Raw genomic sequence first — 56,548 nt, 5'->3', positions numbered from 1 at the left:
TGCACCTCGGGCACGGCCGCGGCCAACTTCCACCCGGCGGTGATCGAGGCGCACCAGGCGGGCGTGCCGCTGGTGGTGCTGACCGCCGACCGTCCCCCCGAGCTGCGCGACACCGGCTCCAACCAGACCATCGACCAGATCAAGCTGTACGGGACGGCGGCGCGGTGGAGCTGCGAGATCGGCGTGCCGGAGAACCGCCCCGGGATGGTGGCGTACTGGCGGTCGGTGACCAGCCGGGCGTGGGGGCTGGCGCAGGCCCCCGACCCGGGCCCGGTGCATCTGAACGTGGCGTTCCGCGAGCCGCTGATCCCCGACGGGGACGTCTCGTGGTGCGAGCCGCTGGACGGTGACGCGACCGGCGCGTGGACCAAGGTGCGGGCGGCCACGCCGGGGTCGGTGCTGCACGTGCCGGCGACGCGGCGCGGCGTGCTGGTGGTCGGGGACGGCGCGGTGAACGTCAAACGGTATGTGGCGGCCGCGTCGATGGCGGGCTGGCCGGTGCTGTCGGAGCCCAGCGGCAACGCCCGCTACGGCGACCATGCGCTGTCGGCGTACCACTTCCTGTTGGGGGTGCCGGAGTTCGTGGAGCGGCACCGCCCGGAGGTGGTGGTGACGCTGGGCAAGCCGGGCCTGTCGCGGCCGCTGCTGTCGCTGCTGCGCCGCGCCGAGGAGCACATCGTGCTGTCACCGGACCTGGCGCGCTGGCCGGATCCGGTGCGGTCGGCCACGCAGGTGGCGCAGGATGTGGAGATTCCGGTGCTGTCGGGCGGCGACGACGGCTGGCTGCGGTCGTGGCGGACGGCCGACCGGGCGGCCGCGGCGGCGGTGGACGCGGTGCTGGACGCCTCGCCGGAGGTGACCGAGCCGCGCCTGGCGCGGGATCTGGCGGCGGCGCTGCCGGCCGGGTCGCTGCTGTTCAGCGCGGCCAGCATGCCGATCCGGGACCTGGAGCAGGTGATGCGGCCGCGTCGCGGCATCCGGGTGATGACCAACCGCGGCGCCAGCGGCATCGACGGGCTGGTGTCGACGGCGGTGGGCGCGGCGCTGGCGCACAGCGGCCGCTCGTACGCGCTGCTGGGCGATCTGGCGTTCCTGCACGACCGCAACGGGCTGGTGCTGGGGCCCGACGAGCGCCGTCCGGACCTGGCGATCGTGGTGGTGAACAACCGCGGCGGCGGGATCTTCTCGCTGCTGCCGCAGGCGGCGCTGGACGGGCCGTTCGAGCGGGTGTTCGGCACCCCGCACCAGGTGGACCTGGAGCATGTGGCGGCGGCGCACGGGCTGCCGTACCGGCGGCTGGAGTCGGCGGACGAGCTGCCCAAGGCGATCACGGGCAGCGGGCTGCGGATCGTGGAGGCCCGCACCGACCGCGACGCCAACGCGGTGCTGCACGCGGCGATGCGCAAGGCCGCGCACAAGGCCGTCCGCGACCTGCTGTAGCCCCCGGATGGGAGGGTTGTCGCGTGCCGGACCGCCCCGTCCGTGGCGGTCCGGCGTGGTGCTCGGCTACCCGGTCGTGTGCGGAAAACCTGTTGGGCGGGTGGCGGCGGGGCTCCTAGGATCGGCGGTATGGGAGCGATGAGCGGCTTCGACGGCGTCCTCGTCCGCGGTGCCGTCGTGTTCTGGCGGCTGCGCGGCGGCGTCCGGCTCTGAACCCGCCGGGCCGCCGCGCCGATGCGTGATCTGACGCCTGTCTGCGTAGAGCGCGTGCGCTGATCCGCGTGTTTGCGGTGCCCGCACCGTTCGCGTTGTCCGCGTGGTGCCGTCGTGCTCCCGAGCTGTTCGTGGTGTCCCGCGTGTTCAGGGCCGTGACCGGTCCCTTGCCCATCCGGACGGGCCTGTGCCCGTCGCGTCCGGCCGGTCGCGCCCCGCCTTCTCGTCCGCGTCGCCGGTGACGGCGTCCTCGCGCGGCCCGGCTGCGGCGTGTCCGGCCGCGGAGGACACCCACGATGACCCGGAATCCCACGTCACGCACCTTCGGCGCGCTTATGCGTCCGGCTTCCCAGCCTTCCCGGTCCGGACGCGACCGCGCCCGCCGTTTCCTGTCGCAGAACTTTCTGGCCGACCCGCGCGCGATCGGGTCGATCGTGCGGTCGGTGGCCGCCCGTCCCGGTGACCTGGTGGTGGAGGTCGGCGCCGGGGACGGGCGGGTCACCGCCGCGCTGGCCGCCGGCGACGCGCACGTCATCGCCTATGAGATCGATCCGGTGCTGGCCGGGCGGGCGCGGCGGCGGTGCGCCGACCTGCCCAACGTGCGCGTCGTGCGCGGTGACTTTCTGCGGGCGCGGCCGCCGCGCGGGCCGTTCGCGGTGGCGGGCAACATCCCGTACTCGCTGACGTCGCCGATCGTCCAGTGGTGCCTGCGTGCGCCTCGGCTGACGTCGGCGACGCTGGTGACCCAGCTGGAGTACGCCCGCAAACGCACCGGTGACTACGGCCGCTGGAGCCTGGTGACGGTGCGGTCGTGGCCGCTGTTGGAGTGGCGGCTGGGGGAGCGGATCGGCCGGGAGCTGTTTCGTCCCGTCCCGCGGGTGGACTCGGCGATCCTGCGGCTGGTGCGCCGTCCGCGGCCGCTGCTGCCCGCCTCGGCGCTGGCGGACTACGAGCGGTGCGTCGCCCTGGGGTTCAGGGGGGAGGGCGGCACTCTGCGGGCGTCGCTGCGGCGCGAGCATCCCCGGGGGAGGGTGGACACGGCGTTGCACGCTGCCGGGGTGGAGCGGGACGCGGTGGTGGCCTTCGTGCATCCGGACCAGTGGGTGCGGCTGTTCCGCGTCCTGTACGGCCTTCCTTCTGCCAGGGCCCGGGCCGGCACATCACGACAACCCTGACCTTACTTTGTCAAGGTGCCGGGTTGGTGACATTCCCACCACTACCAACACACAACCCCAACAACACTCCAATCACCTAGAAAGGTGATCTCACTCAGAGTCACGGCAAACGACTGCCCGTGCTGGTTTGTTGGCAGTAGGGGAGGGCCGTTCGCGAGTCGCTCTGCGCCCGGTCGGCATCGGCCGGGCGCGGAAGGTGCCGGGCGGCTGTGGCCTGCAGGACAAGGCGGCGTGCTGTCGCCACCGGGCCGGCCGCCGGCGTGGGCGGCGCGCCGCCATCCATCGCGGTCAGGATGCTCGCCGGCCGTCTCTTCGTGCGGTCCTGCGCGGATCTGCCGCCACCGCCGCGAGTCGGCCGCCCACACGGGGCGTGCGGCTCGCGGTTCGGCCTTCTGCGGCGCCGGGCCGGAACGGGCTGGCCGGGGGGGGTTGGTGGGAGTGTCTTGCGTTCCGGTGGGAGGCATGGCATGCCTTTTGGCGGGTAGGTGCCGACGTCAGCCACGATCTCCGGACAAATGCCGCAAATCTGACCGGAGACGACCCCATGCCTCGATGAGGCGGAATAGGAGGACGTCATGAGCACCTCTTCACACTCCGGCAAGGACACCGGCGAGGCCGGTAAGGGCGTCGGCGCGGCTGCCGGGAAGGCGGCGGCCGGGGCCAGGGTGATGGCCGGCGAGACCGCGGCCACGGGCAGGGCTGCGGGGAAGACCGCCGACAAGGCGACCGGCGAGACCGCGGGCAAGGCGGCCGGTGCCGTGCGCGGACATGCGGCCACCGCACGCGACACCGCGCACAAGACCACGCAGGTCGCGGCGGCGACGGCCGGGACCGCGGCGGGTGCGGCCCGGCGTGTCGGCGGTCAGGTCGCCGGCACCGCCGAACGCGCCGCGCACGGTGCGGCGGCGCTGCCGGGGCGGCTGGTCCAGGTGCTGTCGCTGCGCCGTCTGCTGCGCGCCGCGTCCGTTGTGGCCGTGGCGGCCGCCGCGGTCGTGATCGGCCGCCGGGTGGCCCGGCGGCGCTGATCGGCGGGAGTTGACCATGTGACAACCGAAGCTCTATGTCCCGTTTAGCCCGGTAAGTGCGGGTAGGGGGGCTGTGAATACAGCGGCATCCCCCCCCGATCCCACGAGGAGTGGATGACATGACTGGGCCGATCGCCCAGCAGACCTCGGGCACCAACTACGTCCAGCGCGGCGGCTCCAGCGGCCTGGCCGACGTCGTCGACCTGATCCTGGACAAGGGACTGGTCATCGACGTGTACGCGCGCGTGTCGCTGGTCGGCATCGAGATCCTCACCGTCGACGTGCGGATCGTCGTCGCCAGCGTCGACACCTACCTGCGGTTCGCCGAGGCGGTCAACCGACTGGACATCGCCCACGACGGCACCGCCAAGGGCATCCCGCAGATGGTCGGCGACATGCAGCAGTCCGGCGCCAAGAGCAAGACCAAGGGCGCCCTGCAGGGCGCGCAGGAACGGCTCCGCGAAAGCCTCGGCACCGCCGACCGCGAAGGCGAACCCGCCGCCCGCACCTCTGGGAGGGAGGAGGAATGACCCGCCCGGACGTCGCCCCCGACACCCGTCCCGCCGGTCAGGACACCCCCCTGTACGTCTACGGTGTCATCCGCGGTGACGCCCAAGTCCCGCCCGGACTGGCCGGGCTGGGCGACCAGCCGGTGACCGTGGTCGCCCGCAACGGCTGCGGCGCGGTCGTCAGCGCCCTGCCGGCGGGCCGTGCGCTCGGTGAACGCGCCGACCTGCTGGCGCACCAGCGGGTGCTGGCCGCCCTGGTGGACGCCGGCCTGGCCGTGCTGCCGTTCCGGTTCGGCGCCGCCATGACCGACCGCAACGCCGTCGCCGAGGAACTGCTGGCCGCCAACGCCGACCGGTTCGCCGACGCCCTCGACCAGGTCGACGGGCGCCTGGAACTGCGGTTGAAGGGCACCTACGTGCAGGACACCGTGCTGCGCGAGGTCATGACCGGCGACCCGCAGGTCGCCGAACTGTCGCAACGCCTGCGCCAGGCCCCCGCCGACGCCGCCGACGCGCTCTACTACGACCGCGTCCGCCTCGGCGAGCTGATCGCCCAGGCGTTGCAGCGCCGCCGCGAGCACGACGCCCGCGTCCTGCTGGAGCGGCTGGCACCGGCCGCCCGCCGGGTCGCTCCCAAGACCCCCGCCCGCGACGAGGACGTCGTCGACGCCGCGTTCCTGATCGACCGCGACCGCCGCGGCGACTTCGAACAGGCCGTGGACGCCCTCGGCGCCGAACACGCCGACCGCATCCGTCTGCGGCTGATCGGACCGCTGCCGCCCTACGACTTCGTCCCGGGCGGATGACACAGGGAAGACACGACATGGGACTGATCACCGGACTGGCGACGCTGCCACTGGCGCCGGTGCGCGGCGTGATCTGGGTCGCCGAGGTCCTCACCGAGCATGCCGAGGCGCAGCTGTACGACCCGGCGCGTATCGCGGCGGAGATGCAGGAGATCGCCGATCTGCTGGCGGCGGGGGAGATCGACGAGGCCGAGGCCGCGGCGCGTGAGGAGGAGCTGCTGGCGCGGCTGCCCCGCTCCGGTCCCGCCGCCGGGAGCACGGCCGGGGCGCCTGGCGGTCCGGCGGCCGACCCCGCCGCTGCGGGCGGGCCGACGGCGCCCGGGGACCTGGACGCCTCTACTCGGCCCGAACATCGTGAACGACATGGTGAGCGCGGCGGGGGTGCGGCCGGTGTGCCGCGCGAGGAACCGCCCGGGGGGTGAGCGATGCCGCCCCGGCCGCCCGGAGCGTCCCCGGACGCGTCCCAGGCGGCGCGCCGCGCGGTCGGTCACGTCACCGGCATGACCGGCCGCGACGCCGAAGGGGTCGTCGGTGTCCAGCGCCGCGACGACGGCGGCTGGCGGGTGACCGTGGAGGTGGTGGAGACCCATCGCATTCCCGATACGGCCGACATCCTCGCCGTCTACGAGGCCGATATGGACGCCGACGGGGAGCTGGTGGCGTTCCACCGCATCCGCCGCTACACCCGCGGCCGCGTCGACCACCCCTGATCCGCTGCACCACCGCCAGGAGAACGTTGGGAGGACGACCCGTTGAGCGAGATGCCCTACACCGGCGCCCGCGGCCCGATCCGCCCGGCGGGTGAGCGGACCGGTACGAGCCTGGCCGACCTGCTGGAGCGCATTCTGGACAAGGGCATCGTGATCGTCGGGGACATCCGGGTCAACCTGCTGGACATCGAGCTGCTCACCGTCAAGCTGCGGCTGCTGGTCGCCTCGGTCGACCGCGCCAAGGAGATGGGCATCGACTGGTGGGAGCACGACCCGTCGCTGTCGTCGCGCGCCCGCGCCGAGGTGGAGGCGGCCGAGCAGCGCGACCGGCTGGAGCACGACCGGCTGGCCGAGGAGAACCGGCTGCTGCGCGAGCGGCTGGCCGCCCTGGAGGCGGCCGCGCCGCCGGCCCGGCAGGTCGGCGACCGGCCCGCCGGCTCGTCGGGTGAGGCGGGTCACGGCGGACAGGAGGGGTAAGGAGGGGGGATGAACCACCACACAGGCCGGCACGAGCCCGGCGGCGTGCAGCAGGGCACCGCCGTCTACCTGTACGGTGTCGCCCGCGGCCTGGATCCGGGTGTGCTGGGCGGTGTCACCGGTGTGTCGTCGGCCGCCGTGCGCGCTGTTCCCGCCGGTGACCTGACCGCCCTGGTCAGCACTGTGGAACTGGCCGATTTCGGTGAGGACGCTTTGCGTGACCACCTGGAGGACCTGGACTGGTTGGAGGCCACCGCCCGCGCCCACCACGAGGTCGTCGACCGCGCCGCGCAGGCCGCGCCGACCGCACCGGTCCGCATCGCCACCCTCTACCGCGACGACGGCCGCGTCCGGCAGGTGCTGCAGGAGCAGCACGCCCAGTTCACCCGCGTCCTCGATCTGATCAGCGGCCGCGCTGAATGGGGCGTGAAGATCTACGCCCACTCCGAGGCGTTCGAGACCTGCGAACCCGAGCCGCGACCGCGGACCGCCGGAGGCAGGACGGGGACGGCGTATCTGCGGCGGCGCCAGGCCGAGCGGCGCAGCCGCCAGGACGCTTCCCGGCGCGTCGGCGACTACGCCCAGTCGGTGCACGAACGCCTCATCCAGTACGCCCGCGCCTCGCGCCGTCATCCTCCGCAGGATCAGCGGTTGTCGGGGCACGCCGGTGTGCCGGTGTTGAACATGGCCTACCTGCTCGATGACGAGCACACCAAGGAGTTCCTGGACACCGCCCGCCGTGCCGATGCCGAGTTGACCGGTGTCGATGTGGAGGTCACCGGGCCTTGGCCCCCTTACTCCTTCATCGACACCACCGACACCGCCGCCGGAGACCGCGGCGGGGGCGGTCGGCCGGGGCGGGGGGAGGCGCCATGACGGGCGTCGTCGTCGACACCGGGCCGTCGGGGCCGCCGCTGGAGCGCGTCGCGCTGGTCGATCTGCTGGACCGGCTGCTGGCCGGGGGTGTCGTCCTCACCGGCGACCTGGTGATCTCCGTCGCCGAGGTCGATCTGGTCGAGGTGTCCCTGCGCGCCCTGATCACCACCGTCCGCGGCGAGCTCGCCCCGCCCGGGCTCGCCGCTTCGAAGGAGCAGCCGTGACCCGCCGTGAGCCGGTCAGCGGGGACGTCCACGTCCACGACCCCGTCCCCGGCGACCTTTTCCCCGACGCCATCCCCGACGGCACCCGCACCCCGCCCGACACCGCCCGCCGCGATGCCCCCACCGGGCGGGCGGCGCCGGTGCGAGCACGGCCGATACGGTCCACACCGGCGTCCTCACGCGTGCGTCAGCGCCTGGAGACCGACGCCGACCAGGTCGAACGCGACCTGGTCAAACTCGTGCTCACCCTGGTGGAGCTGATCCGCCAGCTCATGGAGCGCCAGGCGCTGCGCCGCGTCGACTCCGGCACCCTGGACGACGACCAGATCGAACGGCTCGGCCTGGCGCTCATGCGGCTGGAAGAGGCCATGGAGAAACTCAAGGACCACTTCGACCTCGAAGCCGGCGACCTCAACCTCGACCTGGGCCCCCTGGGCCCCCTCCTGCCCGAGGACTGAACCCGCGCCGCCGACATGCCGCCGACAGGATCCGCCAGGCGCCGGGGTCAGGCGGACAGCCGCTCGGCCTCCCACAGGTCCCGGTAGGCGCCCGGACGCGCCACCAGGTCATCGTGGCGGCCCCGCTGCACCACCCGGCCCCGGTCCACAACCAGCACCTCATCGGCGTCGCCCAGCGCCGCCAGCCGGTGCGTCACCAGCAGCAGCGTGCCACCGCCCGGCCAGGTCAGCAGCTCCCGGGTGATCTCGTCGGCGGTGGCGGTGTCCAACGCCTCGGTCGGCTCGTCCAGCACCAGCACCGGCGGATCGGCCAGCAGCGCCCGCGCCAGCAGCAGCCGCTGCCGCTGCCCGCCCGACAAGGCGCGGCCGCCCTCACCGACCACCGTGTCCCACCCCTCCGGCAGCTCCCGCACCACCTCCAGGAACCGGGCACGCCGCGCCGCCGCCTCCAACTGCCGCTGCGAGGCGTCCGGACGCGCCAGCAGCAGGTTCGCGCGCACCGAACCGGCGAACACATGCGCGTCCTGCGTCAGCCCCCGCACCGCCGCCCGCACGTCGTCCTCGGCGTAGGCGGCCAGGTCGCGGCCCGCCAGCTGCACCGACCCGGCCAGCGGCGTCACCGCACCGGCCACCGCCGCCAGTAACGTGCTCTTACCTGCCCCGCTGGCACCCACGATCGCCACCCGCCGGCCCCGCTCCACCCGCACGTCCACCCTGTCCAGCGCCACACCGTCCCACGCGGCACGGCCGTGAGCAGGCGACACCGCAGCGTCGAACGCGACCGTCACCCCGAGCAGCTCCACACTCAACGGACCCGCAGGCACCGCCGCCCCGCCACGGGACTGCGCCGGCGGGGGAGAGGCCAGCAGCGCCGCCATGCGCCGCGCCGACGCCAGCACGTCCCGCATCCGCTGCGCCGCACCCGCCAGCGGCATCACCGCCTCGACCGCCACCAGTGCCGTGAGCGCCACGACCGCCACCTGCACCTGGTCGGCGCCCGACCGCACCGCCTGCCAGGCCACCACCGCCGCCGTCGCTCCCTGCACCGCCGACCCGGCCGCGCCCACGACGCCTGCGATGCGGGATGCGGCTCGTTCGGCCTGCTCCAGCCGCCGCGCCGCCTCCACCGCCCGCGCATGGAACCGCTCCGCGGCTCCGAACACCGCCAGATCCTCGGCGCCGTCCAGCACGTCCAGCGCGCACACCGCCAGCCGCCGCCGCTGCCGCACCACCCGCGCTGCGGCGCGCGCACCCGCCGTCCACGCCGCCCACGGCAGCACCACACCCGCCACCAGCAGGCCCGCCGTCAGCGGCACGGCCGTCACCGGAACCGCCACCGCGCACACGGCCACGCCCACCGCCCCGCACACCACCGCCGTGACCGCGGGCAGGACGCACCGCAGCAGCAGATCCTGCACCGCCTCCACATCCGACACCAGGCCGCTCAGCGCCTCCCCATCGCGCAGGTCGCGCGGCCCGCGACCGCGTGCGGCCAGCGCGTCGAACACCCTGCCGCGCAGCTGCGCCAGCGCCCGCAACGCCACATCGTGACCGGCCAGCCGCTCCAGGTACCGCAGCGCGCCCTTGCCCAGCGCGAACCCCCGCACCGCCACGATCGCCACCGACAGCGCCGCCATCGTCGGCTGCTGCGCCGCCCGCGCGATCAGCCATGCCGCAGCCGCCACCAGGCCCAGCCCGCACAACTCGGCCGCCACCCCGGCCGCCATCGCCCACACCAGCCGCCCCGCATACGGCCGCACCACACTGGACAGGCCGCGCAGCCCCCGCACACCACCCCTGCCGCCACCGCCCACGCCACCGCCCGGCCCTGTCACACCGGCCACCTGCTCCGCCTTCCTCGTCTTCGACATGCCGGTCACGCCGCCGCCGTCCCCTCCGACGCGCCCGTGCCTGCGGCGGGGGAGGCGTCGGACACCAGACGGCCGTCCACCAGCCGCACCACCCGGTCCGCCGCCCCCAGCAGCGCCGGACGATGCGCCACCATCACCGCCGACCGGCCCTCCAGCAGCCGCCGCACCGCCTGCACCAGCAACCCCTCACTGCGCACATCCAGCCGGGCCGTCGGCTCATCCAAAAGCATCACCGGCGCCCGCGTCACGAACGCCCGCGCGATCGCCAGCCGCTGCCGCTGCCCCGCCGACAACCCCGCACCGCCCTCGCCGAGCACCGTCGCATACCCCTCCGGCAGGGCCTCGATGAACTCCTCGGCGCCCGCCGCGCACGCCGCCGCCCGCACCTGTCCGGCATCGGCGTCCGGCACCCCGAGGCGGATGTTGTCGGCCACCGACGCGGCGAACAGATGCGGCCGTTGCGGCACCCACCCCAGCCGCGACCGCCACTGCGCCACATCCATCTCCTCCAGCGGCACACCGTCCACCAGCACCCGCCCCGACTCCGGTACGACCAGACCGGCCAGTACCGCCAGCAGGGTCGACTTTCCCGCACCCGACGGTCCCGTCACCGCCACCCGCTCACCCGGCGCCACCCGCAGCGACACCCCCGCCAGCGCGGGACGGTCCGCCCCCGGATACCGCACCGTCACCTCCTCCAGCACGATCTCCGGCGCCCCGCCGACCTCGCGCCGCGGCACAGGCCTGCCGCCCTGCGCCGCGGCCGACGCGTCCAGCACACCGAACACCTCACCGGCCACCGCCACACCCTCCGCACTGGCGTGGAACCGCGACCCCAACGCCCGCAACGGCGCATACACCTCCGGCGCCAGCAGCAGCACCAGCAGCCCCTTCGCCAACTCCAACCGCCCCTCCATCAACCGCAACCCCACCGGAACCGCCACCAACGCCACCGACAACGAGCACACCAGCTCCACCACCAGCGACGACAAGAACGCCACCCGCAACGCCCCCATCGTCGCCCGCCGGTGCTCCTCCGCCAGACGCCGCACCACCACCGACTGATGGCCCGCGCGGCCGAACGCCCGCAGCGTCGACAACCCCGCCACCACGTCCCGGAAATGCCCGCCCAACCTCCGCAGCAGCCCCCACTGCCGGCCCGTCCACTGCGCCGTGCGCGCCCCCACCAACGCCCCGAACACCGGCACCAACGGCACCGTCACCGCCACCACCACCGCCGACACCCAATCCGCCGCCCCCAACCGCGCCAGCACCACCGGCGGCACCACGCACGCCGCCACCAGCTGCGGCACATACCCGGCGAAGAACGGATCGACCGCGTCCAACCCCCGCGTCAGCAGCGTCACCCGCGCCCCACCCGCCCCCGCGCTGGGACGCGCCAGCAGCGCCGTGCGCAACCGCGCCTTCACCTGCGCCGCCGCGCGCCCCGCCACATCCGACCCCACCCACGCCAGCACCGCACGACCCGCGACCGCCGCCCCCACAACGATCAGCAAACGAGCATCCAACCCCGCCACCGCACGCGCCAACGCATCGGCCTGCACCACCACCAGCACCGCCTGCGCCACCGCCACCGCCACCAGAACCACCGGCACCCGCCGCGGCAGCCACCCCACCAAGCGACGCTCCACCGCCTTCACCGCCACCACCCCTGTCACAGGTAGCCGGGGGACTCGGCCCGGCCCCGGAACGTCCACCACACCAGCGCCTGGGCCCCCACCAGCAACGGCAGCATCACCGCACACAGCACCGCCGTCAGCCCCAACGCCTCCGGCGACGCCGCCACCTGCGACCACGGCAGCCGCCAACCCGCCGCCACCATCACCGCCACCAGCACAAGCGCCGACACCCAGTACCGGCCCGGCACCCGCCGCGCCCGCTCCACCAGACCACCTGCCAGCCGCAACCGCGCGAACCCCGCCCCATGCACCGCGAACACCAACGCCAACGGCAACCCCAGCACCGTCCCGACGTTCACCCCGTCCTCCACATGGCCCCCGCCGACCAGCACCGTGCCCAGCACCGCACCCCACGCCAACGCCAGCACCCAACTGCCCGCCACCACCGCGCCGTCACACACCGCACGCCACCGGGCCGCGTCCACCCGCCCCCGCAACCACAGCCCCATATCACGCACGATCCACCCCACCAGCAGCGCCACGAACACCGGGTGCAACCCACTCAGCAGCGCATGCTCCAACCCCGGGAACGCACCGGCCACCACACCCGCCGTCGCCACCAGCCACACCTCATCGGCCAAAAACAACGGCGCGAACGACGCGATCACCAGCCGCCGCTGCCGCGCGTCACGGCCCAGCACCGGCAGCAGCATCCCCACCCCGATGTCGGCCCCCGCCAACACCAGGTACCCGGCGGTGAACACCGCCAGCACCAGCAGCGCAACCGTCTGCATACCGACTCCTCACCCCGGTCGGCCCGCCACCGGGCACGACACCGTCCGAAAAAGCCCGACCCGCCCCTGCCCCGGGGGCTCACAGCGACGGCGTCAACACCGGCCGCTCCGGCTCCGGCGCCTCCAAAGCCCCCAGCCGCACCGCCTCCGGCCCCCGCCGCGCATACCGCGCCAGCAGCCACACGTTCACCGCCACCAGCACCGCGAACACCGCCGTGAACACCACGAACGACGCCGTCACCGCACCCGCCGGCACATCCGACAACGCATCCTCGGTGGTCAGCACCCCGTACACCATCCACGGCTGACGGCCCACCTCACGGAACACCCACCCCGAGATCACCGCCACATAGGGCAGCGGCAGCGCCGCCATCACCAGCACGTGGAACACCCGGCCCCGCTCCAGCCACCGCCCGAACGGCAGCTTCACCAGCGCCACCAGCGCCACCAGCGACATCAGCATCCACGCCGACACCATCGCGATCTCACCCACCGACGCCAGGCCCGGCGGCGTGTAGTCACCCGGCCCGAACCGCGCCTGGAACTGCGCCACCTGCGCCGCCGCCTCGTCCGTCCCCGGATGCTTGGTCGGCTGCACATACCGGAACTGCGTCCCCCCGAACATCGCCACCGGGAACACCGACAGCACCACCGCCACCAGCCCGGTGCGCATCGACCGGCGGAACAGATCCGCCTCCGCCGTCCTGCGGAACAGGTGGTAGCCGCTCACCGCCGCCATGAAGAACCCCGCCGTCAGCAACCCGCCGAACACCACGTGCCCGAACGCCAGCAACGCCGTCGGGTTCGTCAGCAGCGCCCCCACGTCCGTGAGCCGCGCCACCCCGTCTTGCATCCGGTAGCCCACCGGCCGCTGCAGGAACCCGTTGGCCACCAGGATGAAGTACGCCGAAAAGTACGCCGTGGCCGCCACCACCCAGATCAACGCCAGGTGCACCCACCGGTTCAGCCGATCCCACCCGAAGATCCACAACCCCAGGAAGGTGGACTCGACGAAGAACGCCACCACCGTCTCCATCGCCAGCGGCGCGCCGAACACCTCGCCCACGACCCGCGACATGCCCGACCAGTTCAACCCGAACTGGAACTCCATCACCAGGCCCGTGACGATGCCCACCGCGTAGTTGATCACATACAGCTGGCCCCAAAACCGTGTCATCCGCTCGGCCACCGCACTGCCCGACAGCGTCGCGATCGTCTGCGTCAGCGCCACCAGCGTCGCCAGACCCAACGTCAACGCCACGAACAAAAAGTGCGAACCCGCCGTCAACGCGAACTGCACCCGCGCCAGCAGCAACGGATCGTCCACCCGCGCCCCTCCACCGCTCACCCGATCGAGACGCCCCCGATCATCGGGCCCGCCGCCCACCCGGCGAATCCGGCCACAGCCGACAACCCGCCTGCACCTTTCGCGCAACCCCCGCCCCTTGCGTACATCTGAAGATGTATGAAGCCCGCCGCGCCCTCCCCACCACGCACGACTCCGCCCCCGACCCCGCCTCAGGGCCGCCCGGCGTTCCCGTGGGGCGGCGTCGTGGCAGGGCGTCCGACGTTGCCGAGGTGCAGGAGACGGCGCACCGGCGGCAGCGCATCCGGTGCCGGACGTGGGGGGTGCCGTGCTGGCCGGGGGAGTACCTCGAGGAGCAACCCGCCGGCGGGGCAGGACTGCGGCAGACGCCGGACGCCGCCGGCGAAGCCGCCGACGCAAAGCACCGGACGGTTCCGGCGCGTCAAAGGTGAACACCGGTGAACACCGCAGTGCAGCCGTGCCCCAGCACCACCACAGAGCCTCCCACGGGACCATCTGACATCAACGCACCCGGGGAACGCGTGCCGGTGGGGGAGCGGGGGCAGCGGCGGCGGACCTCCACACCCGGCATCGCCGCCCCCAGGCCACGAAACCCCAATGCGGGCAAATCGGCCAAAAGTGGGCAACTTTGCCAGGGTGGAGACGTCCTCAGCAGGCCCGGCGGGGGAGCGGCACGGGTGAACGCCGCCATTGGCTGCACGGGAACCGCATGTCCCGACACCGCGCGCACCACCACCGCGCCATCGGCGCATGGGCGACCGCCCGCCTGGCGGAGGCCTCTCCCGCTCGGTGTGCGAGCACCCGCACGCCCGCACACACCAGCCGGGACTGCCGCCGGTGCGCCAACCAGCATCTGCCTCGAAAAGGCGAACGCCTATCCAGCAGCCGCGGGCGGCTGCTGCGCGCCGTGACGGCGCCCACTGCCGCCGCGCCGAAAGCCATCGCCCACCATCCAACCCGGGGGACCGGCGGGCGGAGTGCTCCGGATGGACATCAACACCGGATGGACATCAACACGCCCGCGGACGTCGCCGCCTCGGTTGGAAGCGACAGCACGCCGGTGAGCACGACAACCGAACGAGAAGGCGACGCAAGACGCAGCGTCGCGCGTCGAGGAGCCACAACCGACGGTGACCTCAGCCGGCACGGCACATCGGTGCGCGGACGCGCCATCCCGAGAAGACCGGCGGGTGAAGAGGGCACGAGGGACGGCGGGGCGGGCGCGTGGGAGTGCGGGGCCCCAACCAGCTCACTTGACATAATGTGCATTATCGACCATACATCGAGCCTGGTCGGAAGGGGTGCGTCCGAGCTGTTGGCGCGTTCGGCGGCGGCGTGTCGCCCGGCGTTCCAGCCGTCCGGCGCCTTGCCGTCCGGCGGTCGGCGACACGGGCGCCGAGGGCGGGCCGACGTCGACATCGGCGTCCGGGCGGTGTCCGGCTGCGCCGGGTCCACCCGGGCTCCGCAGTTGCACCGGGTGCAGGGCCGCCGGGCGGCGGCTCGTGTGCGGCGGGTGCCAGGAGGCGGCGCCGTGCGGTTGCAGGGCGCCGTTGCAGCCGACCCCAGTCGGACGCCGATGTCGGACGGCACGTCGGGGCCGCCCAGACCGTCCGGCGACCCTGGGCGCCGATCCCCTGACGGCCTCGCCGACCTGGCCGAACAGTGCCTGATCCGTCATCGCGCCGCGCTTTTGCGTCCCCCGTCCGCAGCGGCGCGGCCTGGGCCGGTGCTGCCGCGGTGCCCCCCTTCCGCGCTCTCTTCCCGACCAGGTGATCAAACCCTACAGAATCCAACTTCTGAGTGGTTTGAGATGTTTTGTCGGATTTGTGGGGGTGGTGGGGTCTGTCGGCGGCGGACGGTAACGTGCCGCGATGTGCGTCCCCGTGATGTCGAACGTGTCACCGTCGCCCAGGCCGTGGACCGGTACGCCGAAATGGTCCGCGCCAAGTCCGTCACCGGCGCGCTGGCGCCCGGCAGCGCCGAGGTGTACGTGCGCGACGTGCACACCTTCGCCGAACTGGCCGGGCCCGACCGGGTGCTGGACGATTTGACCGGCGAGGACATCGACCAGGTGCTGCTGGCGTTCGCCCGCAAACCCGACGGGCGGCGCCGCAGCCCCTCCCCCTCCCCCGGCGGCGGGCGGGCGGCGGGCGAGGGCGCCGCGGTCGCCGCGCAGAGCGCGGCCTCGCAGGCGCGGTTCCGCCGGTCGGTGTCGGCGCTGTTCCGGCACGCCGTGATCGCCGGGTGGGTGCAGCTGGACCCGATGACGGCGGCGACGGTGCGGCCGCGGCAGCGGGGCGGGCTGCGCCCCGAGCGGCGGGCGCTGACCGCCGAGCAGGCCGAGGGGCTGCTGGGCGCGGCGCGTCGGCTGGCCGAGGCGCCGGCCGAGCCGGGGCGGCGCCGCGACCAGCGCGTGGAGCTGCGGGACGGCCTTATTGTGCTGCTGTTGGCGGCGGTGGGGCCGCGGGTGTCGGAGCTGACCCGCGCCGATGTGGAGCATTTCTTCGTCAACGACGGGGTGCGGTACTGGCGGGTGTTCGGCAAGGGCGGCCGCACCCGGGACGTGCCGCTGCCGCGTCCGGTGGCGGAGGTGCTGGAGGCGTATCTGGCCGAGGGGCGTCCCCTGCTGGACCGCGGCCGTGAACCCAGGGCGCTGCTGCTGTCGTGGCGGGGACGCCGGCTGGCGCGCGGTGACGTGCAGGCGGTGATCGACCGGGTGCAGGCGCGGGTGGAACCGGAGCGGCGCCGTGCCGTCACGCCGCACGGGTTGCGGCACACCACCGCGACGCATCTGCTGGCGGCCGCGACCGACATGGACGCGGTGCGGCGGGTGCTGGGGCATGCCGACCTGTCGACGCTGGGCCGCTACCGTGACGAGCTTCCCGGGGAGCTGGAGGCGGCGATGCGGGTGCATCCGCTGCTGGGGCGCGTCGACTCACGGCCCTCCGGCCAGGAGCACTGACGGGCGCAGGCGAGGCGCTGAGGGGTGTCGGGAGCAGCCGCTGTGCGCCGGCTGAGCGGGCCGGTGGTCAAGGAGGGGGCGGGCGAGTTCGCAGGACTCGGCGAGGTTGCTGCCGCGGTAGTCGATGCGGGCCAGGTCGGACAGGTGCCGGTCGGCGTTGACGGCGACGGTGTGGGTGAGGCGGCGGAACAGCGGCGCGTCGGACATCGAGTCGCCGTAGGCGATGCAGCGGTCCCGGGGCAGGCCGTGGCGGCGCAGGTTCTCGATGAGGCGGACCTTGTCGTGGGGGAGTGGGGATGGCGTCGGGGTCGAGCGGGGCGGTGAACGGCGGTGGCGGGAAGCGGGAGGCGAGGACGTCGTCGAGGTCGAGCAGGTGGCGGGCGAAAGAGTCGGGTGACATGGTGATGACGGCGCCGTGCTCGCCGCGGGCGCGGATGTCGGCGCAGACGTCGGCGATGCCGCCGATCCAGGGGGCGGCCGCGTAGGCGGCGGCGACGGCTGTTGTGGTGGGGTCGCCGCGGTAGGGGGCGGTGGTGCGGCGGGCCGGGGATCGGAGGCGGGGCGGGGCCGGACGGCCGCCAGCAAAGCCGGTCTTTAGGTGACTTTCTCGACATAATCGTGAACGTCGGGTGAACTCCAGCAGTCTGGTGCAGGATCACATTCCGATGTGGCACTCACATCGATCGCTCCGAGCGTGAGGGAGAACATGCGCGCGCCTGAGTTCAGCGCTGACTTGTACCGCGAGATCACCGAGTTCGCCCATGGGACGCCGTCGTGGGTGCATTCGTTCGCCGAGATCGGCACGGACGCGGGGCTGCTGGTGTTCGCCGTGTTGTTCGTGGTGGGCTGGTGGCGGGCCCGCGGCGGCGACGCGCGGGCGATGGGGTTGGCGCTGGTGGCGCCGGTGGCGGTGGTGGCCGCGTACCTGGTCAGCGAGGTGTCCAAGAGCGCGTTGCAGGAGGAGCGGCCGTGCCGTGCGGTGGCGGGCGCGATGAACATCGTCGCGTGTCCGGCGCCGGGCGACTGGTCGTTCCCCAGTAACCACGCCACGATCGCGGCGGCGTCGGCCGCGGTGATCGTGGTGGCGTGGCGGGCGATGGCGTGGCTGGTGATGCCGCTGGCGGTGTTGATGGCGTTCTCCCGCGTGTTCGTGGGGGTGCACTACCCGCACGATGTGGCCGCCGGGTTCACGGTGGGCGTGGTGGTGGCGCCGCTGGTGGCGGTCCTGCTGGTGCGTGCGGTGGCGCCGCTGGTGGCGGCGTTGCGGCGTGTGGCCGTCGGTGCGGTGCTGCTGGGTGCGGGGGTGCCGGTCGAGGCCGTTCCTTCCCCGGCCGTGGCGGGCGGGGCGGCGCAGACGCCGCCGGCCGGTGACGCGGGGACGGCGGTCACCAGGCCGGACCTGATGGCCATCCCCGGCCGCAATCTGGAGCCGCCGCGCCGCTGACCTCCCGCCGCCGTGCCCGTGTTCGGGCAGGTCGGCAGTCACCTCGAACCCGCCGCCCGGGGTGGGGCCTGTGTGCAGGACGCCCCCGGTCAGCCCGGTCAGCCCGTGCCCGCCGCCGGCCGGAAGCGGCCGCGTCTCGGCGGGCGGGGCCTGTTTGGTCACCGTCGCCGTCACGCCCGACGCGTCATGCCCCACGCGCACGTGCACGGGTGCGCGTGGGGCGTACTTGGCGGCGTTGGTGAAGGCCTCCTGCACCACCCGGTACACCGCCAGGCGCACCATCGGCGCCGGTTCCGCGCCCCTCTCCCCCGCCGTGTCCCCTGGTATGTCCCCTGGTGTGTCCCGGCGCAGTGCCTCCCGGGGCGTTCGCGGGCGGCGGGGGCTCTTCGACGAGCATGACGGCAATGCCGAAGGCGCGGGCGACCAGCTCCGCCACGGCGCGGCCGTCCGGGCCATTCGGAAGTTGATCACCGGTGGGGGTGCCGCTCAACTACGGTGGTGCCGTGACAGTGACCCGATGGGCGCGGTGCCGTCGGGCGCCGTCGGGACGAGCCGGTACGCGCGGGCGCGTTCACACGGCCGCCTCCGCTCCTCCTCCTGCACGCCCCCGCAACCGACGACCAGACCGAAGACCGGTGACATGAAGGAGAACAGTTGATCCCGGTGCTGCTGGCCGACGACCAGACACTGGTCCGGGCCGGATTCCGGTCCATCCTCGAAGGCGAGGACGACATCGAGGTCGTCGCCGAGGCCGCAGACGGGCAGACCGCCGTCGACCTGGCCGCCCGGCTGCGCCCCCGCGTGGTGCTGATGGACATCCGCATGCCCGTCCTGGACGGCCTGGAGGCCACCCGGCGCATCGTGTCCGACCCGCGCCTGACCGACGTCAAAGTGGTGATCTTGACGACGTTCGACCTGGACGACTACGTCTACGGCGCGATCAAGGCCGGGGCCAGCGGCTTTCTGGTCAAGGACACCGAACCGCCCGAACTGATCCACGGCGTGCGGGTGGTGGCGCGCGGGGACGCGCTGTTGGCGCCCACGGTGACGCGCCGCCTGATCGCCGAGTTCGCCGCCCGCATCACCCAGCCCCCGCCCGCGGTCGAGCTCAACTCGCTCACCGACCGCGAACGCGAGGTGCTGGAACTGGTCGCCGCGGGCCTGTCCAACGAGGAGATCGCCGAACGGCTCGTGCTCAGCCCCGCCACCGCCAAGACCCACGTCAGCCGCATCTTGGCCAAACTCGGCGCGCGCGACCGCGCCCAGCTGGTGGTGCTGGCCTATGAGAGCGGCATGATCCGCCCCGGCTGGCTCAGCTGACCCCACCGGGCCCGCCCCGGCCCGTCGGCGAGCAGGGCCGGGGCGGGAAGGGTTCAGGCGTCCCCGCCGGCGGCCGGGCGGCTGCGGATCTTGCGCCAGGCGGCGCGGACATAGCCGTTGAGGCGTTCGCTGACGCGGCGCGCGGCGGGGAACTCGGTGCCCAGCAGCCCCAGCCCGGCCAGGATCGCCACCACCCCGGGCCCCGGCAGCACCAGCATCGCCACACCCGCCGCGATCAGCGCCACCCCGGCGAGTGCGACCGCCGCCTTGCGCAGCACGCGCCATCCCACCGCGTGGCCCGTTCGCGGCGCCACGGCTCGGCCGTCCGGTCCGGTGCTCCCCGTTTCGGGGTCGGCGGCGGTGGCGATGGGGGTGGCGGCGGTGGGTTGCTGGCGGTGCCGGTGGCGGTCACAGGGCCTCCTCACAAGGGACGGCGGGGCAACACGACTTGCTCCTACAGACGCTCCGAACAGCCCTTGCGGCCGCCGCCGCGCCCTGTCTGTGATCATCCCCACATCGCGCCGCTCCCGGTGCGGCCCGGTCGCGGGCCCCCGGCACGACAGCAGGAACACCGGCCGGCCCGGGCCGGGTCGGCGCAGGCCGGGTCGGCGCAGGCCGGGTCGGCGCAGGCCGGGTCGGCGCAGGTCAGGGGACGGGGACCTCGACGTAGCCTTCGGCGCCGTACCGCACCTCGGCGCGCCCGCCCGTCACCTGCGCCACCCACGCCCGGAAATCGTCCACCTCGGCCACCGCGACCGGCACGTCGGCCTCCACCAGCCGCCCGTACCGCACCTGCGACGGCTCGCGGCCCCGCCCGTGCAGGTCGCCCAGCAGCCGCCCCGCCAGCGCGTGATCGGCGCTCACCGTCACCGTCACCACCGGACGCAGCTCCACCACGCCCACCGCGTCGATCGCCTCGGACACCGCCTGCGCGTAGGCGCGCACCAGCCCGCCGGCGCCCAGCTTCACCCCGCCGAAATACCGGGTGACCACCGCGACGACCCCCGTCAGGCCGCGCCGCACCAGCACCTCCAGCATCGGCACGCCCGCCGTGCCGGACGGCTCCCCGTCGTCGCTGCTCTTGGTGATCTCACCGTGCTCGCCGACCACGTAGGCGGTGCAGTTGTGCGTGGCGTCGCGGTGCGCCCGGCGGTGCTCGGCGATGAACGCCACCGCCTCGGCCTCGGTCTGCACCCGGGCCAGTGTGCAGATGAACCGGGACTTGCGGATCTCCAGCTCGTGGCGGCCCGCCTGCCTGATCATGCGCATGGTGTGCCCCCGGGAGCCGCCGTCAGGACGCCGGGTCGATCATTTCGATCACGTCGGCGATCGACGGCACCACGTGCGAGGGGCGGAACGGGAACCGCTCCACCTCCTCCTTGCGCGTCACCCCGGTCAGCACCAGGATCGTCTCCAGCCCGGCCTCCACCCCGGCCACGATGTCGGTGTCCATCCGGTCGCCGATCATCGCGGTGCTCTCGCTGTGCCCGCCGACCACGTTCAGCGCCGTGCGCATCATCAGCGGGTTGGGCTTGCCGACGAAGTACGGCTGCACCCCCGTCGCCTTGGTGATCATCGCGGCGACCGCGCCGCACGCCGGCAGCGACCCTTCGGCCGACGGCCCGATCGGGTCCGGGTTGGTCGCGATGAACCGCGCGCCCCGTTCGATCAGCCGGATCGCCTTGGTGATCTGGGAGAAGCTGTAGGTGCGGGTCTCCCCCAGCACCACGTAGTCGGGGTCCAGGTCGGTCAGCACGTACCCGACCTCGTGCAGCGCCGTGGTCAGCCCCGCCTCGCCGATCACGTACGCCGAGCCCTCCGGACGCTGGTCCTGCAGGAACCGCGCCGTCGCCACCGCCGAGGTCCAGATCGACTCGGCCGGTACGTTCAGCCCCACCGCCGCCAGTCGCGCCGCCAGGTCCCGGCGGGTGTAGATGGAGTTGTTGGTCAGGATGAGGAAGCGTTTGCCGGAGGCCTCCAGCCGCCGGATGAACTCTTCGGCGCCCGGAACGGGCTGCCCCTCATGCACCAGGACGCCGTCCATGTCCGACAGCCACGACTCGATCGGCTTACGCGCACTCATGCCGTCATTCTCGCAGGCCCAGATCTTCGCCCGCACCCCTCGAGCGCCGCCCTTTGGCGAATGTGCGCCACCGCGCCGTGCCCGGACGCGGCGGCGGCAGCGGCGGCGCAGGCCGGAGCGCGGCGGGAGACCGGTGGCCATGAGGGCGCGGCGGCTTCTACAGTGACCCTCCGTCCATCATGGACGGGTGGTTCGGGTGCGGGCGCCGCCGGTTTCGGCCTGTGCCCGCACCGGCCGCCCGCGTCGGAAGGGAAACAGCCTGTGAACGAGCCGTCCGGTGGAACCGTCCCCGGCGTCCATGCGATCAACCCGCCCACGCTGGCGCCCGGTCCCGGCTACAGCCATGTCATCAGCGTCGATACCCCGGGCCGCCTCGTGGTGATCAGCGGGCAGATCGCCTTGGACGCCGACGGGGCCCTCGTCGGCCCCGGAGACCTGCGCGCCCAGACCCGGCAGGTGTTCACCAACCTGCACACCGCGCTGACCGCCGCCGGCGCCGACTGGCGGCATGTGATCAAACTCGGGTACTTCCTGCGGGACGCGTCCCAGGTCGCCGTCGTCCGCGAGGTCCGCAACGAGATGCTGCCGCCGGGGATCGCCCCCGCCAGCACCCTGGTGGAGGTGTCCCGCCTGGTCCGCGACGATCTGCTCATCGAGGTCGAGGCGCTGGCCGTCGTGCCGTCCTGACACCGCCTTCCTCCCCCCGTGTCCCCTGTGCCGCCGCACGGGGGCCGCGACGAGAAAACGGGGGGTGCGCGGCGTGACCGCCGCGCACCCCCCGCGCGTCCCGTACGCCCCCTTGTGCGGGGGCGTGCAGGTGCAGGATCAGACGTGCACCCCGTAGTCGGCGGCGATGCCCGCCAGGCCCGAGGCGTAGCCCTGCCCGACCGCGCGGAACTTCCACTCGCCGCCGTGACGGTAGAGCTCACCGAACACCATCGCGGTCTCGGTGGAGGCGTCCTCCGACAGGTCGTAGCGGGCGATCTCGCTGTTGTCGGCCTGGTTCACCACCCGGATGAACGCGTTGCGGACCTGGCCGAAGTTCTGCTGGCGGCTGTCGGCCTCGTAGATGGACACCGGGAACACGATCTTGTCGACCTCGGCGGGCACCGCGGCCAGATTGACCCTGATCTGCTCGTCGTCGCCCTCGCCCTCGCCGGTGAGGTTGTCGCCGGTGTGCTCGACCGACCCCTCGGGGCTCTTGAGGTTGTTGAAGAACACGAAGTGCTTGTCCGACAGCACCTTGCCGTCCTGCGAGCACAGCAGGGCGCTGGCGTCGAGGTCGAAGTCCGTACCGGTAGTGGTCCGCACGTCCCAGCCCAGACCCACCACGACCGCGGTCAGTCCAGGAGCCTGCTTGGTCAGCGAGACGTTGCCGCCCTTGCTCAGACTGACTCCCACTGTGTCTCCCTCCATATCGGCGTCCGCCCGGGCCGCCTCGCCCGCGCGGTCTGTGTTGTGTCAAACGGTAGTGACCCGGCCCCGGTTCCCCGGTGCACTTGCCGCATTTCCGCGCGCCGGACGCCACCTGCCGTCCGGCACCGGCGACGGCATTCCCGGACGTCAGGTGCCCGGCGGCGCACCCGTCGTCCAGGACGGACGAGACCGGTGCGGCCCATCCCAGCAGGGTCGGCCGAACGCGTCGGCGTACGTGGCCGCAATCGGCCTCAACTCTTGTCGCGCATCCACCGCCGCCCGCTCCTTGGATTCCCCGCTCCTCGCCCGCCGCGGTCACTGTCGGGTGACGCGATGGGGAGAGCACCACCGGCCGCTTCGCCTCCCCCTTGCGAGCACGCCGCGTCCAGCCCGCGCCCAAGGGGCCCGGGCGGCCCGGCGCCCACCGCAGCGAGGGCCATCGGCTCGGAGCTTTTCGGCACCGCGTCCAGCGCGTCGGCGGCGACCCGGTGCGCGGCGCACCGCTCGCCTCCCCGTCCCCGGGACCGGCCACGCTCCCTCGTCATCCGGCCGCACGTCCAGTAACACACCAAGCCGTGTCCGATCCGATCTCGGCGTCCCGTTGCGGTCGGTCCTCGGTGCGGGGAGGCGGCAGCCGGGGCGTCCGCCGCCTGCTGCGGGCCCGCGGCACCGGCACCCGCCACGCCGAGCCGGCCCACGCCGGCAAGGCCGCGATCACCTGATCACTGCACTGCTACGGACCCACCATGATCCGCCGGACACGTCCAAGGGCGTTTCGAGGTGAGGTGAACGCCGTCATGGCGGCGCCGCCGCGATCCCGGTCCCGGCGGCCGCGGCCGTCCACCCGCCTTCGACCCGACCGGCCGCAAGGTCCGCGATGCCGTGGAGCACGGTGTCGACCGCCTCGACCGCTCGAGCGCCACCGGGCCGCCACCAGCCGCCACGCCATGCTCTCCCGCTCGCAACCAGGCCGTCCTCTCGAAGCCGCCGCCGTCGACCGGGCGACCTATGAAGTGGTTTCATGGCGGGCCGTGCGTCCGCTGGTGAGGGGAAGCGCAGGGAGGTCATGGCGGTCTTCTCGCTTCGGTGCCCCGTCGGCTTCGCTGCGAAAGCGACAGCGCGTACACATGCGTGAAGACGGGCTGCGCCCACCGGTCGCCCGGCGCAGGCAGCCGCCGTCCCCACCGCGGCGGACCCGTGGTGGTGCGGGTCAGGACTGCTCGGGAGGGGTGGTGTAGAAGGCGAGGACCCGGTCGGCCGCCTCGCGGGCCGCCTGCGGGTCCGTGCCCGCCCGCACGCTGGCCTCCCGCCACCGCTCGCTGCTCTCCCGGTGGAAGCGGAGGCCCTCCGGGGAGGTCATCCAGGCGGCGGCCTCCTGCCGGTCGACGGTCCGGCCCGTGGTCAGGTGCAGGGCCAGGCCCAGCAGCGCCCCGTCCCACCCGATGCCGACGGCGCCGGGGCCGTACTGCGCCCACAGCTCGTCGTCGACGTGCGCGACGTGCTCCAGCTCCAGCCGCGTGCCGCCGTCGAAGGCGGGGGTGAGCCGCACCTCGATCCAGCTGACCTCCCCGCCGAACTCCCAGGTGGCGGCGAAGCTCTTGGGCGGGTCGCAGCGCTCGATCGTCCCGCCGGCGTTGCCTTCCAACTGGAAGCGGCCACCGGGCCGCAGGTCGCCGGTGACCGGCAGGAACCAGCGCGGGATGCGCTCGATGTTGGTGCAGGCGTCCCACACGTCCTCCACCGGGGACGGGTAGGTCTGCGCGATCGTCAGCACCCGCGCCTGTCCCGCCTCCAGCGTGCGGGTGCCGATGGTGCGCGTCACCGCGTTGATCTGCTCACTGACCTCGATCATGAGGGCTCTCCTTGCCGACGTCGAAGGTGTCGCGGCCGGTGTCACCGCGACCCCGGTCACCGGGTTCATTGCCACCCGGGTCGCCGGGAACCCGGGTCGTTGCGCTGTGTCACGCGCGCTCGGTGCCGTCACCGTGGCCGGTGCCGTCACCGTGGCCGTCGCCGCGGCCATCGGACCCGCCGGGGCCCGCGGACCGGCGCAGGCGGCGTTCCCGCCGGCCGCGCGCCAGCTCGGTGCCCAGCGCGTCCAGGTGCGGCGTCCAGAACCGGCGGAACCGGTCCAGCCAGGCGTCCACCTCCCGCAGCGGCGCCGAGTCCACCGCGTACAGGCGGCGGGTGCCCTGCGCGCGCACCGTCGCGAACCCCGACTCGCGCAGCACCTTCAGATGCTGCGACACCGCCGGCTGGGAGATGCCGAACTCGGCCCGGATGCGCTCCGAGACCGCACCGGAGGTCATCTCCCCCTCGGCCAGCAGCTCCAGGATCCGGCGGCGCACCGGGTCGCCGAGGACGTCGAACGCGTGCACGCCCCGAAACTATCCACCCCGACTTATTAAAGTCAAGGCTTATATAAGGGGTGCTTCATGCGCTCTATGCGGTGGTGACGCGGCCCGCCAGCAGCTCCAGCGCGCGGTCCACGTCGGCCTCGGTGGTGTAGAGGTGGAACGAGCAGCGCAACCGCCCGGCCCGCACCGACGCCACCACGCCGTGCTCGCGCAGCAGCTCGGCCGTCCCCTCCGGCACCGGCACCGACACGATCGCCGAATCCCCCGGCTCCAAACCCAGGCCCGCGCGGAACCGGTCGGCCATGGCCAGGTTGTGCCGGTGGACGGCGTCCACACCGACCCGCTCCAGCAGCTCCAGCGCCGGGGCGTGCCCCGCCCAGCACGGCCACGCCGGAGAAAGGTCCAGCCGGCGCGCGTCACCGGCCAGCCGCAGCGGCAGCCCGTACAGCGACTCCCACACCTGCGCCCCGGCGTACCAGCCCGCCGCCACCGCCGGCAGCTGCGCCAGCACCTTGGGGTCGCCGGTCAGAAAGCACGTGCCGCGCGGGCCCAGCAGCCACTTGTACCCGCCGGCGACCAGCAGGTCGACGCGGTCGGCGGGCAGCGGCAGCCACCCGGCGGCCTGCGTGGCGTCCAGCAGCACCCGCGCCCCGTGCGCGCGGGCCGTGCCGATCAGATCTTCCACGGGGGCCAGGCGGCCGTCGGCCGACTGCACCGCCGACACCGCCACCAGGTCGACCGTGCCGTCCACCGCCTCGGCGATCGACTCCAGCGGCACCGGCCGCACCCGCAGGCCGGGCCGGGCGGCGAACGGGAACAGCAGCGAGGTGAAGTCCTCCTCGGCGACCAGCACGGTCGCGCCGTCGGGCAGCCAGGACGCCACCAGCCCCACGAAGTACGACACCTGCGGCCCGATCGCCACGTGTTCGGCGGGCACGCCCACCAGGCGGGCGAACGCGCCGCGCGCCCGCGCCACCACCTGGTCCATCCGCCCGGTGGTCAGCAGGCCGCCGGCGCGGTCGCGCTCGGCCGCCAGCATCGCCTCGTGCGCCGCGCGCGGCGGCAGCCCGTAGGAGGCGGTGTTGAGGTAGGTGACCTTGGGGGCGAACTCGCGCCGCGCCCGGTCGATGCCGATCGAAGCAGCCATGCCCCGATCATCGGCCGCTGCGCCGCCGCGGCACAAAACACGGCCGGTTCTTGTGCCGTGCCGCCGCGCCGGCCCGTTCGACCGGCATGTTCGACCGGCATGTTCGATGCGAACCGCGCCCGCTCGAGCGTGCGGGCACCCGGCGGCGGTTACAGGCGGCGCCAGGGACCGGTGACGGCGAACGTGGTGCCCGGCTCGTAGACGTTGACGAACATCGTCCGACCGTCCGGGGAGAACGTCACCCCGGCGAACTCGCCCCACTCCGGGGCGTCCTCGGTGCCGATGTTCTGCCGGTTGCGCGCCATCGGGTACACCCGGCGGCCGCGCGTCACCCCGAACACGTGCTGGGCGCCGCCGCCGTCCTCGCACACCATCAGCCCGCCCTGCGGCGCCAGGCAGATGTTGTCGGGCGACTCGCCCGGCGTCTGCACGTCGGTGCCGGGGCCGAACACCACCACCAGCGTCAGCCGCCGCCGCGCCGGCTCATACGACCACACCTGCCCGAAGTGGTCGCCGCTCGACCCCTCCCGGCTGCGGGCGTAACTGGACACGAAGTACACCCGGTCGCCGCCCCAGTAGCAGCCCTCCAGCTTCTGGGCGTGCGTGATGCCGCGGGGGCCGAAGTCCTGGAGCCGGATCGGCGTGCGGCGCGCCAGCGGGTCGGGCACCTTCACCCATTCGATCCGCTCGAACACCGTGCCCGGCTCGGACACCACCGACAGGTCCGGCACGTCCGGCACCCGCATCGCCTCCAGCCGCCCGCCCGCGCGCAGGCTGCCGAACCCGCCGCGCGGACGGTGCGGCAGGAACCGGTAGAACAGCCCGAACGGCCGCTGGAAGGCGTCCTCGGTCTCGTACACCACCCCGTCGCGCGGGTCGACCGCCACCGCCTCGTGCTGGAAGCGGCCCAGCGCCGTCAGCGGCACCGGCTCGGTGCGGCGGCCCCGCGGATCCACCTCGAACACGAACCCGTGGTCCTTGGTGTAGCCGTTGGTGCCGGCGGTGTCCTCGGTCTCCTCGCACGTCAGCCATGTGCCCCACGGGGTGGGGCCGCCGGCGCAGTTGACCGCGGTCCCGGCGATCGCCACGCGCTCGGCGCGCACCCGCCCGGCGGCGTCCACCTCCAGCGCGGTGCAGCCGCCTTTGCCCTCGGGGTCGTAGGTGAGGTCGTCGACGGCGGGTACGCGGTGCGCGGCGTCGGGGCGGTTCTCGTGGTTGCGCACCAGCAGCACCTCGCCGCCGCGGCGCCCGGCGAAGGCGGCCATGCCGTCGTGGTGGCTGGGCACCGGGCCCTGCCCCGACCGCAGCGGCTCGCCCTCACGCGACAGGATGGTGTAGCGGAACCCGCGCGGCAGGTCCAGCACGCCTTCGGGGTCGGGCACCAGCGGCCCGTATCCGGCCGTGCCGCCGACCTCGGCGGCCTGCGCGCAGCCGGAGAACAGGGCCTCCACCGCGCCGGTGAACGCGATGCCGGCGCCGAGCGTGCCGGAACCTGCCAGAAGCCGCCGTCGGGTGACGGGCACTGCCATGGGTCACTCCGTGTGTGCGTCGCCGACGCGAACCGTTCACCGGGCGGACCCCGGCGGTTCACGATCTGTCGCGGTGTTTGTAACACGGGCCTGCGGCGCGGGCATGGGCGAACATTGCCAAGATCGGTCAAGGCCCGTGCCGCGCGGCGCTGCGGCCCCGATGGGACCTGGCCGTTTCGCGTTTCGACCGTGGGGGCGCGGCGTCGCGGCGTGTCGGATGGGTTCGTCAGAAAGGCGGGGTTGCGGGCGGTCCGCTGTGCTCTGCGATGAGTTCCCTCGATCTGGACGGCCCCTGCGCGCGCTGGGGCGGGGCGGGCGGCGGTGTCCGATAAGGTTCGCAAACAGCCGTTCACTAACACGTTCACCAACCACTGCGGCGGAGGGAACGCACACCGTGGCGCGACCGCGCACCACCAGCGACGAGGCCATCCTGCAGGCCACCGGCCGCGCCCTGCTGCGGCACGGCCCCGGCAGGCTCACCCTCGGCGGCGTCGCCGCCGAGGCCGGCCTGTCGCCCGCCACCCTCGTGCAGCGCTTCGGCTCCAAACGCGGCCTGCTGCTGGCGTTCGCCCGCCGCGCCGCCCTCGGCGCCGGTGACCCCTTCGACCGCGCCCGCCGCGAGCACCCCTCGCCCCTGGCCGCCCTGCGCGCCGCGCTGGCCGCCATGGCCGCCGGCGTCCGCAGCGCGGAGGAGATGGCCAACAGCCTGGGGTTGCTGCAACTGGACCTGACCGACCCCGGCCTGCGCGAACACGCCGCCGCCCACGCCCGCGCCGTCCGCGAGCAGATCACCGACCTGCTCGCCCAGGCCGCCCGCGCCGGTGAACTGGCCCCCGGCGTCGACACCGCCGCCCTGGCACGCGCCGTCCAGGTCGCCTACAACGGCACTCTCATCCTGTGGGCGCTGGATGGCGGGGGTGCTCCGCTCGCCGACACCGTCCACGCCGACCTGGACGCGGTGCTCGCCCCCTACCGCGCGCACTGAACCCTGTCGCGTCCTATGCTCGGCCGGCGGCTCGTAGCAGTCTGCGGCCCAGATCGCCCAGGCGGTCGGCCAACTCCGGCGGCTCCACCAGCCGCCCGCTCCCCGCCCCGGCCGGGCCGTCGGCGCCTGCGTGCTGCTCGGCGCCACCGGCTCCGCCACCGCCGACCACCTGCGCAAAAGCCTCCGCGAATCCGCAGGCGAACCCATCAACGACGCGGCTGTTTCCGCCTGATCCCCCTCGGCGGTCGAACCCTTGCGGCGCGCTGACGCTGCGGCAGCACGCCACCGGCCGCAGCGTCGGCGCGGCCGTCCGGCCGCCGTGCCGCGCCATCGGCCCCGGTCCGCTCGCCCACCGGGGCAACGGGCCGTCCCTGGGCGAAGAACCCCTGGCGGTCGGGCCGTCGGCGCCGAGCGCGGCCAGCCGCACCACCACCGCCGCCCCCTGCGCCGGGGTCAGGTGCCCGGTGCGGTTGCCGCTGCCGGTGGCGACGCAGCCGCAAGCGGCGGCGTAGCCGAGGATCCCGTCCTCGGCTCAGCTCATCGTCGGCGGGGGCCGGTGCTCGGGCAGGCGCCGGACACTCATCCGCCGGCAGGATCCGGCCGCGGCGCGACGGGGCGGGCCGTGGTGCGGAAACGGTCCCGGTACGCGGCGGGCGGAACGCCGACATGCCGCAAGAACGCCCGCCGCATCGTCTCGGCGCTACCGAAACCGCTCAGCCGCGCCACGGTGTCCACCCCATCGTCACCGGACTCCAGCAGGCAGCGGGCCGCCTCCACCCGCACCTCCTCCACATACCGTCCCGGGCTCACCCCCACCTGATCGGCGAACACCCGGCTGAAGTGGCGGGGGCTCATCGACAACCGCGCCGCCATCGCCTCCACCGACAGATCGGCCGCCGGCTCGGCGGCGATGTGATCCAGCAGAGCACGAAGCGCCTCACGCCGTACGGGCCGCGTCCGCGCACGCCGGCTGAACTGCGACTGCCCGCCCGGCCGCTGCATGAACACCACCAGCCAGCGGGCGATCTCCCGGGCCACCGCGGCGCCGTGGTCCTCTTCGACCAGCGCCAACGCCAGATCGACTCCCGCCGTCACACCCGCCGAGGTCACCACCGGGCCGTCCCGCACCCAGATCGCATCCGGCGCCACCGCGACGCCCGGATGCACGGCGGCCAGCCGATCGCAGTACGCCCAGTGCGTCGTCGCGCGGCGCCCCTCCAGCAACCCCGCCGCGGCCAGCACGAACGCGCCCGTGCACACCGAGGTGACCCGGCGGGCGGCCGAGGCCGCCGTGCGCACCCCCGCGACCAGGTCCCCGTCGGACGAGATGTCCGAGGGCGGGCCGCCCGCCACCACCAGCGTGTCCACCGGACCGGCCGCCGCCAGCGCGGTGTGCACGCCCAACCGCAGGCCCGACGACGTCGTCACCGCCCGGCCGTCCGGCGAGGCCAGCCGCACCCGGTACCCGCCGGGCCGCAACCGGGCGGCACCGTCGAACACCTCCGCCGGGCCCGTGACGTCCAGCGACTGGACGCCGTCGTACACCACGATCAGCACCTCCCGCATGCCGACAAGCATGCTCCAGCAGCCCCGGCAGACCCGACACCCGATGTCCTGATCCGTGGGCGATGCGTCATTGCTGACGCGCCGCCGCCCACCGCAAGCTGAAACCGCCTCCGCCCCGGGGTCCACCCCGGTCGAGCAGATGACCACACCGGAAAGGAGCCGCCATGGACGCGGCCTTCGTGCTCTACGACAACATGACCGCACTGGATCTGATCGGCCCGGCCGACGCGATCGCCGCCATGCCCGAGGTCACAGCGCACTTCGTCGCCGCCCGCCCCGGACCGGTCCGCTGCGACTCCGGCCTGGTCATCCAGGCCGACACCGCGTTCGACGACCTGCCCCGCCCCGACCTGGTCGTGGTGCCGGGCAGCTCGACCTGGGACGCCGCCCTGGACAACGAGCCGCTGCTGGCGTGGCTGGCCGCCGCCCATCCCACCGCCGTCCGGACGGCCTCGGTGTGCACCGGCTCGACCCTGCTGGCCAAGGCCGGGATACTGACCGGCCGCCGCGCCACCACGCACTGGCTCGCCCGCGACCTGCTCGCCGACCTCGGCGCCGTGGTCAGCACCGAACGCGTGGTCGTCGACGGCGATGTCATCACGGCGGCGGGCGTATCGGCCGGCATCGACATGGCGCTCACCCTGATCGCCGACCTGTGGGACGCAGACCGCGCCCAGCTCGTCCAGCTGATGTTCGAGTACGCCCCGCGCCCGCCGTTCGACGCCGGATCCCCTGAGACGGCACCGCCGCAGGTCGTCGCCTACGCCCGCGGCATGTTCCCCGACAACTGACCGTCCACGCCACCGCCCACGGGCGCCGCCCGCTCCGGCGAAGGGCACCCTTCCCCGGTGCGTGCGGCGTCGGCGAACCGGCCGCATCCCTGCACTTCGCGTCGCGGCCGCCCACAGCCCTCCGTTCGCCTGGCGCGTCGCCGCCCCCACCGGCATGACACTCGATCGACCTTGGTGGAACCGGCCGTATCCGTGCCGCCCACAGCCTCGCCCCGCCGGCCGTGGCGCCGTCTTTCCAAAACCGGCATGCCCGGCCGGGTCCCGGTGAGATCGCTGTGCCCGGCCGCCGCCCGCGCCGGCATGACGCCCAGGCATGATGCCCATCGGCTCATGACGTTCATCGACTTTGGTCGACGGCGGTCGGACCCATCGGCCGATGCCGTACTCCTCCCGCACCTGGCATGCTGAACCCAGCCGATGCGGGAGGATCAGTGTCCACGACCAAGGGGAGCGTCATGACCGGCGCGGCCGCCGACGGCCGCTGGCGGCTCGACCACGACGGGCATCACCTGCAGGTCGAGACCGCACGCGTCGGGTGGATGCGCGTCGTCCGCCTGTACGTGGACGGCATCCAGCAGGCCGAGACCCGGGCCCTGCACCAGGCCAAGCTGCCCTACGGCGACATGTGCGTGCTGGTCACCTTCGACCCCCTCGGTCTGCTCGACGGCCAGGCCGCCCGCTGCGTCCTGGCCCCGCCCCGCCCCGGCCGCGACACCCCCGACATGAAGGGAGACGACACAAAAGAGGACGACACGGAAGAAGACACCGAAGACGGCGAAGAAAACGACGGCGGCGACGCCGGGCGGCAGATCCACCCGTTCACGGCACCGGAAGGCACCCGCGCCGCACGCCGCGAACGCCTGGCCCGCAAGCACCCCGCCCTGTACGCCTCGCGGCACGTCGTGGCGGCCACCGGCAAGGTGGTGTTCGGCATCCTGGGCGTCAGCGCGCTGATCAGCGCAGTGGTGCGGCTGCTGGTGTCCTACCTGCCGCGCCCTGATGTCGATCTGCCCGACATCGACCCGCCGGACCTGCCGCTGCCCGAGATCCCCTGGCCCGACGTCGACCTGCCCGACATCACCCCGCCCGGCTGGCTCCAGGCGATCCTCGCCACGGCCAAATACTGGACGCCGATCCTGATCGCCGTCGGCGTCGCCGTGCACGAGGTCGATCGGCGCAGGAAACAGGACCGCGCCCCCCGCGGCGCCGCCGCCCCCGGCGACACCGGCGCCGGGCGGAAGAAGGACGAGCAGAGAAAGAAGGACGCCGAGGAGCCGGGCGACCGAAGGGCGTGACGCCGGCGTGGCCGAAAGGTCACGGCCACAGACCGGTCAAGTCCAAGGCCTCGGCGGCGGTCGCCGCCCGCCGCACGGCCTCCAGCGGACGGCCCTGCCCGTCCAGGACCTGCCAGCCGCCCAGCTGCACCACCGGCACCCCGCCGCGCCGCACCGCCAGCGCCACCTCCGACAGCGTCCCCCACGACCCGCCCACCACGATCACCGCGTCCGCCGCGTTGACGATCACGTTGTTGCGGGCCTCGCCGAGCCCCGTCGGCAGCACCACCGTCAGATCCGCGCAGGCCCCCGCCCGGTCGTCGGCCGACAGCACCCCCACGACCACGCCGCCCGCCCGGTACGCGCCGGCGGCCACGGCCGCCATCACGCCGCCGTAGCCGCCGCACACCACCACCGCGCCCCGCTCGGCCAGCAACCGCCCCACCTCGCGGGCCAGCTCCCACTCGGTGCGCGAGCACTCACGCGGCCCGCACACCGCCACCTGCACCGCCACCTGCACCGCCACCGGGGGCGCCTACCGGGCGCCGTGCCGGGCCGCGGCCTGGTCGATCCGCGCCGCCAGCGCGAAGTCCCGCTCGGTCAACCCGCCCGCGCTGTGCGTGGTCAGCGTGAACGTCACCGTCCGCCAGCGGATGTCGATGTCGGGATGGTGGTCGGCCTCCTCGGCCGACCGCGCCACCTCGCCCACCAGGTCGATCCCCGCCATGAACGACGGCGCCGTGACACTCCGGCGGATCCGGTCGCCGTCGCGCGCCCAGTGCGGCAGGTCTTTCAGGCGGGCGGTCACGGCGGAATCGTCGAGCCTGTCGGCCATCGCTTGCCTCCCCCTGTCGCAGGACGCGCCCAGACGCGTCGGTGGGGACGGTGCCGGTCACCGGCACCGTCCCCACCGACGTTAACGGCCGTCCCGGAGGGCGCGCATCACCGGGACGTCAGGTCGTAGACGGTGACGCCGCCGACCGTGCGGGCGGTGAAGTCGGCCTGCACCCACTGGGCGATCTGCTGGGCCGCGTCGCTGCCGCTGGTCGAACCGCCCATGCCCGCGCGTCCCATGGCCATCCCGTCGCCGATGAAGTAGTGGATCTTCTTTTGGGCCACGTAGGCCTGGAACTGCTTCAGCGTCGGGGCGGGGTCGGTGCCGTTGAACCCGCCGACCGCCATCACCGGCGTGCGGGTGGCCAGCTGGTACCCGGCGGCGTTGTTGGACCCGACGGTCGCGGCCGTCCACCGGTAGGAACCGGCGTTCGCCTTCAGCAGCGCCACCAGCTCAGCGCTCGGCGTCGGCGAATTCAGCAGGCCGCCCGGCCCGCCGCCGCGGCCCTGCCCCGGACCGCCGCCGTCGCCGCGGGCACGACCAGTCCAGCTCCCGCCGGGCGTCCCGGCCTGACCGTCCTGCCGGCCGCTTTGCGACCCGTTCTGCCGGCTGCTCTGCCGGCTGTTCTGCCGGCCGCCTTGCGGAAAGCCCTGCATGGCGCCCGGCTGGCCGCCCTGCGGCAAGCGCCGCGCACCACCCGCCATGCCCCCGGGCATGCCCCCGCCCGGACCGCCGCCCGGCCGACCGCCGCGGCCGAAACGCCCCGGCCCGGCCCCGGCCGACGGCCCGGCCGTCACGATCGCCCCGGTGTGCGCAGTGGTGACCGTGTCCCGCGCGTAGGCGGCCGGACCCGCCAGCGACGCCGCCACGGCCACCGCCGCCGCCACCGCGACGACACGCCCCGGCAGATACGCCGCGCCCAGCAGCACCCCGGCGGCCACCAGACCGCCCACCAGCACCACCGGCGCCAGCCACGGAAGCCAATCCGGCGTGCGGTGCAGCAGCGTGTACGACCACACCGCCGTCGCCGCCACCACCGCCGCCAGCGTCGCCGTGGCCGCCGCGTGCCGGCGGCGCGACCACAGCAGCCCCGCCCCCAGACCGGTCAGCGCGGCGACCGCCGGAGCCAACGCCACGGTGTAGTACTCGTGGAAGATGCCCTGCATCAGGCTGAACACCAGGCCGGTGACCAGCAGCCACCCGCCCCACAGCCCCAGCGACGCCCGCACCCGGCCGGTGCGCGGCGCCCGCCGCACCACCCACAGGCCCGCGACCAGCAGGATGAGCGCGGCGGGCAGCAGCCAGGAGATCTGGCCGCCGTTGGCGTAGCCGAACATGCGGCCCCACCCGGCGTCCTGGTTGGTGTTGCCCAGCCCGCCGACCTCGTTGCCGTTGAGCCGCCCCAGCCCGTTGTAGCCCAGGGCCAGCTCCAGCACGCTGTTGTGCTGCGACCCGCCGATGTAGGGGCGGGCCCCCGCGGGGACCAGGGCGACGATCGCCACCCACCACCCCGCGGAGGCCACCATCGCGGCCGCCGCCAGCGCCAGCTGCCAGATGCGGCGACGCAGCGGCGTCGGCGCGGCCAGCAGGTACACCAGGCCGAACGCGGGCAGGACCAGGAACGCCTGCATCATCTTGGCCAAAAACCCCAGGCCGACGCAGACACCGCACACCACCAGCCAGCGGGTGCTCGCCTGCTCCTGCGCCCGCACCAGCGCGTACGCCGCCGCCGTCAAAAGCAGCACCAGCAGCGCGTCGGGGTTGTTGAACCGGAACATCAGCGCGGCCACCGGGGTCAGCGCCAGCGCCGCACCCGCCAGCAGCCCCGCGCCGGCCTCGACGTGCGCGGGGACGGCACCGGCGAGCGCACGCCGCACCGCCGCGTACACGGTGGCGACGGTCGCCACGCCCATCAGCGTCTGCGGCACCAGGATGCTCCAGGAGTTCACCCCGAACACCCGCGCCGCCAACACCATCGGCCACAATGCCAGGGGCGTCTTGTCCACGGTGATGGCGTTGGCCGCGTCGGAGGATCCGAAGAAGAACGCCTTCCAGTTGGACGCGTCGGCTTGCACGGCGGCCGAGTAGAAGGAGTTCGCCCACCCCGAGGCGCCCAAATCCCACAGGTACAGCACGGCCGTGGCCGCCAGCAGCACCAGCAGCGCCGGACGCGCCCATGCCGGGTCGCCTCCCCAGGACCGTTCACGCGTCCGGGGGACGGTCACGGCCTCCAGCACACTCGCCATGGGATGCTCCTCAGCCCAACCGGTACAGCTGGCTGGTGTCGGCGGACGTCGTCGTGCTGCCCGAGGACGAGCCGCCACTCGAGGTCGAGCCGCCGTACTCGCTCGGGTCGACCTTCTTACCGTGCTGCTGTACCCAGGTCGTGATGTCGTCGGTGCTGCTGCCGGAGTTACCGGGGCCGCCGTTGTTGCCGCCGCGGGGGCCGCCGCCGAAGCCGCGCCCGCCGAGCAGGATGTAGCGGAGCTTGCCCTCCTTGACGTACTTCTGCAGCTTCTCGACGGTCATCGCCGGGTCGCTGCCGCTGAAGCCGCCCATGGCGATGACGGGACGGCCGGTCTGCAGGATGATCGAGGACGCCTCCTGCGCGCTCGACACCGCCAGCAGCCACTGGGCCGACCCCTGGTTCTTCACCAGGTAGGAGATCATCTTCTGGTCGACCATGCCGCCGGGGCCGCCGCCGCGTCCACCGCCGGGCGCCCCACCGGGTGCGGCGGACATCCCGCCGGGCGTGCCCTGCGAACCGTAGCCGGCGGCGGGCGGGACGCCCGCGGGGGCGTTGCCAGAGGAAGTGCCGCCCGCGGGGGCGTTGCCGGCGGGCGCGCGGCCTGCAGTCGTGCCGCCCGTGGAGGTGCGGCCCGTGGAGGCGCGGCCCGAGGACGTGCCGCCGGACGTTCCGGCCGTGCCCTGGCCGCCCGTGCCCTGTCCCGGCATGGGCATCTGCTGCTGCGTGCCGCCGCGACCGTCACCGGCAGCGCCGCCCGGCAGACCCTGCCGTGCGCCATCAGCCCGGTACCGGAACCCCTGGCCGCCCGGGAAGCCCCGGCCGCCGCCGGGACCGCCGAACCCGCCAGGCCCCCTCTGCGAGCTGGGACCCGCCAGCGGATTGGAGCCGTTCACCGGCGACGACGCCGCCGACGCCGCGTACGCGCCCGGCCCCGCCAGCACCGCCACCAGACCCAGCGCCAGCCCCGCGACCGTCACCGGACGCCCCGCCTGCCGGCCGAACCGCGCGACCAGCAGGGCGCCCACGGCCAGCACCGTCACCGCCGCCACCAGCCACCGCAGCCACGGATTCCACTGCGGGGTGCGGTTGAGCAGCACGAACGCCCACACGCCGGTGACCGCGACGCCCGCGGGCAGCACAAACGCCCACACCGCCGAACGCCGGTACGCCTCGTACAGCAGCACCGCGCCCGCGCCGGTCAGCGCGCCGATCGCCGGGCCCATCGCCGTGACGTAGTACGGGTGGAAGATGCCCTGGGCGAAGCTGAACACCACGTAGTGCACCGCCAGCCAGCCGCCCCACAGCAGCAGCGCCGCACGCTGCAGGTCGGTGCGCGGCCGCCTGCGCAGCAGCACCAGCCCCGCCACCAGCGCGATCGCCGACAGCGGCAGCAGCCAGGAGATCTGGCCCCCGACGATCTGGTTGAACATGCGGCCCGCGCCCGCGGCGCCACCGAAACCGCCGCCGCCCGGGCCGCCGCCGGGACCGCCGCCACCGCCGGGACCGCCGCCTTCACCGAACACCCGGCCCAGGCCGTTGTAGCCGATGACCAGGTCCCACACGCTGTTGTCCTCGCTGCCGCCGATGTAGGGGCGGTTGTCGGCGGGGATGGAGTCCACGATCGCCATCCACCACCCCGCGGCCACCGCCAGCATGCCGCCGGCCGCCAGCAGGTGCCACAGCCGCCGCAGCAGCCCGGGCCGGCCCGCCACCAGGTACGCCAGCGCCAGCGCGGGCAGCACCACGAACGCCTGCAGCATCTTGGTGTTGAAGCCGCAGCCGACGAACACCGCCGCCAGCGCCAGCCACCGCAGCCGCCCCGACTCGACGGCGCGCTGGCACGCCCAGGCGGCCAGCACCAGGAACAGCACCAGCAGCGTGTCGGGGTTGTTATCGCGGTTGATCGCGACGGTGATCGGCGTGAGCGTCAGCACCCCGGCCGCCACCAGCGCCGCCACGTGCCCGAACGCGCGTCGCACCGTGGCGTGCAGGACGGCGACGGCCGCCACGCCCAGCACCGCCTGCGGCAGCAGGATGCTCCAGGAACTGAATCCGAACACCCGCGCCGGCAGCGCCATCGCCCACAGCGCCATCGGCGGCTTGTCCACGGTGATGAACGACCCGGCGTCCAGCGACCCATAAAAGAACGCCTTCCAGCTCTGCGTCGCGCTCTTGACCGCCGCCGCGTAGTAGTTGTTGGCGTAGCCGTTCTCCGACAGCCCCCACGCGTACAGCGCGAAGGCCACGAGCAGGACGCCCCACAGGGCCGGCCGCGACCAGCGCGGGTCGTCCGGGCCGCCCAGGGCCAGCCGCCTCAGGCGGCCGGAGCCGCGCGGCCTGCCTCCGCCGCCGGCCGCGTGCCTGGGGTGCGGCGCTGCGGGAAAGGTCTGTGTCGAGTGTGCGGGGGAGGTCATCGGGTCTCTTCCGTGTCGGGACGGGTCTGGGACGGATCATGCGCGAACACGGCCGGGGCCGCGGCATGCCCGGCGACGGGCTGGGGCGCCGGCCCGGCGACAGGGCCGGCGACAGGCCCGGCGACAGGGCCGGCGACAGGGCCGGCGACGGGGCCTGCGGCGGGGCCTGCGGCGGGGGCGGTGGAGCGGTCCAGGCGCCGCGGGTGGAAGATCCAGGCGCGCATCAGCAGGAACCGCACCAGTGTCGCCACGCCGTTGGCGCACACCAACGCCACCACCTCCACGATCCGCGACGCGCCGGGCGCCAGCGCGTGCAGCAGCGCCAGGCCGCCGGTGCTCAGTGCCAATCCCAGCAGGAACGCCAGCCCACCCTCCAGCTGGTGGCGCAGCGCCCGCTGCGGCCCGGTCACCCCGAAGGTGAAGCGGCGGTTGGCGGCGGTGTTGCCGATCGTGGTGACCACCAGGGACAGCGCGTTGGCCCACAGCGGCCCCATCACCGTGCGCAGCAGCACGAACAGCACCAGCTGCGCGAGCGTGCTGAACACCCCGATGATCGCGAACGAGGGGAGCTGGTGGGCCATCCCGGCCGGCAGCTGCGGGGCGGGCCGGCCGCCCACCGGTGCGCGGAACGCGCCGGTCATCATGCGGCGTCCCACGCGCGCCATGCCCTTGAGGTCGTCCAGCGCGGTGCGCAGCACGTCCACGCGGCTGTCGGGGTCGTCCACCCAGTCCACCGGCACCTCGTGGATGCGCAGCCCGTTGCGTTCGGCCAGCAGCAGCAGTTCGGTGTCGAAGAACCACTGCTCGTCCTCCACCGACGGCAGCAGCGCCTGCACGATCTGCGTGCGGGCGGCCTTGAAACCGCACTGCGCATCGGTGAACCGCGCCGCCAGCGTCGTGCGCAGCAGCAGGTTGTAGCAGCGGGAGATCACCTCCCGTTTGGGGCCGCGCACCACCGCCGACCCCCGGGTCAGCCGCGACCCGATCGCCAGGTCGCTGTGCCCGGAGATCAGCGGCGCCACCAGCGGCAGGAAGGCGTCCAGGTCGGTGGACAGGTCCACGTCCATATAGGCGACGACGTCGGCGTCACTGGTGCCCCACACGTGCCGCAGTGCGCGGCCGCGGCCCTTCTGCTCCAGCCGCACCGCGCGCACCGCCGGCAGCTCGGCCTCCAGGTCCCGCGCGACGCGCCAGGTGCCATCGGTGCTGGCGTTGTCGGCGATGGTGATGCGGAACCGGTAGGGGAAGGTCTGCTCGAGATAGGTGTGCAGCCGCCGCACGCTGTGCGCCAGCACATGCTCTTCGTTGTAGACGGGCACGGCGATCTCCACCAGGCGTCCCCGCCCGCCCGGTCCGGGCGGGGACGACGACGGCCCGGCGGGTTCGGCCCGATCGGTGACCATGTGACTCATGGGACCTACGTTGACCGGCCGGTGTGGGAAGGCCCTGAGTCCTTCCTTAACCCCGGATGAGAAAGCCCCGCCCGCCCTGAAACGCCGGGCGCGCGGGGCTTTCCGTTGGGGTCAGTCGGGGCGGGACGGGGAGCCGGGCAGGCGGACGCGTGCCAGCGTGCCGCCCCCGTCGGCCGGCTCCAGGCCGACCTGGCCGCCGCTTTCGTGCACCACCCGCGCTACGATCGACAGGCCCAGCCCCGACCCGGGAAGGCTGCGCGCCGACGGCGAACGCCAGAACCGGTCGAACACGTGCGGCAGGTCCTCGGCGGCGATGCCCGGCCCCTGGTCGCGCACGGTCAGCTCGCCCGCGCTCAGCCGCACGCCCACCGTGCCGCCCGGCGGGCTGAACTTCACCGCGTTGTCCAGCAGGTTCACCACGGCCCGCTCCAGCGACCCCGGGTCGCCGCGCACGAACCACGGTTTGACATCGGTGACGATGCGCAGCCCCGGGCCGCGCAGCCGGGCGCGTTCCACCGCGCGCGCCACCACGTCGTGCAGCGCCACGATCTCCTGCGACGGCTCCTGCTCGGCGGGACGGGCCAGCTCCAGCAGGTCCCCGACCAGGCTGGACAGCTCCTGCATCTGCGCCTTGACGTTGACCAGCATCCGCCGCCGCGTGTCCGGCGGCAGCTCCCGCCCGGTCTCGTGCGAGCGCAGCAGCAGGTCGATGTTGGTGCGCAGGCTGGTCAGCGGCGTGCGCAGCTCGTGCCCGGCGTCGGCGATCAGCTGCTGCTGCCGTTCCCGGGACGCGGCCAGCGCCGCGGTCATGGTGTTGAACGACCGGCTCAGCCGGGCGATCTCGTCGCGGCCCTCCTCGGGGATGCGGGTGTCCAGGTCCTCGGTGCGGGCGATGTGCTCGACCACCTGGGTCAGCTCGTCCACCGGACGCAGCGACGCCCGCGCGATCACCAGCCCCGCCCCGGCCGACGCCAGCACCCCCAGCGCCGTCACCGCCACCAGGAACAGCGCCAGCGTGTTCAGCGGCGCGGTGACCTCGTCCAGCGGGATCGCGAACGACACCGCCGCGCGGGTGCCGTCCTCGGCCAGGAACGGGCGGGTGTAGATCCGCACGTCCCGGCGGTTGCCGTCGGCGTCCACGCCGGTGCCGTCGTAGAGCGCCTGCGCCCGCGTTCCGCGTGCGACCTGCATGTCCGCCGCCGTCACCGGCAGCGACCCGGCGCCCGGCACCGTGCACGGGGCGCCCTCCTGGGTCACCACCTGCATGATCGTGTAGGGGCCGGGCAGCGGCCGCACCTCGCCCTCGCTGGTGGCGGTCGGCGTGCAGGTGTCCAGCACGGACTTCAGGTCCCGCCGCATGCGGAACACGATGCCTCCGCTCAGCCCACCGTCGGGGCCGGGCTCGTGTTCGTCCACCATCGGGCCGCCGATCCCCACCAGCCGCTGGTCCAGCTTGGCGTACAGCTGGCCGCGCACCAAAAACCAGCTGGCCGACGCGCACACCGCCACCGCCACGGCCACCGCCAGTGCGATCAGCAGCGCCAGCCGCCCGCGCAGCGGCAGCCGGCGCATCATGACGCCGATCTCAGCACGTACCCCACGCCGCGCACGGTGTGGATGAGCCGCGGCAGGCCGCCGTTCTCGGTTTTGCGGCGCAGGTACATCACGTACACCTCCAGGGAGTTGGAGGCGGGCTCGAAGTCGAAGCCCCACACCGTCTCCAGGATCTGCTCGCGGGTGAGGACCTGCCGGGGGTGCCGCAGGAACATCTCCAGCAGCATGTACTCGGTGCGGGTCAGTTCCAGCGGGTTGCCGGCGCGCGACACCTCGCGGGTCAGCGTGTTCATCCGCAGGTCGTCGAAGACCAGCAGGTCCTGTTCGCCGCCTGCGCCGCCTGCGCCGCCGGTGCCGGCGGCGGCCGCGGCGGCCATGGCGCTGCGGCGCAGCAGGGCGCGCACGCGGGCCAGCAGCTCGTCCAGCTCGAACGGTTTGACCAGGTAGTCGTCGGCGCCGGCGTCCAGCCCGGTGACGCGGTCGCCGACCATGTCGCGGGCGGTCAGCATGAGGACCGGCATCATGGCGCCCTTGGCCCGCAGCCGGCGGCAGGCGGTCAGTCCGTCCATGCGCGGCATCAGCACGTCCAGCACCACCAGGTCGGGAGGGGTGCGCTCGACCTCCTCCAGCGCGGCGACGCCGTCGGCGGCGCCCGCGACCCGGTACCCCTCGAACTCCAGACTGGTGGTCAGTGACTCGCGCACCGCGGGTTCGTCATCCACGACCAGGATGCGCGCACCCGCCGCCTGCTGCGTACCCGGCTCCATGCACACACCGTAACCAGCGGACAGCGGTGCCTGCGCACGTCAGCGGCCATTCTCATGGATCTTTCAGGAAGCCTCAACGGCGCCGTCATCCGGCCGCGTCCGGCGGCAGGTTGGCGAACATGGCGGGGCGGTGCGGCGGGAGGGGGCGCCGCCGCAGTCCGGCGCTGTAGCGCGACGGGTTCCGCAGCGCCCCGACCTTGAGGATCTTGGGTGTGGCGGGTGCTGCGGCGATTGCTGCGGCGGGCGGCGCGGCGGGTGCCGGGGCGTCGATGGCCGCACCGGCCACCGTGCGGGACGTCTCTCCGGACCTTTCGCCGGACGTCTCGCCGGACGTCTCGCCGGACGTCTCGCCGGACGGTTGGAGGGTCGCGGGTCCGGCGAGGGAGGCGGTGGCGCGGGCGGCGCGGGTCAGCAGGTCGGCGACCGACACCCGGCCGTCGCGCCGGGACGCGGGCTCGGGCGCCGGACGGGTCGCCGCCTGCCAGCCGCCGCGCACGGCGTCGACGACCACCTCCCGCGCCACCTCGCGCATCAGCCCGCGCAACGCGGCCTTCATCGCCTCGCGCAGCGCGTCGCGCAGCAGTTCGTCCATGACCGCCTCGATCGCGGCGGTCGCGGCGCGCGTGGCGGCCTGCGCCGCCAGGTCGCGGGCGGTGCGGGCCACGGCGCTGCCGGCCACGGCGGCGACCAGGTCGCCCGCCGAGCGGATCCGGGTGTTGCCGGACGCCCGGCCCGCGGCCTCGGCGGCGGCGTCGGCCACCTCGACCGCCATGTCCGCCACGGCCGAGGTCACCGGGGTGATGCCGGCCCAGTCGGCCGCCTCCCGCGCCCGGGCACGGGCGGTTCCGGCCAGTTCGCGGGCGGCCTCGCGTGCGGTCTGCCGGACGACCTGCACGACGATGTCGCGGCCGGCGTCCAGCGCCACGTCCACGGCCACGTCGGCGACCGCGTCGAGCGCCGAGTCGACGATCTGGCGGGTGGCGGCCTGCACGACCGGCGAGGAGACGGTGCGTTCGGCCATCTCCAGCGCGGTGGCGGTGGCGGCGCGGGCCAGCGGGCTGCGCGCGGCCAGCCGCCGCGCCGCCTCGGCCACCGGATGGGACGCGGCCTGCTCGACGAGCTCCACCGCGGCGGTGCCGACCTCCAGCGCGGTGCCGGTCAGCACGTGCGACTCGGCCGCCGCGCGGGCCTGCGCCACGGCCCGGTCGGCCGCCTCGCGCGCCAGCCGCGTCGCGGCCTGGCGGGCCGCCTGCTCGACGGCCTCCATCGCGGGGCTGCGCGACAGCTGCTCCACGATGCGGGCCGCCGCGCGGTCGGCCGCCTGGCGTCCCAACCGCCGCACGGGTCCGGACACGGTGGCCGCCAGGCGGGCGGCGTCGGCGGCCGCCGGCACCAGCGCGTCTTCGATCCGGTCGGGCGCCGTGCGGTCCGGCCGCGCCGGCAGCGCCACGGCGTGCGGGTCGGGACGGCCCTGCCCGGACGGACGGCCGGGCACCACCGCTTGGGGCACCGCTTCGGGCACGGGCTCGGGCACCGCCGCGGCCCTGCCCGTCCCGGTGCCGGTGTTCTGGTCGGCGGCGTCCTCGACCTGCTCGTCCACGGCCCATGCCCCCTATGGCGTCCTGGTCTTCACTTTCACCATAACGTTCATTGACCCGAAGTCGAGATCGATCGCGAGTTCGCCCGGCCGGTGCCGCCGGCGCGTCGCCGCTGGACATGCCCCGGAATCCGGCCTGCTCTCACCCCGCGTCCCCAGCATCCGCGGCGGCGAAGGCGCGGCGGGCGTGGGACAGGAAGGCGCGGACGGCCGGGACGTGGGTGCTCTTCCAGACCAGGGCCAGCAGGGCGGGCGCGTCCACGTCGTCGATGAGCCGCGCGGTCAGCCGGTCGCGGTAGGCGGCGGCCATCGAGCTGGACAGCACGCCCACGCCCAACCCGCGGGCCGCCAGGTCGGCGACGGCGTCGGCGGCGCTGGCCTCCAACGCGATCACCGGGTGGATGTCGAGGGCTGCGCACGCCCGGTCGAACACCGTGCGCAGCCCCGTTCCGGGCGGCATGCACACGACCGGCCGGCCGCTCAGGTCCGCCAGCGTGACGCGGGGCCGGTCGGCCAGGGGGTGCGTGGGGGGCACCATCGCGACCAGCCGGTCGCTGGTGACCGTCAGCGCCGGCAGCCCGCCCGGGGCGGCGGTCGCGGTGCCGACCAGGGCCAGGTCCAGCGCGCCGTCGCGCACGGCCTCCACCAGCCGGTCCGAGCCGTCCTCCAGCAGCGCGATCTCCACCCCGGGATGGGCCCGGTGGAAGGCGGCCAGGGCGTCGAACAGCGGCGTGACCGTGCAGCCGACCACCATGCCGACGGCCAGGCGGCCGCGGATCAGGTCGCTGACCTCGCCGACGGCCTGCTCGAGCGCCCGGGCGGCGGCCAGCGCGGCCCGGGCGTGCTCCAGGGCGGCCTTGCCCGCGACGGTCAGCGTGGCGGTGCGGCCGGAGCGGTCGAACAGCTCGGCGCCCAGTTCCCGCTCCAGCTGCCGGATCTGGGCGCTGACCCCCGACTGGCTGATGCGCACCCGCTCGGCCGCCCGCGTGAAGTTGCGTTCCTCGGCCACGGCCACGAAGTACTCCAGCTGCCGCAATTCCATAACTGTTGATTCTAGCTTTCATGAAAACAATCTGTTGGACTTCTAGTGGCCGGGTGGGCAGGCTGAAGCACGTCACACCGATCACACGTCTCGACGAGGAGATGTCATGGCCGAATACGAGAAGGCGATGCGCCCCGAAGACCTCACCCGCCTGTTCGTCGAACGCGCCAACGCCGGGGACGCCGAGGGGATCGCCGCGCTGTACGAGGAGGACGCGGTGATGGCCTACCCGCCCGGCAGCCGGACCGTGGGCCGCCAGGCCATCCGCGAGCTGTGGGAGAAGGTGCTGGCGTCCCGCCCCCGCTTCGAGCCCGAGGAGCCGCTGCCCACCCTGATCTGCGGTGACATCGCCCTGACCGGCACGCCGCCCAAGGACGGGGCGGGCGCCCGCGCCCAGGTGGTCCGCCGCCAGCCGGACGGCAGCTGGCTGCGCCTGCTCGACCGGCCCGAGTTCGTCCCCGTCACGGGCGGACCCGTCACCGGCGGACCCGTCGCGGATTGACGGCCGGCGCTTGGCGGCAGGCCCCGGCGGTCGGCTTGCGGGGGCGGTCGGCAAAGTTTTCACACAAAGAGTGTTAACAAGGGGCGGTTTGTCTGATAAGTGGTGAGGGTGACGGCAGTCACACCAGGGAGTGTCCATGGCCGTTCACCGTCCGTCCCCCGCCGACCCCCCGCCTCACCCGACCGCCCCCGCCCACGGTACCCGCACCCCCGCCACGCCCCTGCCCCGGCGGACCGTGCTGCGCGCCGCGGCCGCCGCCAGCGGCCCGCTGCTGCTGGGCGCCTGCGGCACCCGCAAGGACGCCCCCCGCCGCAACACCGGCGACCCCTGGCGGCAGTTCGCCGGAACCACCCTCAACTTCATCTCCGAGAACACCGCGCCCACCGCCGCCATCGCCGCCGACCTGCGGCCCTTCACCCGCCTCACCGGCATCCGCGTCAACATCGTCACGCTGGAACTGTCGGCCCTGGTGCAGAAGGTCGCCCTCGACCTGGCCTCCGGGCAGGCCCAGTACCAGGTCATCTACGCCGACCCCTACCAGGTGCTCGCCCCCTACTCCAAAGGCCTGGTCGACCTGCGGGAACTGGCCGCCGACCCGACCCTGCCGCCCCTGCCCGGCGGATTCGGCGACTTCATCCCCACCCAACTGGACGCCGCCGGACGCTTCGCCGCCTCCGACAAGGTGTTCGCCCTGCCCTACGACTGCCCCACCATGATCTGGCAGTACCGGCGCGACCTGTTCGACAAATACCGCGACCGCATGGCCGCCGACCTGGGCTTCGACCCCACCCCCGGGGAGGACTCCACCTGGGAGCAGTACTACGCCATCGCCAAGTGGTTCACCGACAACGCCGACGACGTCCCCTACGGCACCGGCCACCAGGCCAAACAGCACGACTCGCTGATGAACGACTTCTCCAACGCGCTGTGGGCCCACGGCGGCAGCTACTTCGACGACGACACCGCCGTCGGACGGCTCGGCACCATCGACCCCGGACCGTGCCGCCTGGACGCCGACGCCGCCATCGCCGCCGCCGAGTTCTACCGCAGACTGCTGTCGGTCGCCGACCCCGCCTCACGCACCTGGGACTGGGACGGCGTCGGCGCCGCGTTCCGCGCCGGACGCCTGGCCATGTGCCCCAACTGGCACGAGTTCGCCGCCGGCAACGAAGCCGCCATGCCCGGCAAGGTCGGCTATGCGCCCCTGCCCAAAGGACCGGCCCGCCGCGCCGGCATGTACGGCGGCACCGGCATCGCCATCAGCGCCAACACCCTGCCCAACGAACGCCGCGCCGCCTGGCTGTTCTTGCTGTGGGCCACCTCCCCCGACACCCAGCTGCGCGGCCTGGCCAGCAAGGTCGGCGGCGGCACCCCCACCCGCCGGTCGGTGTACGAGCGCGGCGACGTCAAGGCCGCCGCCCGCCGCCCGTCACCGATGCCCAACCTGCTGACCACCGACGCCGTCGAGCGGACCTGGCGAAGCGAGAACATCGGCCTGCGCCCCAAGATCCCCATGTGGAACGAGTGCGACACCGCCATCTACACCGAGGTGTCGCGGATGCTGGCCGGTGACGCCTCGCCCGCCGAGGCGATGCGCTCGGCCCGCAAACGCTTCGACCGCATCATCGCCAGGGGGTGGGCGGCATGACCGCCCCCGCCGCCCCCGCAGGCGCCGCCGCCGGCCCCACCCGCACCGCACCGCGCCCGCGCCGCCCCGGACGGCTGCCCGGCTTCGAGGGCCGCATGATGACGCCCGGTCTGCTGCTGCTGGCCGCCCTGTCGATCGTGCCGTTCCTGGCCATCATCGTCATGAGCCTGGCCCGGGTGCGGCTGCTGGGCGGCGTCGGCCTGCACTGGGTCGGCGCCGACAACTGGACGCGGTTCTTCACCGACCCCGACCTGGGCTGGGCCTGGATCCGCACCGCCGTCTACTTCACCCTCACCGTCGGGCTGGAGATGCTGGCGGGCGTCGGCCTGGCGCTGGCGGTGTGGCGGCTGGCACGCGGCCGCAACGCGGCGCTGACACTGCTTCTGCTGCCGATGTTCGTCGCGCCCGTCATCGTCGGGCTGCTCGGCCGGTTCCTCACCGACTCCACCTTCGGCCTCTACACCTGGATGCTGCGGCAGATCGGCTACCACGGCGACATCATGGGCTCCAAGACGTCGGCGTTCACCGCCGTGGTGCTGATGGACGTGTGGGAGTGGACCCCGCTCATCACCCTCATCACCCTGGCGGGCCTGACGTCCATCCCCGCGAGCCTGCGCGAGGCCGCCGCCATCGACGGCGCCGGCGGCTGGAGCATGCTCGCCCACATCATCCTGCCGTCCATCTCCAACGTGCTGCTGGTGGCGCTGCTGATCCGCTCGATGGACGCCATCCGCTACTTCGACGTGATCTGGGTCACCACCGGCGGCGGACCCGCCGACGCCACCAAGACCGTGCCGGTCCGGCTGTACGAGACCGCGTTCCGATTCTTCGACCTGGGTTATGCCGCCGCGATCGGGCTGGCCATGCTCGCCGCGTCCATCGTCGTCGCCCGCGCGTTCATCCGCGTCCTGGACCGGGAGGGACTGACCCGATGACCCGCCCAACGCCCCTGGAGCGCGGCAGCCTCCGGTCCCGCGTCGCCGCCGCCGTCACCGTCGCCGTCGCCCTGGTGTGGACATTGGTCCCGCTGGCCTGGATGGCGCTGTCGTCGGTGAAACCGTCCGAGCAGGTCACCGCCGCCACCCCCGACCTGCTGTTCCGCCCCACCCTCGGCAACTACCGCGCACTGTTCACCGGCGCCAACGACCTGGCCCCCTACATCTGGCACAGCATGCTGGCGGCCGGGGCGGCCGCGGTGCTGGCGGTCGTACTCGGCGCACCCGCCGGGTACGGGCTGGCCCGCACCCGCACGCGCGGCAAACGGCACCTGTCGTTCTGGATCATCTCCACCCGCATGGCGCCGATCGCCGCCGTCGTGCTGCCGCTGTTCCTCATCTACCGGCGGCTCGGCCTGCTGGACTCGGTCCCCGGCCTGGTGCTGGCCTACCTGACCTTCAGCCTGCCGTTCGCGATCTGGCTGATGAGCGCGTTCTTCGCCCAGGTGCCCCCCGCCCTGGAGGAGTCGGCGCTGGTCGCCGGCTGCTCGCGGTGGCAGGCGTTCCGGTACGTGGTGCTGCCGCTGACCAAACCCGGGCTGGTCACCACGTTCGTGCTGTGCCTGGTGTTCTCCTGGAACGACTACGCCTTCGCGCTGGTGTTCAGCGGCCCCGACTCCCAGACCCTGCCGATCGCCGCCAGCCAGCTGGTCACCCAGACCGGCATCGACTGGGGGCAGCTCACCGCGATCGGCACCATCGTCGTCGTCCCGATGATGCTCGTAGGAATCGCCGTCCGCCGGTGGCTGGTCACCGGCCTCACGCTAGGAGCGGTCACAGGTGAGTGAGACCACCCTCGGCGCCACCGCCGCCGCGATCCCCGCCACCATGCGGGTGTCGCTGCTGCGCGGGGTGCGCGACCTGGTGCTGGACGAACGTCCCGTGCCCGAACCCGGACCCGGCCAGGTGCTGGTGCGCGTCAACGCCGTCGGCACCTGCGGCTCCGACGTCCATTACTACGAGGAGGGCCGCATCGGGAACTTCGTGGTGCGCCGGCCCCTGGTGCTGGGGCACGAGTCCGGCGGCGTGGTCGCCGCGGTCGGGCCGGACGTCACCCGCAACCACCCCGGGCAGCGCGTGTCCATCGAACCGGGCGTGCCGTGCTTCACCTGCGACCAGTGCCGCACCGGCCACTACAACCTGTGCCCGGACATGCGGTTCTTCGGCACCCCGCCGATCGACGGCGCGTTCAGCGAATACGTCGTCGTGCACGAGGCCATGGCGCACCCGGTGCCCGACACCCTGTCGGATGAGGCCGCCGCGCTGCTGGAACCCCTGTCGGTCGGGGTGTGGGCGTGCCGGAAGGGGGGCGTCGGGCCCGGGTCGCGCGTCCTGGTCACCGGCGCCGGACCGATCGGGCTGATCGCGGCGCAGACGGCGCGTGCGTTCGGCGCCGGCGAGGTCGTGGTCACCGACGTGCGGCCGCACCGCCTGGAAGTGGCCGCCGACCTGGGCGCCGACGCCACCGTCAACGTCGCCGAACGTCCCGTGACCGGCTTCGAGCCCGACGTGCTGCTGGAATGCTCGGGCGTGCCCGCCGCGATCGGCGCGGCCATCCGCCTGGTCGGCCGCGGCGGCCGCGTCGTGCTGATCGGCATGGGCGGCGATGAGATCCCGCTGCCGCTGGACCACGTCCAGCGGCACGAGATCCAGGTCACCGGCACCTTCCGCTACGCCAACACCTGGCCGACCGCGATCGCGCTGGCCGCGTCCGGCAAGGTCGACCTCGACCGGCTCGTCACCCACCGCTTCGATCTGGCCGAGGCCGAACGCGCGCTCACCGTCGCGGCCCGCGACGACACCGCGATCAAACCCGTCGTGCACCCCTGAAAGGAACGGGGGTGAACCGCAGGGGGCGTCCCTCCGAGGCCGCCGTGGAACGACGCCGCCAGGACATCCTGCGCCACGTCATGCAACACGGCGAGGCGCGCATCGACGACCTGGCCGCCCGGTTCGGGGTCAGCCTGATGACCGTGCACCGCGACCTGGACGACCTGGTCGAACGGCGGCTGCTGCGCAAACTGCGCGGCCGGGTCGCCGCGCTGCCGTCGCTGACCGTCGAGAGCGCCGAACGGTTCCGCGAACGCCGGCACGCCGCGGAGAAGGACGCCCTGTGCGCGGCGGTCGCCGACCTGGTCCGCCCCGGCACCACCGTGCTGCTGGACGACTCCACCACCCTGCACCCGCTGGCCCGCCGCCTCACCGCCGTGGAAGGGCTCACCGTGGTCACCAACTCGCTGGCGATCGCGATGATCCTCGGGCACGCCGACGGCGTGGAGGTGGTGCTGCTCGGCGGCCGCTACCGGGGCGACTTCAACTCCTGCTCGGGCCCCGACGTGACCGCTGCGCTCGCCCGCATCACCGCCGAGCAGGCGTTCGTGTCGGCCGCCGCCGTGCTCGAGGGCCGCCTGTTCCACCCCAGCCGCGACTCGGCCGAGGTCAAGGAGGCCATGCTCGCCGCGGCGCGCCGCAACATCCTGCTGGCCGACCACTCCAAGTTCGGTAAGACCGCCACCTACGCCTACGGCGACGCCGCCCGCTACGACCTGGTCGTGACCGACGCCGCCACCCCCGCCGAGGAGATCGACGCGCTGCGCGGCCTCGGCGTCGGTGTCCAGATCGTCCACCCGCCCGACAACCCGCCCCGCTGACCAAGGAGCACACCGGCATGCGAGCAGCGCTGATCGAAACCCCCGGAACCGTGGCCGTCACCACCCTGCCCGACCCCTCGCCCGGGCCCGGCCAAGTGGTCGTCGCCGTCGCCGCCTGCGGGATCTGCGGCACCGACCTGCACATCCTCGACGGCGACTTCGCCCCCACCCCGTACCCGATCGTGCCCGGCCACGAGTTCGCCGGTGAGATCGTCGCCGTCGGCGCGGGCGTGACGGGCCTGCGCACCGGCGACCGCGTGGCCGTCGACCCGTCGCTGTTCTGCGGCGCCTGCCACTACTGCGAACGCGGCCAGGGCAACCTGTGCGAGAACTGGAACGCCATCGGCGTGACCCGCAACGGCGCCTGCGCCGAGTACGCGCTCGCCCCGGCCGCCAACTGCCACCGGCTCCCCGACCATGTGGACGTCTCGCATGCCGCGCTCATCGAACCGCTGTCGTGCGCGGTGCGCGGGTTCGACCTGCTGCCGCGCCGCATGGGCGACCACTACCTCATCTACGGCGCCGGGACGATGGGCCTGATGATGCTGCAACTGGCCCGCCGCGCCGGTGCCGCCTCCGTCTCGGTGGTCGATGTGAACGCCGCGCGGCTGCCGGTCGCGACCCGGCTCGGCGCCGACGCGGTGGCCGCTTCGGCCGACGAGTTCGACCGCCCGCAGGGCTGGGAGGTCGTCATCGACTGCACCGGCGCGGTCGCCGCCATCGAGGACGGCCTGACCCGCGTGCGCCGCGGTGGCACGTTCCAGCAGTTCGGTGTCGCGCCCGCCGACGCCACGGCCCGCTTCTCCCCGTTCCGCGTCTACAACGACGAGATCACCATCGTCGGCAGCATGGCCGTCCTGCACAGCTTCGGCCGCGCCGTGGACCTGATGGGCCGCGGCGTCATCGACCCCGACATCATGATCAGCGACCGGTTCGCCCTGGAGCGCTACCCCGAGGCCCTGGACGCCTTCCGCGACGGCACCGGCCGCAAACTGCAGATCAGCGCCGGCTGACCCCCGGACGCTCCCGCGCCGGTGCCCGCCCGATCCGGCGGTGGTGACGGCGCATCGCGGCGGTCGCGCCTGGCGGCCCCGGCACCGGCCGTCGGACGGCACATGCACGAAAGGGGGCCCCGCGCCCGCCGGCCTGACCCGAGTCACCCGGCCATGCAGGGCGACAGGCAATCGAACACGTGTTTGACCTGGTGGGTAGCATGACGACATGGAGAGCGCCCTGCAAGGCTCGATCTTCGACTCCTGGGACGAGGCGGGCCCGCGCGAACTCGGACGTTGCGTCCGGCGCGTCCCGCTCGCCCACGGAGCGTGGATCGACCTGCGCCCCAACTGGATCGCCGGAGCCGACGCGCTCTTCGAACGCCTGCTCACCGCGGTTCCCTGGCGGGCCGAGCGCCGCCACATGTACGACCGCGTGGTGGACGTGCCACGCCTTCTCGCCTTCTACGACGAGGACGCGCCACTCCCCGACCCGCTTCTCGACCAGGCCAAGCGGGCCCTCAACGCCCACTATGCCGAGGAACTCGGCGAGCCCTTCAGCACCGCGGGCCTGTGCCTGTACCGCGACGGCCGCGACAGCGTGGCATGGCACGGCGACACCATCGGACGCGGCAGCACGCAAGACACGATGGTCGCCATCGTCTCCGTCGGCGCGCCGCGCTCCCTTCTGCTGCGCCCTCGCTCCGGCGGTTCCGCCCTCCGCTACGACCTGGGCCACGGCGACCTGATCGTCATGGGCGGTAGCTGCCAGCGCACATGGGAGCACAGCATCCCCAAGACCGCCAAGGACTGCGGCCCCCGGATCAGCATCCAGTACCGCCCCCGAGGCGTCCGCTGACCGAGCGCGCGCAGAAATCCAGCGCCGCTTTTCGCGAACGCTACGGTGATCGTAGGAACGGGGCGGGGCCTTGCGGGCCGCTGTCATGGGGTCTCGGCGGTGAGGCGCCCGACGGCACGGATGACCTGGCGGCGGGTCAGCAGACGGCGCGCGACGAAGGCCAGCGCGCGGTTGCTGCGGCCTGCGATGACACTGGGCGGCGGGTTCCTGCGGTCGAGGGCGTCCAGCGCGGTGCGCACGACGTCGGCGGGGGCGGCCAGTCGCCGTGCTCCGGCGACCTGCGTGCTGCCCGAGACGTCGAAGAACTCGGTCTGGGTGGCGCCCGGCGACAGGGCCAGCACCCGCAGACCGGTGCCGCGCGACTCCGCCCACAGCGCCTCGGTGAGGCTCAGCACGAACGCCTTGGCCGCCCCGTAGAGCGCCAGGCGCGGGTTGGCCTGGTAGGCGGCCATGCTGGCCACGTTGATCAGCACGCCGCGGCCGGCCGTCCGCAGCTGCTCGATGAAGGCGCGGCTGATGTCGGCGACCGCTGTCACGTCGACGGCGATCTCCTGCTGCAGCCGCTGCGGATCGGCCTCGTGGAAGGGACCGTAGTTCGCGAACCCGGCGTTGTTGACGACGCCGGTGACGTGCAGGCCGAGCCGCTGCATCTCGGCGGCCAGCGCCTGCCCGGGGCGGTCGGCGGCCAGGTCCATCTCCACCACGTGCACCTTGATCTGGTGCTGTGCGCGCAGCCGCTCGGCGAGTTCCTCCAGGCGCTGCCTGCGGCGGGCGACCAGTACCAGGTCCGAGCCGCGCTCGGCGAGCTGGCGGGCGAACTCGGCGCCGAGCCCCGCACTGGCACCGGTGACCAGCGTGGTCTGTCCCCGGTAGTCGACGGCGGTCATGATGATTCCCCTTTCAGCGACTGTCTGGCTGACAGTAAATGCCAGAAAGGCGGCTGCTGTCCAGTCGGGGTAGTCTGTCGGCATGACGACCTTGTGGGACCGGTCGCGGCAGGTCGCCGTCCAGGCGATCCTGGACACGGCGCTGCGCCTGTTCGCCGAGCAGGGCTACGAGCGGACGACGATCGCGCAGATCGCGCGGGAGTCGGGCATCTCCCAGCGCTCCCTGTTCCGCTACTTCGGCACCAAGGAGGACCTGGTCTGCGGCGACCAGCAGGGGCTGGGCGAACTGCTGAAACGGGTCGTCCGGGAGCAGCCGGCCGAGGTGTCGGCCTGGGACGCCCTGCGGGCCGGGTTCGAGGCCGTCCTGGCCGAGGGGAACTCCACCGGCCGGGCACTGGAGCTGTCCCGCCTGATCTTCGACACGCCCTCGCTGCGCTCCCGCTACGTCGAGAAGCGGTTGCGCTGGCAGGCCGAACTCCTGCCGATCATCACCGAGCGGCTGGAGGCCGACGCCGGCCCGGACGCCGAGCTGCACGCCAGGGCGATCATCGCCACGGTCTTCGCCTGCGTCGACACGGCGACCGAGCTGTGGGTCAGAAGCGACGGACGGCTCGCCCCGGGCGACCTCTACGACCAGTGCCTGGCGGCGGTGCGCGGCCGCGACTGAGCCGTCGCCCACCGGTCGCCGGCGGCCTTCCCGCCGTCGCCCGCGCGGCGGCGGCCTGACCCCGCGCCCGGCGCCGGCCGCCTTTCGCGGGCCGCCCGCTCGCCCCGCGCGCTGCGGCCCATCCCCCAGCCGGCGGGCATGGACGCGCAGATGGCGGGCAAGCAGGAGGAGCACCGGCAGGAGGGGGCGACATGATCGATCCGACCGGCGCGGGGCCTCGCATCGCCATCGTCACGGGAGGCTCCGGCGGCATCGGCCGGGCGGTCGCCGAACGGCTGGCCGCCGACGGGATGAGGGTGGTGGTCGGCTACTCCGGCAACCCGGCGCGCGCGAAGGAGGTCGTGAACGCCATCGCGGCCGCCGGCGGCACCGCAACCGGCGTCGCGGCGGACGTGGCGGACCAAGCGCAGGTCGCGGCGATGTTCGACCAGGCCGAACGGCTGTACGGCGGCGTCGACGTGGTCGTGCACGCCGCGGGGATCATGCTGCTGTCGCCGCTGGCCGAACTCGCCCTCGCCGACCTGGACCGGATGCACCGCGTCAACATCCGCGGCACCTTCGTCGTCGACCAGCAGGCCGCCCGCCGGGTCCGCCGCGGCGGCGCGATCATCAACTTCTCGTCGTCGGTGGTGAGGCTCGGGCTGCCGTCCTACTCCGCCTACGCCGCCAGCAAGGGCGCGGTCGACGCGATCACCTGGATTCTCGCCAAGGAGCTGCGGGGCCGGGACGTCACGGTCAACGCGGTGGCGCCGGGGCCCACCGCCACGCCGCTGTTCCTGGACGGCAAGGACCATGCCGCCGTCGAGGAGCTGGCCAGAATGGCCCCGCTGGAGCGGCTCGGCCTGCCCGTGGACATCGCCGAGGCGGTCGCCTTCCTCGCAGGCCCCGCCCGCTGGGTCAACGGCCAGGTCATCTACGTCAACGGCGGCATCGCCTGACCGGCATGGCGCCACAGCAGCCGCCCATCGGCACCGTCGACTGCCGGTCCCCCAGCCCGCGATCGGCGTCATCGGCCCGGTGGCCCGCTCCTACTATGATCACCGAGGTGGATCTCCAGCGACTGATCAGCGACCTGTCGGCGCCGGAGGAGGAGACCTGGAGACCGGCCTGGAACGCCTGCAAAGAGCTCGGTGGCGTCGGGGGCGACGCGCTGGTGGCGGAGCTGCTCGATGAGAATTCGCCGCTGGACTGGGCCCGGGCCGGCACGCTGCTGAGGCAGCTGGGCGATCCCGCGTTCTGCGCGGTCCGCGACGCCGTCGCCGCTGACCTGCCGCAAGAGCCGGCCCGCCGGGCACGCTGGACGTTCGGCGGCTTCTCCGGCGAGCATTGGGACCGGCTCCTGGAGTCGCTCGACCATCCCTCGCCCGCCGTCCGAGCGGGTGCGGCCCTGTGCCTGCAGAGGATGGGACAGGAGGCACTGCCCGCCTCCGGTGCCCTGATCCGGCTGCTCGGTGACCCGGACGCGGACGTGCGCAAGCGCGCCGCGTGGGCGTTGGAGGAGTTCGGCCCCGGAGTGCTGGACGAGCTGCGGGAGGTCCGCCGGTCCGGTCCGGCCGCGTATCGTCCCGCCGCCTTCGAGGTGATCATGAACATCGCCGGACCCGGTGCCCTGTCCCCCGAGGACCAGAAGCTGTGGCGGCGTTACCTGCGGGCCAAGGCCGCCGCCGACCGGCCGCAGGGAATCTGGGAGAACAGCTGCTTCGCCGTCCCCGGTGGTGATCAGGAAGGCATTCTGGCGGCCCTGGAGTTCTCCGACCCCGGCCCGATGTACTTCGAGCTGGGGCTGGCCGTCGCGGCCGGGGCGTGGTGGACGGCGCCGCCGGTCGAGCATCCGGACCGGGCGGAGGCGTTCATCACTCCCGAACTCGACGGCTGGACGCTCATCGTCAGCGGCTGGTGCTATCCGGCTTGGGACGAGCAGTGGTACGCGCAGACACGTGACGCGCTGCGGCGGCTGAGCGCCCGGTTCGGCGTCGCCTGGGGATTCGCAGGCCGCGGTTATGCCGGTACGGCGGCGTGGGCCTGCGCTAAAGACGGTGACATCGTATGGGAGCGCGAGGTCACCGACGACGACGAATGGGGCGAGGACGACCCCGCCGAGGGCATCGACACGGACGAACCACTCGGCATCGATCCGACCGAACTGACCGAGGCGACCCCCATGCGCGGCACGGGACTGCGCGCGCTGACCCCCTACGGGCGCGACGCCCCGCGCCGTGAAGGCCTCGAACCCGCCGCGAACTGACCCCGCACGTCGGCCGCAGGCTTGGACGGTTCCCCGTCGGCGGCGTCGCGCGCGGGGGCTTGACGTGCAGGCGTGTTCGGCGTCGAGGGCGTCCACGGCCTGTTCGACGTCGCCGCAGTGGCCGCGGTCGATAAAGGCCGCCCGCCCCTGCCCGGTCGCCCCGCCGGCCCGGCGGCTGGCCTGATTGCGGGACGAGCCGGTGCGCCACCGGGGCCGTCGCAGTTGCGCGGCCCCCTGGCGGCGGTTTCCGTTGCGGTTCACTGCCCCGGTGCGGTGCTTGTCGTCTTCGCTTGGGCGGTGTCCGGGGGCAAGGAGGTGATCTCAGGCAGAGGGGCTTCCCATAGGGGGACGCTTTCCACCCGGGAGATCCGCCATCCGTGCGGGGTGCGGGCGGCGGTCAGGTGGTAGCGCTCGCCGAAGAGCCGCCCTCCCCCTTCGGGGCGGCCGACGAAGACGGCGAGCAGGTTCGCGGTGATCGTGGCGGTGTCGCCGTCCACCTTGATGAGGGGATGGGTGATGAAGCTCTGCGTGGACACGCCGTCGGGGCGGATCCTTCCCGCCTTCTCCACGATGGCATCGATGCCGTGGGCCGCGCCGCTGGCAGTGCCGACCGAGGCGTCTTCGGTGAAGACGGTCCGCATGGCTGCAAAGCGCTTTTCGTCCAGGCAGCGTCCGAGGCGGGCCACGAGGTCGGTGAGCTCATGACGGTCGAGGTGATCCATCACCCGCTCCATATCGTTGGTGTCACCAATGTTGGCCTGACCAATCATAGCTGGTCGTGGGTGCCGCCAACGAGTTGGGGTTGACGGCCGGA

Annotated in this window: 55 protein-coding genes (1 of these 55 running past the window's edge); 30 read left to right on the top strand and 25 right to left on the bottom strand. The window is 73.7% G+C overall.

Going from position 1 to position 56,548, the window contains the following annotated elements:
* The 11 genes from menD to QSK22_RS10725 all read left to right on the top strand — a co-directional run.
* On the top strand, positions 1 to 1,440 hold the 3' portion of the coding sequence (gene menD, locus QSK22_RS10775) for a 2-succinyl-5-enolpyruvyl-6-hydroxy-3-cyclohexene-1-carboxylic-acid synthase (RefSeq protein ID WP_285493928.1). It extends 228 nt beyond the left edge of the window; only the last 1,440 of its 1,668 coding nucleotides appear in the window; the start codon falls outside the window, past its left edge; the stop codon is at positions 1,438 to 1,440.
* Between the two features lie 548 nt (positions 1,441 to 1,988).
* Positions 1,989 to 2,828, top strand: coding sequence for an ErmE/ErmH/ErmO/ErmR family 23S rRNA (adenine(2058)-N(6))-methyltransferase (gene erm, locus QSK22_RS10770; RefSeq protein WP_285493927.1), 840 nt, complete (start codon positions 1,989 to 1,991; stop codon positions 2,826 to 2,828).
* A gap of 575 nt (positions 2,829 to 3,403) precedes the next feature.
* Positions 3,404 to 3,853: a hypothetical protein gene (locus tag QSK22_RS10765; protein WP_285493926.1), complete on the top strand. Its 450-nt coding sequence runs from the start codon at positions 3,404 to 3,406 to the stop codon at positions 3,851 to 3,853.
* A gap of 119 nt (positions 3,854 to 3,972) precedes the next feature.
* Complete coding sequence (gvpJ, locus tag QSK22_RS10760) at positions 3,973 to 4,383, top strand: gas vesicle protein GvpJ (RefSeq protein WP_285493925.1); 411 nt, start codon at positions 3,973 to 3,975, stop codon at positions 4,381 to 4,383.
* Positions 4,380 to 5,168 (top strand): GvpL/GvpF family gas vesicle protein, encoded by a 789-nt coding sequence (locus QSK22_RS10755; RefSeq protein WP_285493924.1) that lies wholly within the window; start codon positions 4,380 to 4,382, stop codon positions 5,166 to 5,168. Before gvpJ ends, QSK22_RS10755 begins: the two co-directional genes overlap by 4 nt.
* Positions 5,169 to 5,185: 17 nt before the next feature.
* On the top strand, positions 5,186 to 5,590 hold the full coding sequence (locus tag QSK22_RS10750) for a gas vesicle protein GvpG (RefSeq protein WP_285493923.1): 405 nt from the start codon (positions 5,186 to 5,188) through the stop codon (positions 5,588 to 5,590).
* A 3-nt stretch (positions 5,591 to 5,593) separates the two neighbouring features.
* Positions 5,594 to 5,878, top strand: a complete 285-nt coding sequence (locus tag QSK22_RS10745) for a gas vesicle protein GvpO (protein ID WP_285493921.1) — start codon at positions 5,594 to 5,596, stop codon at positions 5,876 to 5,878.
* A 51-nt stretch (positions 5,879 to 5,929) separates the two neighbouring features.
* Complete coding sequence (locus QSK22_RS10740; RefSeq protein WP_285494045.1) at positions 5,930 to 6,355, top strand: gas vesicle protein; 426 nt, start codon at positions 5,930 to 5,932, stop codon at positions 6,353 to 6,355.
* A gap of 9 nt (positions 6,356 to 6,364) precedes the next feature.
* Entirely contained in the window at positions 6,365 to 7,231 is an 867-nt protein-coding gene (locus QSK22_RS10735; protein WP_285493920.1) for a GvpL/GvpF family gas vesicle protein, read from the top strand.
* The gene (locus QSK22_RS10730; RefSeq protein WP_285493919.1) at positions 7,228 to 7,455 is read left to right on the top strand and encodes a gas vesicle protein; all 228 of its coding nucleotides are present in this window, start codon (positions 7,228 to 7,230) and stop codon (positions 7,453 to 7,455) included. Before QSK22_RS10735 ends, QSK22_RS10730 begins: the two co-directional genes overlap by 4 nt.
* Positions 7,452 to 7,913: a gas vesicle protein K gene (locus QSK22_RS10725; protein WP_285493918.1), complete on the top strand. Its 462-nt coding sequence runs from the start codon at positions 7,452 to 7,454 to the stop codon at positions 7,911 to 7,913. Before QSK22_RS10730 ends, QSK22_RS10725 begins: the two co-directional genes overlap by 4 nt.
* A 47-nt stretch (positions 7,914 to 7,960) precedes the next feature.
* On the opposite strand, the gene cydC is transcribed toward QSK22_RS10725, so the two are convergent.
* From cydC to QSK22_RS10705, 4 genes are all read right to left on the bottom strand, one after another.
* Entirely contained in the window at positions 7,961 to 9,784 is a 1,824-nt protein-coding gene (gene cydC, locus QSK22_RS10720; protein ID WP_285493917.1) for a thiol reductant ABC exporter subunit CydC, read from the bottom strand.
* Positions 9,785 to 9,789: 5 nt separating this feature from the next.
* Positions 9,790 to 11,436, bottom strand: coding sequence for a thiol reductant ABC exporter subunit CydD (gene cydD / locus QSK22_RS10715; protein WP_285493916.1), 1,647 nt, complete (start codon positions 11,434 to 11,436; stop codon positions 9,790 to 9,792).
* Between the two features lie 23 nt (positions 11,437 to 11,459).
* Positions 11,460 to 12,218 (bottom strand): cytochrome d ubiquinol oxidase subunit II, encoded by a 759-nt coding sequence (locus QSK22_RS10710; protein WP_285493915.1) that lies wholly within the window; start codon positions 12,216 to 12,218, stop codon positions 11,460 to 11,462.
* 79 nt (positions 12,219 to 12,297) lie between these two features.
* Positions 12,298 to 13,545: a cytochrome ubiquinol oxidase subunit I gene (locus QSK22_RS10705; protein ID WP_285493914.1), complete on the bottom strand. Its 1,248-nt coding sequence runs from the start codon at positions 13,543 to 13,545 to the stop codon at positions 12,298 to 12,300.
* Between the two features lie 1,873 nt (positions 13,546 to 15,418).
* Here QSK22_RS10705 and QSK22_RS10700 point away from each other — a divergent pair.
* Entirely contained in the window at positions 15,419 to 16,507 is a 1,089-nt protein-coding gene (locus QSK22_RS10700; RefSeq protein WP_285493913.1) for a tyrosine-type recombinase/integrase, read from the top strand.
* Here QSK22_RS10700 and QSK22_RS10695 read toward each other — a convergent pair.
* A complete protein-coding gene (locus QSK22_RS10695; RefSeq protein ID WP_285493912.1) occupies positions 16,481 to 16,714 on the bottom strand; it encodes a hypothetical protein in 234 nt (77 codons plus the stop codon). The two genes, QSK22_RS10700 and QSK22_RS10695, sit on opposite strands and share 27 nt — an antisense overlap.
* Positions 16,715 to 17,213: 499 nt before the next feature.
* Here QSK22_RS10695 and QSK22_RS10690 point away from each other — a divergent pair, with 499 nt between their 5' ends.
* Positions 17,214 to 17,951: a phosphatase PAP2 family protein gene (locus QSK22_RS10690; protein ID WP_285493911.1), complete on the top strand. Its 738-nt coding sequence runs from the start codon at positions 17,214 to 17,216 to the stop codon at positions 17,949 to 17,951.
* 654 nt (positions 17,952 to 18,605) lie between these two features.
* Entirely contained in the window at positions 18,606 to 19,271 is a 666-nt protein-coding gene (locus QSK22_RS10685) for a response regulator (protein WP_285493910.1), read from the top strand.
* 53 nt (positions 19,272 to 19,324) lie between these two features.
* Here QSK22_RS10685 and QSK22_RS10680 read toward each other — a convergent pair whose 3' ends face one another.
* From QSK22_RS10680 to QSK22_RS10670, 3 genes are all read right to left on the bottom strand, one after another.
* Complete coding sequence (locus tag QSK22_RS10680; protein ID WP_285493909.1) at positions 19,325 to 19,585, bottom strand: PGPGW domain-containing protein; 261 nt, start codon at positions 19,583 to 19,585, stop codon at positions 19,325 to 19,327.
* Positions 19,586 to 19,916: 331 nt separating this feature from the next.
* Positions 19,917 to 20,540 carry a YigZ family protein gene (locus tag QSK22_RS10675; protein ID WP_285493908.1) on the bottom strand — a complete coding sequence of 208 codons (624 nt, stop codon included), beginning with the start codon at positions 20,538 to 20,540 and terminating at the stop codon, positions 19,917 to 19,919.
* Positions 20,541 to 20,562: 22 nt separating this feature from the next.
* On the bottom strand, positions 20,563 to 21,354 hold the full coding sequence (locus QSK22_RS10670; RefSeq protein WP_285493907.1) for an HAD-IIA family hydrolase: 792 nt from the start codon (positions 21,352 to 21,354) through the stop codon (positions 20,563 to 20,565).
* Between the two features lie 261 nt (positions 21,355 to 21,615).
* Between QSK22_RS10670 and QSK22_RS10665 the strand changes: the two genes are divergently transcribed.
* A complete protein-coding gene (locus QSK22_RS10665) occupies positions 21,616 to 22,041 on the top strand; it encodes a RidA family protein (protein ID WP_285493906.1) in 426 nt (141 codons plus the stop codon).
* Positions 22,042 to 22,179: 138 nt separating this feature from the next.
* Here QSK22_RS10665 and QSK22_RS10660 read toward each other — a convergent pair whose 3' ends face one another.
* Positions 22,180 to 22,755: a TerD family protein gene (locus QSK22_RS10660; protein WP_285493905.1), complete on the bottom strand. Its 576-nt coding sequence runs from the start codon at positions 22,753 to 22,755 to the stop codon at positions 22,180 to 22,182.
* 590 nt (positions 22,756 to 23,345) lie between these two features.
* Here QSK22_RS10660 and QSK22_RS10655 point away from each other — a divergent pair.
* Positions 23,346 to 23,492 (top strand): hypothetical protein, encoded by a 147-nt coding sequence (locus QSK22_RS10655; RefSeq protein WP_285493904.1) that lies wholly within the window; start codon positions 23,346 to 23,348, stop codon positions 23,490 to 23,492.
* A gap of 488 nt (positions 23,493 to 23,980) precedes the next feature.
* On the opposite strand, the gene QSK22_RS10650 is transcribed toward QSK22_RS10655, so the two are convergent.
* From QSK22_RS10650 to QSK22_RS10635, 4 genes are all read right to left on the bottom strand, one after another.
* Entirely contained in the window at positions 23,981 to 24,622 is a 642-nt protein-coding gene (locus tag QSK22_RS10650; RefSeq protein WP_285493903.1) for an SRPBCC family protein, read from the bottom strand.
* Positions 24,623 to 24,731: 109 nt separating this feature from the next.
* A complete protein-coding gene (locus tag QSK22_RS10645; protein WP_285493902.1) occupies positions 24,732 to 25,148 on the bottom strand; it encodes an ArsR/SmtB family transcription factor in 417 nt (138 codons plus the stop codon).
* Between the two features lie 64 nt (positions 25,149 to 25,212).
* Positions 25,213 to 26,274: an aminotransferase class V-fold PLP-dependent enzyme gene (locus QSK22_RS10640; RefSeq protein WP_285493901.1), complete on the bottom strand. Its 1,062-nt coding sequence runs from the start codon at positions 26,272 to 26,274 to the stop codon at positions 25,213 to 25,215.
* Between the two features lie 149 nt (positions 26,275 to 26,423).
* A complete protein-coding gene (locus QSK22_RS10635; protein WP_285493900.1) occupies positions 26,424 to 27,803 on the bottom strand; it encodes an alkaline phosphatase PhoX in 1,380 nt (459 codons plus the stop codon).
* Between the two features lie 394 nt (positions 27,804 to 28,197).
* Here QSK22_RS10635 and QSK22_RS10630 point away from each other — a divergent pair, with 394 nt between their 5' ends.
* Positions 28,198 to 28,788 (top strand): TetR/AcrR family transcriptional regulator, encoded by a 591-nt coding sequence (locus QSK22_RS10630; RefSeq protein ID WP_285493899.1) that lies wholly within the window; start codon positions 28,198 to 28,200, stop codon positions 28,786 to 28,788.
* Between the two features lie 579 nt (positions 28,789 to 29,367).
* Here the strand turns inward: QSK22_RS10630 and QSK22_RS10625 are convergent.
* Entirely contained in the window at positions 29,368 to 30,354 is a 987-nt protein-coding gene (locus QSK22_RS10625) for a GlxA family transcriptional regulator (RefSeq protein ID WP_285493898.1), read from the bottom strand.
* Positions 30,355 to 30,518: 164 nt separating this feature from the next.
* On the opposite strand from QSK22_RS10625, the gene QSK22_RS10620 reads away from it, so the two are divergent.
* Together QSK22_RS10620 and QSK22_RS10615 are read left to right on the top strand one after the other, a co-directional pair.
* The gene (locus QSK22_RS10620; RefSeq protein ID WP_285493896.1) at positions 30,519 to 31,145 is read left to right on the top strand and encodes a DJ-1/PfpI family protein; all 627 of its coding nucleotides are present in this window, start codon (positions 30,519 to 30,521) and stop codon (positions 31,143 to 31,145) included.
* Positions 31,146 to 31,576: 431 nt separating this feature from the next.
* On the top strand, positions 31,577 to 32,440 hold the full coding sequence (locus QSK22_RS10615) for a hypothetical protein (protein ID WP_285493895.1): 864 nt from the start codon (positions 31,577 to 31,579) through the stop codon (positions 32,438 to 32,440).
* A 19-nt stretch (positions 32,441 to 32,459) separates the two neighbouring features.
* Here QSK22_RS10615 and QSK22_RS10610 read toward each other — a convergent pair whose 3' ends face one another.
* The 9 genes from QSK22_RS10610 to QSK22_RS10570 all read right to left on the bottom strand — a co-directional run bounded on the left by QSK22_RS10610 (position 32,460) and on the right by QSK22_RS10570 (position 44,288).
* A complete protein-coding gene (locus QSK22_RS10610; protein ID WP_285493894.1) occupies positions 32,460 to 32,945 on the bottom strand; it encodes a TIGR00725 family protein in 486 nt (161 codons plus the stop codon).
* A 9-nt stretch (positions 32,946 to 32,954) separates the two neighbouring features.
* Complete coding sequence (locus QSK22_RS10605) at positions 32,955 to 33,254, bottom strand: 4a-hydroxytetrahydrobiopterin dehydratase (RefSeq protein WP_285493893.1); 300 nt, start codon at positions 33,252 to 33,254, stop codon at positions 32,955 to 32,957.
* 107 nt (positions 33,255 to 33,361) lie between these two features.
* Positions 33,362 to 35,500, bottom strand: a complete 2,139-nt coding sequence (locus QSK22_RS10600) for a mannosyltransferase YkcB-related protein (protein WP_285493892.1) — start codon at positions 35,498 to 35,500, stop codon at positions 33,362 to 33,364.
* Positions 35,501 to 35,510: 10 nt separating this feature from the next.
* Positions 35,511 to 37,916 (bottom strand): ArnT family glycosyltransferase, encoded by a 2,406-nt coding sequence (locus QSK22_RS10595; protein ID WP_285493891.1) that lies wholly within the window; start codon positions 37,914 to 37,916, stop codon positions 35,511 to 35,513.
* On the bottom strand, positions 37,913 to 39,319 hold the full coding sequence (locus QSK22_RS10590) for a bifunctional glycosyltransferase family 2/GtrA family protein (RefSeq protein ID WP_285493890.1): 1,407 nt from the start codon (positions 39,317 to 39,319) through the stop codon (positions 37,913 to 37,915). Before QSK22_RS10590 ends, QSK22_RS10595 begins: the two co-directional genes overlap by 4 nt.
* 120 nt (positions 39,320 to 39,439) lie before the next feature.
* Positions 39,440 to 40,903, bottom strand: a complete 1,464-nt coding sequence (locus QSK22_RS10585) for a sensor histidine kinase (protein ID WP_285493889.1) — start codon at positions 40,901 to 40,903, stop codon at positions 39,440 to 39,442.
* A complete protein-coding gene (locus QSK22_RS10580; protein WP_285493888.1) occupies positions 40,900 to 41,649 on the bottom strand; it encodes a response regulator transcription factor in 750 nt (249 codons plus the stop codon). The genes QSK22_RS10585 and QSK22_RS10580 overlap by 4 nt, the downstream gene beginning before the upstream one ends.
* Before the next feature lie 85 nt (positions 41,650 to 41,734).
* Complete coding sequence (locus QSK22_RS10575) at positions 41,735 to 43,249, bottom strand: hypothetical protein (protein WP_285493887.1); 1,515 nt, start codon at positions 43,247 to 43,249, stop codon at positions 41,735 to 41,737.
* 139 nt (positions 43,250 to 43,388) lie between these two features.
* The gene (locus QSK22_RS10570) at positions 43,389 to 44,288 is read right to left on the bottom strand and encodes a LysR family transcriptional regulator (RefSeq protein WP_285493886.1); all 900 of its coding nucleotides are present in this window, start codon (positions 44,286 to 44,288) and stop codon (positions 43,389 to 43,391) included.
* Positions 44,289 to 44,394: 106 nt separating this feature from the next.
* Here QSK22_RS10570 and QSK22_RS10565 point away from each other — a divergent pair, with 106 nt between their 5' ends.
* The 8 genes from QSK22_RS10565 to QSK22_RS10530 all read left to right on the top strand — a co-directional run bounded on the left by QSK22_RS10565 (position 44,395) and on the right by QSK22_RS10530 (position 51,935).
* A complete protein-coding gene (locus tag QSK22_RS10565; RefSeq protein WP_285493885.1) occupies positions 44,395 to 44,790 on the top strand; it encodes a YybH family protein in 396 nt (131 codons plus the stop codon).
* A 136-nt stretch (positions 44,791 to 44,926) separates the two neighbouring features.
* Positions 44,927 to 46,438 (top strand): extracellular solute-binding protein, encoded by a 1,512-nt coding sequence (locus QSK22_RS10560; RefSeq protein ID WP_285493884.1) that lies wholly within the window; start codon positions 44,927 to 44,929, stop codon positions 46,436 to 46,438.
* A complete protein-coding gene (locus tag QSK22_RS10555) occupies positions 46,435 to 47,373 on the top strand; it encodes a carbohydrate ABC transporter permease (RefSeq protein WP_285493883.1) in 939 nt (312 codons plus the stop codon). The genes QSK22_RS10560 and QSK22_RS10555 overlap by 4 nt, the downstream gene beginning before the upstream one ends.
* Entirely contained in the window at positions 47,370 to 48,221 is an 852-nt protein-coding gene (locus QSK22_RS10550) for a carbohydrate ABC transporter permease (RefSeq protein ID WP_285493882.1), read from the top strand. Before QSK22_RS10555 ends, QSK22_RS10550 begins: the two co-directional genes overlap by 4 nt.
* Complete coding sequence (locus QSK22_RS10545) at positions 48,214 to 49,263, top strand: NAD(P)-dependent alcohol dehydrogenase (RefSeq protein WP_285493881.1); 1,050 nt, start codon at positions 48,214 to 48,216, stop codon at positions 49,261 to 49,263. The genes QSK22_RS10550 and QSK22_RS10545 overlap by 8 nt, the downstream gene beginning before the upstream one ends.
* Positions 49,264 to 49,274: 11 nt before the next feature.
* Positions 49,275 to 50,084 carry a DeoR/GlpR family DNA-binding transcription regulator gene (locus QSK22_RS10540; protein ID WP_285493880.1) on the top strand — a complete coding sequence of 270 codons (810 nt, stop codon included), beginning with the start codon at positions 49,275 to 49,277 and terminating at the stop codon, positions 50,082 to 50,084.
* Positions 50,085 to 50,101: 17 nt separating this feature from the next.
* A complete protein-coding gene (locus tag QSK22_RS10535) occupies positions 50,102 to 51,097 on the top strand; it encodes a zinc-dependent alcohol dehydrogenase family protein (protein WP_285493879.1) in 996 nt (331 codons plus the stop codon).
* A 208-nt stretch (positions 51,098 to 51,305) separates the two neighbouring features.
* A complete protein-coding gene (locus tag QSK22_RS10530) occupies positions 51,306 to 51,935 on the top strand; it encodes an alpha-ketoglutarate-dependent dioxygenase AlkB (RefSeq protein WP_285493878.1) in 630 nt (209 codons plus the stop codon).
* An 83-nt stretch (positions 51,936 to 52,018) separates the two neighbouring features.
* On the opposite strand, the gene QSK22_RS10525 is transcribed toward QSK22_RS10530, so the two are convergent.
* Positions 52,019 to 52,822, bottom strand: coding sequence for an SDR family NAD(P)-dependent oxidoreductase (locus tag QSK22_RS10525; RefSeq protein ID WP_285493877.1), 804 nt, complete (start codon positions 52,820 to 52,822; stop codon positions 52,019 to 52,021).
* An 82-nt stretch (positions 52,823 to 52,904) separates the two neighbouring features.
* Between QSK22_RS10525 and QSK22_RS10520 the strand changes: the two genes are divergently transcribed.
* The 3 genes from QSK22_RS10520 to QSK22_RS10510 all read left to right on the top strand — a co-directional run bounded on the left by QSK22_RS10520 (position 52,905) and on the right by QSK22_RS10510 (position 55,734).
* Complete coding sequence (locus QSK22_RS10520; RefSeq protein WP_285493876.1) at positions 52,905 to 53,489, top strand: TetR/AcrR family transcriptional regulator; 585 nt, start codon at positions 52,905 to 52,907, stop codon at positions 53,487 to 53,489.
* A gap of 191 nt (positions 53,490 to 53,680) precedes the next feature.
* Positions 53,681 to 54,427, top strand: a complete 747-nt coding sequence (locus QSK22_RS10515; protein ID WP_285493875.1) for an SDR family oxidoreductase — start codon at positions 53,681 to 53,683, stop codon at positions 54,425 to 54,427.
* 107 nt (positions 54,428 to 54,534) lie between these two features.
* On the top strand, positions 54,535 to 55,734 hold the full coding sequence (locus QSK22_RS10510) for a HEAT repeat domain-containing protein (protein ID WP_285493872.1): 1,200 nt from the start codon (positions 54,535 to 54,537) through the stop codon (positions 55,732 to 55,734).
* A 257-nt stretch (positions 55,735 to 55,991) separates the two neighbouring features.
* On the opposite strand, the gene QSK22_RS10505 is transcribed toward QSK22_RS10510, so the two are convergent.
* Positions 55,992 to 56,456: a nuclear transport factor 2 family protein gene (locus QSK22_RS10505; protein WP_285493871.1), complete on the bottom strand. Its 465-nt coding sequence runs from the start codon at positions 56,454 to 56,456 to the stop codon at positions 55,992 to 55,994.
* Positions 56,457 to 56,548: the final 92 nt, after the last annotated feature.

This window comes from Actinomadura sp. NBRC 104425, assembly GCF_030269545.1.
Lineage (GTDB): Bacteria > Actinomycetota > Actinomycetes > Streptosporangiales > Streptosporangiaceae > Spirillospora > Spirillospora keratinilytica.
This window is presented reverse-complemented; position numbering and strand designations above follow the sequence as displayed.

Bases quoted from the DNA above. Each gene is read 5' to 3' on its own strand.
- QSK22_RS10745 (WP_285493921.1), top strand. From the start codon at position 5,594: ATGCCGCCCCGGCCGCCCGGAGCGTCCCCGGACGCGTCCCAGGCGGCG.
- QSK22_RS10515 (WP_285493875.1), top strand. From the start codon at position 53,681: ATGATCGATCCGACCGGCGCGGGGCCTCGCATCGCCATCGTCACGGGA.
- QSK22_RS10565 (WP_285493885.1), top strand. From the start codon at position 44,395: ATGGCCGAATACGAGAAGGCGATGCGCCCCGAAGACCTCACCCGCCTG.
- QSK22_RS10650 (WP_285493903.1), bottom strand. From the start codon at position 24,622: ATGATCGAGGTCAGTGAGCAGATCAACGCGGTGACGCGCACCATCGGC.
- QSK22_RS10580 (WP_285493888.1), bottom strand. From the start codon at position 41,649: ATGGAGCCGGGTACGCAGCAGGCGGCGGGTGCGCGCATCCTGGTCGTG.
- QSK22_RS10670 (WP_285493907.1), bottom strand. From the start codon at position 21,354: ATGAGTGCGCGTAAGCCGATCGAGTCGTGGCTGTCGGACATGGACGGC.
- QSK22_RS10675 (WP_285493908.1), bottom strand. From the start codon at position 20,540: ATGCGCATGATCAGGCAGGCGGGCCGCCACGAGCTGGAGATCCGCAAG.
- QSK22_RS10740 (WP_285494045.1), top strand. From the start codon at position 5,930: ATGCCCTACACCGGCGCCCGCGGCCCGATCCGCCCGGCGGGTGAGCGG.
- erm (WP_285493927.1), top strand. From the start codon at position 1,989: ATGCGTCCGGCTTCCCAGCCTTCCCGGTCCGGACGCGACCGCGCCCGC.
- QSK22_RS10560 (WP_285493884.1), top strand. From the start codon at position 44,927: ATGGCCGTTCACCGTCCGTCCCCCGCCGACCCCCCGCCTCACCCGACC.
- QSK22_RS10505 (WP_285493871.1), bottom strand. From the start codon at position 56,456: ATGGATCACCTCGACCGTCATGAGCTCACCGACCTCGTGGCCCGCCTC.
- QSK22_RS10555 (WP_285493883.1), top strand. From the start codon at position 46,435: ATGACCGCCCCCGCCGCCCCCGCAGGCGCCGCCGCCGGCCCCACCCGC.
- QSK22_RS10625 (WP_285493898.1), bottom strand. From the start codon at position 30,354: ATGCGGGAGGTGCTGATCGTGGTGTACGACGGCGTCCAGTCGCTGGAC.
- QSK22_RS10735 (WP_285493920.1), top strand. From the start codon at position 6,365: ATGAACCACCACACAGGCCGGCACGAGCCCGGCGGCGTGCAGCAGGGC.
- QSK22_RS10585 (WP_285493889.1), bottom strand. From the start codon at position 40,903: ATGATGCGCCGGCTGCCGCTGCGCGGGCGGCTGGCGCTGCTGATCGCA.
- QSK22_RS10595 (WP_285493891.1), bottom strand. From the start codon at position 37,916: ATGACCTCCCCCGCACACTCGACACAGACCTTTCCCGCAGCGCCGCAC.
- gvpJ (WP_285493925.1), top strand. From the start codon at position 3,973: ATGACTGGGCCGATCGCCCAGCAGACCTCGGGCACCAACTACGTCCAG.
- QSK22_RS10620 (WP_285493896.1), top strand. From the start codon at position 30,519: ATGGACGCGGCCTTCGTGCTCTACGACAACATGACCGCACTGGATCTG.
- QSK22_RS10690 (WP_285493911.1), top strand. From the start codon at position 17,214: ATGCGCGCGCCTGAGTTCAGCGCTGACTTGTACCGCGAGATCACCGAG.
- QSK22_RS10640 (WP_285493901.1), bottom strand. From the start codon at position 26,274: ATGGCTGCTTCGATCGGCATCGACCGGGCGCGGCGCGAGTTCGCCCCC.
- QSK22_RS10710 (WP_285493915.1), bottom strand. From the start codon at position 12,218: ATGCAGACGGTTGCGCTGCTGGTGCTGGCGGTGTTCACCGCCGGGTAC.
- QSK22_RS10730 (WP_285493919.1), top strand. From the start codon at position 7,228: ATGACGGGCGTCGTCGTCGACACCGGGCCGTCGGGGCCGCCGCTGGAG.
- QSK22_RS10520 (WP_285493876.1), top strand. From the start codon at position 52,905: ATGACGACCTTGTGGGACCGGTCGCGGCAGGTCGCCGTCCAGGCGATC.
- QSK22_RS10750 (WP_285493923.1), top strand. From the start codon at position 5,186: ATGGGACTGATCACCGGACTGGCGACGCTGCCACTGGCGCCGGTGCGC.
- QSK22_RS10765 (WP_285493926.1), top strand. From the start codon at position 3,404: ATGAGCACCTCTTCACACTCCGGCAAGGACACCGGCGAGGCCGGTAAG.
- QSK22_RS10530 (WP_285493878.1), top strand. From the start codon at position 51,306: ATGGAGAGCGCCCTGCAAGGCTCGATCTTCGACTCCTGGGACGAGGCG.
- QSK22_RS10635 (WP_285493900.1), bottom strand. From the start codon at position 27,803: ATGGCAGTGCCCGTCACCCGACGGCGGCTTCTGGCAGGTTCCGGCACG.
- QSK22_RS10525 (WP_285493877.1), bottom strand. From the start codon at position 52,822: ATGACCGCCGTCGACTACCGGGGACAGACCACGCTGGTCACCGGTGCC.
- QSK22_RS10605 (WP_285493893.1), bottom strand. From the start codon at position 33,254: ATGGCCGACAGGCTCGACGATTCCGCCGTGACCGCCCGCCTGAAAGAC.
- QSK22_RS10600 (WP_285493892.1), bottom strand. From the start codon at position 35,500: ATGGCGAGTGTGCTGGAGGCCGTGACCGTCCCCCGGACGCGTGAACGG.
- QSK22_RS10570 (WP_285493886.1), bottom strand. From the start codon at position 44,288: ATGGAATTGCGGCAGCTGGAGTACTTCGTGGCCGTGGCCGAGGAACGC.
- cydC (WP_285493917.1), bottom strand. From the start codon at position 9,784: ATGTCGAAGACGAGGAAGGCGGAGCAGGTGGCCGGTGTGACAGGGCCG.
- QSK22_RS10755 (WP_285493924.1), top strand. From the start codon at position 4,380: ATGACCCGCCCGGACGTCGCCCCCGACACCCGTCCCGCCGGTCAGGAC.
- QSK22_RS10535 (WP_285493879.1), top strand. From the start codon at position 50,102: ATGCGAGCAGCGCTGATCGAAACCCCCGGAACCGTGGCCGTCACCACC.
- QSK22_RS10590 (WP_285493890.1), bottom strand. From the start codon at position 39,319: ATGGTCACCGATCGGGCCGAACCCGCCGGGCCGTCGTCGTCCCCGCCC.
- QSK22_RS10550 (WP_285493882.1), top strand. From the start codon at position 47,370: ATGACCCGCCCAACGCCCCTGGAGCGCGGCAGCCTCCGGTCCCGCGTC.
- QSK22_RS10695 (WP_285493912.1), bottom strand. From the start codon at position 16,714: ATGTCCGACGCGCCGCTGTTCCGCCGCCTCACCCACACCGTCGCCGTC.